42 protein-coding genes and 1 tRNA gene (1 of these 43 running past the window's edge) are annotated in these 57,671 nt (G+C 36.4%); 15 read left to right on the top strand and 28 right to left on the bottom strand.

Annotated elements, in window-relative coordinates; genetic code table 11:
• The 22 genes from BLV64_RS11495 to BLV64_RS11390 form a co-directional block, all read right to left on the bottom strand.
• Positions 1-660: the 5' portion of a hypothetical protein gene (locus BLV64_RS11495; protein ID WP_092135552.1), read on the bottom strand. 69 nt of this gene lie to the left of the window's left edge; the window shows 660 of its 729 coding nt (coding positions 1-660); its start codon is at positions 658-660; its stop codon lies beyond the left edge, outside the window.
• A gap of 94 nt (positions 661-754) precedes the next feature.
• A complete protein-coding gene (locus tag BLV64_RS11490; RefSeq protein ID WP_092135549.1) occupies positions 755-1,135 on the bottom strand; it encodes a cytochrome C oxidase subunit IV family protein in 381 nt (126 codons plus the stop codon).
• Between the two features lie 22 nt (positions 1,136-1,157).
• Positions 1,158-2,156 (bottom strand): cytochrome c oxidase subunit 3, encoded by a 999-nt coding sequence (locus BLV64_RS11485; protein WP_092135547.1) that lies wholly within the window; start codon positions 2,154-2,156, stop codon positions 1,158-1,160.
• A 139-nt stretch (positions 2,157-2,295) separates the two neighbouring features.
• On the bottom strand, positions 2,296-2,877 hold the full coding sequence (locus BLV64_RS11480) for a cytochrome c oxidase subunit 3 (RefSeq protein ID WP_092135544.1): 582 nt from the start codon (positions 2,875-2,877) through the stop codon (positions 2,296-2,298).
• Positions 2,878-2,879: 2 nt separating this feature from the next.
• Complete coding sequence (gene cyoE / locus BLV64_RS11475) at positions 2,880-3,773, bottom strand: heme o synthase (RefSeq protein WP_092135541.1); 894 nt, start codon at positions 3,771-3,773, stop codon at positions 2,880-2,882.
• Between the two features lie 267 nt (positions 3,774-4,040).
• Complete coding sequence (locus BLV64_RS11470) at positions 4,041-4,853, bottom strand: hypothetical protein (protein ID WP_092135538.1); 813 nt, start codon at positions 4,851-4,853, stop codon at positions 4,041-4,043.
• A gap of 116 nt (positions 4,854-4,969) precedes the next feature.
• The gene (locus tag BLV64_RS11465) at positions 4,970-5,689 is read right to left on the bottom strand and encodes an energy transducer TonB (protein WP_092135536.1); all 720 of its coding nucleotides are present in this window, start codon (positions 5,687-5,689) and stop codon (positions 4,970-4,972) included.
• A 62-nt stretch (positions 5,690-5,751) separates the two neighbouring features.
• Positions 5,752-6,129, bottom strand: a complete 378-nt coding sequence (locus BLV64_RS11460; protein ID WP_092135533.1) for a VanZ family protein — start codon at positions 6,127-6,129, stop codon at positions 5,752-5,754.
• A complete protein-coding gene (gene gcvH / locus BLV64_RS11455) occupies positions 6,122-6,502 on the bottom strand; it encodes a glycine cleavage system protein GcvH (protein WP_092135530.1) in 381 nt (126 codons plus the stop codon). Before gcvH ends, BLV64_RS11460 begins: the two co-directional genes overlap by 8 nt.
• Positions 6,503-6,557: 55 nt before the next feature.
• Positions 6,558-13,670 carry a T9SS outer membrane translocon Sov/SprA gene (gene sov / locus BLV64_RS11450; protein WP_394332349.1) on the bottom strand — a complete coding sequence of 2,371 codons (7,113 nt, stop codon included), beginning with the start codon at positions 13,668-13,670 and terminating at the stop codon, positions 6,558-6,560.
• Positions 13,671-13,835: 165 nt separating this feature from the next.
• Positions 13,836-14,417 (bottom strand): Holliday junction branch migration protein RuvA, encoded by a 582-nt coding sequence (gene ruvA, locus BLV64_RS11445; RefSeq protein ID WP_092135524.1) that lies wholly within the window; start codon positions 14,415-14,417, stop codon positions 13,836-13,838.
• A gap of 50 nt (positions 14,418-14,467) precedes the next feature.
• Positions 14,468-16,765 (bottom strand): NADP-dependent malic enzyme, encoded by a 2,298-nt coding sequence (locus BLV64_RS11440; protein ID WP_092135521.1) that lies wholly within the window; start codon positions 16,763-16,765, stop codon positions 14,468-14,470.
• A 49-nt stretch (positions 16,766-16,814) separates the two neighbouring features.
• A complete protein-coding gene (gene queG / locus BLV64_RS11435; RefSeq protein ID WP_092135518.1) occupies positions 16,815-17,741 on the bottom strand; it encodes a tRNA epoxyqueuosine(34) reductase QueG in 927 nt (308 codons plus the stop codon).
• A gap of 28 nt (positions 17,742-17,769) precedes the next feature.
• Positions 17,770-18,792, bottom strand: coding sequence for a Holliday junction branch migration DNA helicase RuvB (ruvB, locus tag BLV64_RS11430; RefSeq protein WP_092135515.1), 1,023 nt, complete (start codon positions 18,790-18,792; stop codon positions 17,770-17,772).
• Positions 18,793-18,938: 146 nt separating this feature from the next.
• Complete coding sequence (locus BLV64_RS11425) at positions 18,939-20,729, bottom strand: cytochrome c oxidase subunit I (RefSeq protein ID WP_092135512.1); 1,791 nt, start codon at positions 20,727-20,729, stop codon at positions 18,939-18,941.
• Between the two features lie 27 nt (positions 20,730-20,756).
• Positions 20,757-21,830, bottom strand: coding sequence for a cytochrome c oxidase subunit II (locus tag BLV64_RS11420; protein ID WP_092135509.1), 1,074 nt, complete (start codon positions 21,828-21,830; stop codon positions 20,757-20,759).
• Positions 21,831-21,860: 30 nt separating this feature from the next.
• Positions 21,861-23,210, bottom strand: a complete 1,350-nt coding sequence (locus BLV64_RS11415; protein ID WP_092135506.1) for a quinol:cytochrome C oxidoreductase — start codon at positions 23,208-23,210, stop codon at positions 21,861-21,863.
• A 29-nt stretch (positions 23,211-23,239) separates the two neighbouring features.
• Entirely contained in the window at positions 23,240-23,794 is a 555-nt protein-coding gene (locus BLV64_RS11410) for a c-type cytochrome (RefSeq protein WP_394332348.1), read from the bottom strand.
• A gap of 9 nt (positions 23,795-23,803) precedes the next feature.
• Positions 23,804-24,334 (bottom strand): DUF3341 domain-containing protein, encoded by a 531-nt coding sequence (locus BLV64_RS11405; RefSeq protein WP_092135503.1) that lies wholly within the window; start codon positions 24,332-24,334, stop codon positions 23,804-23,806.
• A 3-nt stretch (positions 24,335-24,337) separates the two neighbouring features.
• Positions 24,338-25,795: an NrfD/PsrC family molybdoenzyme membrane anchor subunit gene (gene nrfD / locus BLV64_RS11400; RefSeq protein WP_092135501.1), complete on the bottom strand. Its 1,458-nt coding sequence runs from the start codon at positions 25,793-25,795 to the stop codon at positions 24,338-24,340.
• A 34-nt stretch (positions 25,796-25,829) separates the two neighbouring features.
• The gene (locus BLV64_RS11395) at positions 25,830-28,934 is read right to left on the bottom strand and encodes a TAT-variant-translocated molybdopterin oxidoreductase (protein ID WP_092135500.1); all 3,105 of its coding nucleotides are present in this window, start codon (positions 28,932-28,934) and stop codon (positions 25,830-25,832) included.
• 36 nt (positions 28,935-28,970) lie between these two features.
• Positions 28,971-30,260 (bottom strand): cytochrome c3 family protein, encoded by a 1,290-nt coding sequence (locus BLV64_RS11390; protein WP_092135591.1) that lies wholly within the window; start codon positions 30,258-30,260, stop codon positions 28,971-28,973.
• A gap of 214 nt (positions 30,261-30,474) precedes the next feature.
• On the opposite strand from BLV64_RS11390, the gene BLV64_RS11385 reads away from it, so the two are divergent.
• Positions 30,475-30,867, top strand: coding sequence for an SPOR domain-containing protein (locus BLV64_RS11385; protein ID WP_092135499.1), 393 nt, complete (start codon positions 30,475-30,477; stop codon positions 30,865-30,867).
• 2,004 nt (positions 30,868-32,871) lie between these two features.
• On the opposite strand, the gene infB is transcribed toward BLV64_RS11385, so the two are convergent.
• The 3 genes from infB to rimP are packed head-to-tail and all read right to left on the bottom strand — an operon-like array spanning position 32,872 to position 37,499.
• Positions 32,872-35,754, bottom strand: a complete 2,883-nt coding sequence (gene infB / locus BLV64_RS11380; protein ID WP_092135498.1) for a translation initiation factor IF-2 — start codon at positions 35,752-35,754, stop codon at positions 32,872-32,874.
• 37 nt (positions 35,755-35,791) lie between these two features.
• Positions 35,792-37,024 (bottom strand): transcription termination factor NusA, encoded by a 1,233-nt coding sequence (gene nusA, locus BLV64_RS11375; protein WP_092135496.1) that lies wholly within the window; start codon positions 37,022-37,024, stop codon positions 35,792-35,794.
• Positions 37,025-37,037: 13 nt separating this feature from the next.
• Complete coding sequence (gene rimP, locus BLV64_RS11370) at positions 37,038-37,499, bottom strand: ribosome assembly cofactor RimP (RefSeq protein ID WP_092135493.1); 462 nt, start codon at positions 37,497-37,499, stop codon at positions 37,038-37,040.
• 152 nt (positions 37,500-37,651) lie between these two features.
• On the opposite strand from rimP, the gene BLV64_RS11365 reads away from it, so the two are divergent.
• Positions 37,652-38,476 carry a universal stress protein gene (locus BLV64_RS11365; RefSeq protein WP_092135491.1) on the top strand — a complete coding sequence of 275 codons (825 nt, stop codon included), beginning with the start codon at positions 37,652-37,654 and terminating at the stop codon, positions 38,474-38,476.
• 206 nt (positions 38,477-38,682) lie between these two features.
• Here the strand turns inward: BLV64_RS11365 and BLV64_RS11360 are convergent.
• Positions 38,683-38,755 (bottom strand) — tRNA-Gln (locus BLV64_RS11360).
• Positions 38,756-38,980: 225 nt separating this feature from the next.
• Between BLV64_RS11360 and BLV64_RS11355 the strand changes: the two genes are divergently transcribed.
• Together BLV64_RS11355 and BLV64_RS11350 are read left to right on the top strand one after the other, a co-directional pair.
• Positions 38,981-42,469: a glycosyltransferase family 117 protein gene (locus tag BLV64_RS11355; RefSeq protein WP_092135489.1), complete on the top strand. Its 3,489-nt coding sequence runs from the start codon at positions 38,981-38,983 to the stop codon at positions 42,467-42,469.
• A 9-nt stretch (positions 42,470-42,478) separates the two neighbouring features.
• Complete coding sequence (locus BLV64_RS11350; protein WP_092135487.1) at positions 42,479-43,126, top strand: polysaccharide deacetylase family protein; 648 nt, start codon at positions 42,479-42,481, stop codon at positions 43,124-43,126.
• An 8-nt stretch (positions 43,127-43,134) separates the two neighbouring features.
• Here BLV64_RS11350 and BLV64_RS11345 read toward each other — a convergent pair whose 3' ends face one another.
• Positions 43,135-43,431, bottom strand: a complete 297-nt coding sequence (locus tag BLV64_RS11345; protein WP_092135484.1) for a thioredoxin family protein — start codon at positions 43,429-43,431, stop codon at positions 43,135-43,137.
• Positions 43,432-43,566: 135 nt separating this feature from the next.
• Positions 43,567-44,808: a metallophosphoesterase gene (locus tag BLV64_RS11340; RefSeq protein WP_092135588.1), complete on the bottom strand. Its 1,242-nt coding sequence runs from the start codon at positions 44,806-44,808 to the stop codon at positions 43,567-43,569.
• Between the two features lie 227 nt (positions 44,809-45,035).
• On the opposite strand from BLV64_RS11340, the gene polA reads away from it, so the two are divergent.
• The 11 genes from polA (at position 45,036) to BLV64_RS11285 (ending at position 57,468) form a co-directional block, all read left to right on the top strand.
• The gene (gene polA, locus BLV64_RS11335; protein WP_092135481.1) at positions 45,036-47,867 is read left to right on the top strand and encodes a DNA polymerase I; all 2,832 of its coding nucleotides are present in this window, start codon (positions 45,036-45,038) and stop codon (positions 47,865-47,867) included.
• A gap of 46 nt (positions 47,868-47,913) precedes the next feature.
• Complete coding sequence (locus BLV64_RS11330) at positions 47,914-49,089, top strand: tyrosine-type recombinase/integrase (RefSeq protein WP_092135478.1); 1,176 nt, start codon at positions 47,914-47,916, stop codon at positions 49,087-49,089.
• A gap of 54 nt (positions 49,090-49,143) precedes the next feature.
• The gene (locus BLV64_RS11325; RefSeq protein ID WP_092135475.1) at positions 49,144-50,022 is read left to right on the top strand and encodes a hypothetical protein; all 879 of its coding nucleotides are present in this window, start codon (positions 49,144-49,146) and stop codon (positions 50,020-50,022) included.
• Positions 50,023-50,192: 170 nt separating this feature from the next.
• Positions 50,193-51,128, top strand: coding sequence for a GGDEF domain-containing protein (locus tag BLV64_RS11320; protein ID WP_092135472.1), 936 nt, complete (start codon positions 50,193-50,195; stop codon positions 51,126-51,128).
• Positions 51,129-51,279: 151 nt separating this feature from the next.
• A complete protein-coding gene (locus BLV64_RS14580; RefSeq protein ID WP_177165329.1) occupies positions 51,280-51,714 on the top strand; it encodes a hypothetical protein in 435 nt (144 codons plus the stop codon).
• 149 nt (positions 51,715-51,863) lie between these two features.
• Entirely contained in the window at positions 51,864-52,559 is a 696-nt protein-coding gene (locus BLV64_RS11310; RefSeq protein ID WP_092135467.1) for a hypothetical protein, read from the top strand.
• Positions 52,560-52,724: 165 nt separating this feature from the next.
• On the top strand, positions 52,725-53,420 hold the full coding sequence (locus BLV64_RS11305) for a hypothetical protein (RefSeq protein WP_092135464.1): 696 nt from the start codon (positions 52,725-52,727) through the stop codon (positions 53,418-53,420).
• A 237-nt stretch (positions 53,421-53,657) separates the two neighbouring features.
• A complete protein-coding gene (locus BLV64_RS11300; RefSeq protein WP_092135462.1) occupies positions 53,658-54,278 on the top strand; it encodes a hypothetical protein in 621 nt (206 codons plus the stop codon).
• Between the two features lie 652 nt (positions 54,279-54,930).
• A complete protein-coding gene (locus BLV64_RS11295) occupies positions 54,931-56,196 on the top strand; it encodes a phosphoribosyltransferase-like protein (RefSeq protein WP_092135459.1) in 1,266 nt (421 codons plus the stop codon).
• Positions 56,183-56,374 carry a hypothetical protein gene (locus BLV64_RS11290; protein WP_092135456.1) on the top strand — a complete coding sequence of 64 codons (192 nt, stop codon included), beginning with the start codon at positions 56,183-56,185 and terminating at the stop codon, positions 56,372-56,374. The genes BLV64_RS11295 and BLV64_RS11290 overlap by 14 nt, the downstream gene beginning before the upstream one ends.
• Complete coding sequence (locus BLV64_RS11285; protein ID WP_092135453.1) at positions 56,371-57,468, top strand: reverse transcriptase family protein; 1,098 nt, start codon at positions 56,371-56,373, stop codon at positions 57,466-57,468. The genes BLV64_RS11290 and BLV64_RS11285 overlap by 4 nt, the downstream gene beginning before the upstream one ends.
• Positions 57,469-57,671: the final 203 nt, after the last annotated feature.

Genomic DNA, 57,671 nt, shown 5'->3' with positions numbered 1-57,671 from the left:
ACGTTTTTCTCTATATTCGGTAAATAACACACGTAAATCGTCTGCTCCCATCTTGTTTTTTAAGACCGCTATTTTATTACAATCGTAAGCAGTTAACGGGTAAATAGGATCATTATTTTCAATTTCTCGATCTGTACGGTCATCTAAACGCCCTCTTTGATTAAGATCTTTATCTACAATAAACACATAATCGGACGCAAACGTAGCATCTAAATTTGAGGTAGAGCGCAAGTTATTATATAGCTTTTGGGCATCTTCATTATCGACAAAAACAAAGTGCCAATATTTTAACTCGTTATACTTACTTAATTCTTGCTTTAAGCGATTTGCAGAATCTTCAGAACCTTTAGACGCTAGGACTACTACTTGAAACTTTTTAAACCCTTGGAACTTATCGTATATAAGTTCTCTAAGGTTAGACATTTGCTTGATTCTTGATTCTGGATCGTTACCTACAAATGCTATTACCGAAATATGATCGTCTAACACCACCTCTGGATTGGTATTAGATCGTAGATTCTGAACGTCTAAAACGTTTTCCTTAACGATATTTAAAGGGGTGTAGTTATTAGTAGAAGGGTATAAAAACAGTAAAAAAATAACCGGCAGAAAAAATAATATAATAAGTATTGAAGTTTTTTTAACTTGTTTAATATCCATCGCAAACGGGTCGTTTATATAAGTTTACAAAAATAAAAAAGGTGGTTTAAATAAACCACCTTTTCCTTATGTTTAACACTAAATTAATTAGTGCTTAGAATGTATTTTTTACAAAGCCATTTCTAAAAACTGCCTCTACATATCCACCTTCTTGTAAAAGGATAAATATTAGGTAGCAGATTAAGAAAACACCTGTCCAAACAATAACTCTACGTAAAGCTGTTGTTTCGTCTCTTAAGTGCATAAAATCCCAAGCGATATAATATGCTTTAACGATTGTTAAAATTATAAAGATCCAGTTTAATCCTTTCATTCCTAAAACCTGAGTCATTAAAACTTCCGGTTTGTAGATACCTAAAACAACTTCGATTGCAGTTACTATAGATAAGAAGATTAAAACGCCCCATATTTTTTGGGTGTTTGATTTAAATTTTAATAAACCTCTAAATATTGCTAAATTGTGTTCTTGTGCCATTTTTAAATATTCTTATTATGAATTAAACTAAGTAGAAGAATGTGAATACGAATACCCATACTAAATCTACAAAGTGCCAGTATAAACCTACTTTTTCCACCATTTCGTAACTACCACGTCTTTCGTAAGTTCCTAAAAGGACATTAAAGAAAACGATAATATTAAGAAGAATCCCCGTAAATACGTGGAATCCGTGGAATCCTGTGATAAAGAAAAAGAAGTCTGCAAAGATCGGCGCACCATACTCATTCACTTTAAGGTTTGCACCGTGAACAACTAATTTACCATTTTCTGCAATTTGTTGTAAAGACTCTTCACGAGATAAGACTGTTTTGTGTCCTTCTTCGGTTAGCATTTGAGTTCTTACTAAAACCTCTGGATTTGCTTTTAATCCTGTTAACACCTCTTCAATAGTAAATTCTGGTAAAGGTGCTTCGGTTACATACCACAGCCCATTTTTTCTTTCGTGTAATACACGATCAGGATTTGTTGCTTTAGCGAAATCGGCTATTGCTACCCTTTTAAAGGTTTCTTTACCGTCTACAGTTTCATATTGACCAAATTGTAAGATATTACCACCTTTAGTTTGAACTGCTCCGTATTCTCCTTTAATGAAAGTATTCCACTCCCAAGCTTGAGAACCAATAAAGATAATACCACCAATCACGGTAAGGAACATGTACCATGTTACTTTGTTTTTATTCATGTGGTGTCCTGCATCTACGGCTAATACCATAGTTACTGAAGACATAATCAAAATAAACGTCATAAACGCTACATAGATCATTGGATAGCTACCGTGAAAAAACGGTACGTGTGTAAACACCTCATCGGCAATTGGCCAAGAATCAATAAATTTAAATCTTGAAAATCCATAGGCTGCTAGAAACCCAGAGAATGTTAAGGCATCTGATACGATAAAAAACCACATCATCATTTTACCATAACTGGCTTTTAGTGGTTCATTACCACCTCCCCATAATTTACCTTCTTTTCCAGTAGTTGCAACTGTAGTATCCATAAAGTGTAATTAGTTTTTAATATGTGGCACAAAAATAATCATTTTATTATTCTAAAGAAACAGTACATGATTAAAATTTGTATTCCGGTTAAAATGTTTGTAATTGTCTGCTATGAGTGGGCTCGTTTTAAATAGAAAACTAGCTTAAGAAATATAAAAACAAAAAGAGATAGACCCAAAGTATATCAACAAAATGCCAAAAAGTTGCGGCCAATTCCATACCTAGCATATTAGTGGCTGTATACTTTTGTTTAAAATGATTATAAATTACAACGACTAGGCAAATAAGGCCTACTAGCACGTGTAAAATGTGGACAAAAGCGATTAAAAAGACAAAAGAAGCCTTAGGATCACTAGTTGGTCCCGTTAAATAGTACCCTGCATCTATTAATTGTCCGAAACCGACAAACTGTAAGGTGATAAATACACTCCCTAATACTAAAGTAATCAATAATAAAATCGAAGTCTTTTTTCTATCGTCTTGTTTAAGGGCGCGTTTAGCAAGGATAAAGGTAATGCTACTAATAACAATTGCAAACACACTATAAATAAATACGTTTGGCAATTGCATATCTGCCGACCAGTCTGGTCTTGAGCTACTAACAATTACAGCACTTGTAAATCCTGCAAACGTCATTATTAGTGAAATGATACCAAACCATAGCATCATTTTCTTGGCTCTATTATTTTTTTCTTGGAGAGTTCCCTGAGTTAAGTCCATAGTTATCGAATAAATTTATCTACAACGTAGACAATTTGAATTAAAGTAATATATAACACACTAGCTAACATTAATTGCTTAGCTGCTTGTTCTGTCATTTTTTTAAACAACTGTATGGCGTAGAACAGCATAAAAAGTCCGAACGCGAATACAATAATAGCTGCAACGATAGATAGTTTTAACTCCCCAGTTATCCCCAGTACAGGAACTATAGAGATTAAAATAGTCCATACGGTATACATTATGGTTTGCACTGCGGTACCTTTATCCTGTTTACCTGTTGGCAACATAAAAAACCCGCCACGCTTATAATCGGTATACAAAAACCAACCAATTGCCCAGAAATGCGGGAATTGCCAGAAAAATTGTAAAGCGAATAAGGTCCCAGGTTCGATACCGAAGTTATCGGTAGCAGCGACCCACCCTAACATAAAAGGGATCGCACCAGGAATAGCTCCTACAAATACAGATAAGGGTGTTTTAGTTTTTAAAGGGGTATACACACAGGTGTAAAGAAAAATAGAAATCGCCCCAAACATTGCTGTTTGCTTATTTATCGAATATAAAATAGCGAGACCTAGAACTGTAAAAAGTGTTGCTATTACAAATGCTGTTTTAACAGACATCCTTCCCGAAGGAATCGGTCTGTTTTTAGTACGATGCATAAGTGCATCTAAATCTTTTTCAATAATTTGATTAAAAGCATTTGAAGCGCCCACCATAAAATACCCACCAAAAGCGAGTAGGATCAACACTTTAAAACTCACTTCGTCTACCCCAAGGAGATACCCCGCTATAGAAGAAAACACCACACTTAATGCGAGTCGCATTTTTGTGATTTCTTTAAAATCTGAAAGTAAACTGTGTTTTACGATTGGTGTTGCTGTTGTACTCAAAATATGGCTTTGCTTTACAAGCTATTTTTTAGCTCCTGCAAAGATACTTTGAAAAAGTAATTCTACAAATCAAAACACCAATTAAATAAGTCTGTTTTAAGTCCTAAGCGAAATGGGAATATATTAAAAATAACTTTTTATCTAGAATTAAACTAATAATAGATTAAGTAAGCAAAGAAAAAAGCTTTAGAGGTAACAACCAAATAAGATAAAGACTAATCGCTTAGTAAATATACCTCATCCGAACATCCTCTTATTTCCTAGGACTTAGTCTTGAACATCAAAAACAATCGGTAAACTGTATAAGATTTCTACCACGCTATCCCCGTTCTTTCCGGGCTGCATAGTAGGCACTTTTGAAACCACTCGTTGTGCTTCTTTCTCCAATTCACGGCGTGGCGCTCTTGTTTTTAATATAACAACTTCTCCCTGTTTATTGATTTTAAAAAGCACATCTATTTTCTGGCGACCATTAAGACCAAGATCTGCACCTATATCGCCATCAAATTGTTTTCTAATATGTTCTCTTAATTTATCAGACATACATTGACGTCGCCCTAAATTTGTAGTTTCACTTTCACATCCAGGATACACAGGAACAAACTGAACTGCTAAAATACTTACAGGCTCTTCTGGTTTTTCTACGACCAACTCGCGCGCGCTAGTAGGCACCACTTGCTTAGCAGCCCCTTTAAACTGCTGTTCTTGCTCGGTAATAAAATCGACATCTTCTTTAGCATTTTTAGCCTCGTTATCAGTAACCCGAATATCATCGGTAATAACAACGGTTTCCTTTTCACCTACCGCTTCTATTTTGGGTTCGGGTATTGTATAGACTTCAAAGTTACTTTCGGTGTAGTCCCATTCATCAGTCACCTGAACGTCTTGAAAAATTAGTCGTTTGCTTTTAACCTCTGTTCTAGATTCCAAGGCTAAATAAGCCCCTAACAAACAAATAATCAGTCCTATTTGAAAGTACAGTGTTGAATTTGACCTTAAATCCGTATCCTTCTTACCTTTTTCACCAACAAAACTCTTAATCTTTAAGGTATTATTTATTTTTTGTATTGAATTCTTCATGATACATAAGTTTAAATGTTAATGTATTATTAAAACACCAATAAGTATACCAAACAAAAAATCCCGCTACACAATGTAGCAGGATTTAAAATATGATTTAAAACTCTAGGTTTTATTTAGTCTTGAATGTTAAATGAAATTGGCAAGAAGAACGTTACTTTTACAGGCTTCCCTCTTTGTTTACCTGGTTTCATTTGAGGTATTAAACCTACAACACGTTCCGCCTCTTTTTCTAATCTTGGGTGCGGTGCTCTAGTTCTAACATTTACAATGTTTCCTATTTTATCAATAGTAAAGAAAACACTAATTTTTTGTTTTCCACTTAAACCAAGTTCAGAACCTAATTCAGCATCAAACTTTCTAGCGACTAACTGATTAATTTTATCAGACATACACTTCTTTTTCTGTGCATTCGAACCACTTTCACAACCTGGAAAAATTGGCACGTTTTCAATAACAGCAAAAGACACTTCTACATCTTCTTCAATTTCTTCAATTACCACTTCTTCAACTTCAACAATCTCTTCTTCCTGATTTGTCTCTGTAGATTCGATAACCGTTTCCTCTATTTCTTCCTCATCCTCTATAACATCAATCACTTCTGGTGCTGGTGGCGGTGGTGGAGGAGGTGGTGGTGGTGGTGCTTGATTTGTAATTGGAATTTCCTCTTCCAATTCATCATCAACATTAATCTGAGCAATGTCAACGGTCTCCTTATCGTAGGTTTTGTAGTTGATGGCATAATTTGTTAATAGTAACATTAACACCATCCCAACCGCAAAATAAAGAGAACTGTTTCTCCCTACATTAGATTTCGGATTTTTTTTAGGTTCCATAAATTAAATTTGTTTTTCCTGATTGCTAATTTAAGTATTTATTTATAAAAATAGCAAAAGGTTTATTTATTTTTTAATTCTCTAAAGCGTAAGCCTAGTATCACTAACACAACAATAACTGTGCCTAAAACATTCGCAAAGACATCATTTATGTCTGTTGTCCTGTTTTGCGTAAACGCACCTTGCAGCACTTCTATTAGCACACCTAAACCAACTGCTATTACCGAAGCATAAGCCATTGATTTTAGGCTATTTATTGTAAACGTCTTTAAAAAAGTTAAAAACCAAAGCCCTGTTAACATAACATGAGCCACAATGTGTAAAATTTTATCGCTATTAGAGGGCAACCCTTGAGTGATACTATTAACGTTTAACAAACTCGCTAAAAGTAACACAAGAGTATACGCGATACTTAATAAAAATAAACTTTTTTTAAGCACCAATTAGGGCTTTATAATCGCTATCTGATAGTAACTTTTCGATTTCCGAAGCGTCAGAGACTTTTAGTTTAATAATCCAGCCCTCTCCATAAGGATCAGTATTAACTTTTTCTGGCTCGTCTTCTAATGCCTCATTAAACGCGATAACCTCTCCAGATAATGGTAAAAATAAATCAGAAACTGTTTTTACTGCTTCTACAGAGCCAAACACTTCATCCATATCTAAAGTTTCATCTACCGTGTCAATATCTACATAAACGATATCTCCTAATTCACTTTGTGCAAAATCTGTAATTCCTACAGTTGCTACGTCTCCTTCTACTTTAACCCACTCGTGGTCTTTAGTATACTTTAATTCTGATGGTATATTCATTATTTAATTTTTTACAAATGTATTTAATCAAATCGGTATTTCAAATGAGAAATCACTAATTACCGAAATTATATCGTAAAGTCAGCCCAGATCGTATTGTGGTTTGCGGAAATGCTGTTGAAATAGCATATTCAGAAAACGTATAATCGAAGTAGAAAATACCGGTTAGATTTTTACTAAACGAGTAATTCGCATTGTATTTAAATCCGTAAATAGTCTGTCCGTTAGTAATTTGATTATTATCGACATCTAAATATCTAATAATGGTTTTATTATCGCGAACCGAAATATTCGCTTCCATTATTAAATCACTAACAATAGATTTTTTAGGTCCTGCTAATTTTGATTTTATTCTCACATCTTTAAAACGGTATCCTAAGCCCAATACGTATTCATTACCTTGAATTTCGGTCATTAAATTATTATCAAAACTTAGTGAAAGTAGGCGGTCTTTCTTTAGCTCGGCCAAGACTTTTACCGAATTCTTCATTTCGAAATCCACTCGGATTAACGGACTAAACAGTTCGGTTAAATTAACGTTACTATATAAGTTTTCATTTTTAAAGTTTCCGGCTTGATCAATATCTTCGGCTGGCTGACTCGCATAATCTATGCCGTAATCTATACCGTTAAAATCTAAATTCGTTCTAAACTGATTGATTGTATAACTCGAGCGGTACCCATGACTTAAAGAGAAGCGTTTAAAACGTTCTTTAAACCATTTCATTTTCATCAATCCTGTGTATTTAATATCCCAGTTAGGAATAGGCACATTTTTAATGGCTCCTAATTTCGCTTTCTTAGCATCCTGACCGGTATAAGCACTCACAAAGGCAGGTAATAAAACGGCTTGACTTGTTTTACCAAATCCTAAAGGAAATCCATCAGCATCAACAGCATTCGGGTCTGCTCCTCGCTCTCTTGCCAAGCGTTGAGCAATTAACAATCGATTCGCTCTAAACTCATTAAACGCATCAGAACTCACCTCATTACTTTTACCAAAAGCGGTAGGAAAAGTGAAGGTAGAAATACTTAAGTTCCCAAAGGAATTTGGTGTTAAAGACTCGTAAAGCCCATCGGTAATTCTATAGTTCTCCGTGTAGTTTTCGGCATAGGTTCTAAAGCCTACTAAATCAATTTTAAGATCGTTAAACGGCTCTAAGTTCGCCGATAAATCCAATTGCTCGGTTCTATTTTTAGTATACTGCTCATTAAAATCAGGAAACACGGTTAGCCATCCATTTCGTGCTGCTAACTCTCTCACATCGCGTTGACTTCCAAAAGTATATCCTAAGGTTGGTTTTAACGTGCCCACAAAACCCGGTGTGTTTAAATACCCAGGAATATAAGTACCATTGGTTTCCGAGTAGTTCGCTTGAATACGTTTTACTACCGTTAACACATCGATACCAATATTAGCTAAAGTGCTGGTTTTCGTATTGGTCTTTTTCTTCGTTTTACTGTCTTCGGCACCCGGTGGCGGACCTGCTGGATTACGATCAAAACGGCTGACTTTTCCTATACGACCCGTCTTTCTCTTTTTAACCAACCCTACTGCTTTATACAGTTTATTCATATCCAAGGTCGAGTTAATGTTGTGCGTATTACCATTAGAAATCGAGTTCCCTAAATCGTAAGATATCCCATCATCTCCAACAATATCACCAAATAAATCAGATCCTTTTTGCCATTGAAATTCTCCGGTATAAGCATAAGTTGCTTTTATAAAACTTAACACAGGGATTTTATTGATAGGGATTTCGTAATTCACCCCTAACAATTGGTACTGTCTATTGGGATCTCCAAAATCTAATAAACCATCCCACACATCCAATTCAGGATCTTGTTCGCCACGAATATTTCCTTCCTTAAAATAATTTCTTACAATATTATTATTGGAAGCCGAGAAATTAAAGGCTAATGATTTTGTTAAATTCCAATTCACGTTATACTGAAAATCGAAGGTGTAATTTCTTCTGTACAGTTCTTCTAATCCAATATTATTACCTCCCAATTCTACCTCTCTAAAGAGCTGACGATTAAATTGTCTGTTTACATCGGTATTTACCGTAAAACTTGCTGGTAGTAAATTAACATTAAAGTCTTTTAATAGTTTCCAGTATTTCCCTGTAAATAGCGAATCGTTCTTTTTAAAAGGTTCAATTACTTTTGGTTGAAAGTTATACGCATAATTTACTCCGGCGCGTAACTGTTTATCTACCGAGCGTTCTATTTCAAAATCACGGTGCTCTACTTTGTTATAAGAATAGTTTAAAGTTAAGTTTTCGACATCGTACAGTTGCGGTTTCGCTTCACCCGTTCTATTTTTACGAACACCAATAAAGTTAATACTTTTTCGCTTCGTATATTCTTCAGATTGCTCACGAATCACGTCGCGCTCCGATTCTGTTTCTGCAGCATCTAAACGTGTTTGCAGTTTCAGATCTTCGTATTGCTGATCGTATTGTGGTGTAATTAACTCTTCGGCTTGACCGTAATTAAAAGGCACTTGAAGTCCCCATTTTTTTGGTAATAGCTGACCGATATTAACATTGGTGACCACATCGTATTGTTTTACATCTTCACGACTACGTTGATTTGGACCTTGATCGATAGACCCAAAGCCTGCGGTAGACATACGCCCAGTAGCACTAACATTTGCAAAATCGGCCATATTGGTATCCAAGCTTAAAACAGCAGCCCATCCGCCCTCGTTATCCATTTCTGACAAACGCAATTCATTATACCAGATCTCTCCACAAGACTCAAAACCTGAAGCGTTTTTAACCCCTACCATCAGGGTTCTAATCGCTCCGAAATTAGGATTTCCTTTTATCGCCACACGGTGCTGACCGGTAACGTAACCTTGATATTGATCGGCAAATGGTACTGGTATTAATTCATTACCTACCACATCGTAAAACGAAGCGTCCTCATTCGATAAAGAGCCATCACTTATTCCTAATGATTTTAGACGTTGTAACAATTCTAATTCAATATTAATCTCATTACTTTCCGGCCAATAATCTACAGGTTGTCCCCCGCCATTATATACCGATAAAGGCACCTCTATTTGGTAATAGTTTTGAGTTAAATCGTTACCCATTCTTATAAAACCAACCAGGTCGTTATCGCCAAGCCCAGGGATATCCCCTTCTCTAGCGTGCATAAACATACGCAGACGTTTATACTGTCTCATATCGACACTAATATTTTTATAAACCGCCCTAGAATCTTCGGTCTCTAATCCGCAGACATTAACCACTAAAGCCTGCTCATTTTGGTCGACAATCGTATTGTTATTATTTAAACGTTCTGGCTCAACACCCGGAGGAGACACGTAATTACCATCGTTAGTTTGAGTACTCACGGCACCAACAGAAAAATCGGTTTGAGGATCGTCTGGACTCGCATCATTTTCATCTAATGCTTTTGTATAACGTCTCCAATCACTTCTAACCAGCTCTAATGTCCCAAAACGGAATGTTGTTTGCTCACTAAAATTCTCAAGATACATACGTGCAAAACGTATAGATCTAAAATCTGTAATTCCATTTTGTCTGTTATACTGTGGAATTGTAGGATCATCAAATGTCGATAGTGGCACGTTTACTGGAACTCTAAATTGGTACCAGCGCACTTGCTCGGTATCCCCATTAGGCATAACACGAGGTCTAATTTTTAAATCTTTTATAAACTCTCCTATCGGGTTGTTTGCTGTTATTTCATTTAATGAATTGATAGGTAGGTTAGGTCGTGTAATTTCTAGGATATACTCAAAATAACTATCGATAGTATTCATGGTATTATCTCTATTCACATCTTCTACATCTGGTTGTGTAGTCGAACCACGATTGGTATCGCTAAAGGTATCAGGAGAGTTCCCTTGAACATTATTATAGCGTTTATAACGTTCTAAAACATCACCTTCGGCATCGATAAAATACTGGTAGTTATCGTTCGCAGGATCTGGCAATCCGCCAAAAGCAGCAAATACAGCCGCTTCTTCTGCATCGTTATAGCCGTCGTATCCTACATCTTGATTAACACGCTCTTGTCCCGTAGAATCGAACGCATAAATTAAGGCTTGATTTTGTGGTACAACAGTTTCGTAATCCGTTTGCGGCAATAATGCAACATTACCATCTTTAGGCAAACCATTTTCATATTGTTTCCTACCGTCTTTTAAAATATCTTCAGAGATACTTCCTAGGTTAAAGACTAGCTTCCCTCCTGGGTTTGTAGGGTTATCTTGAAAAGGGTCTTGCAACCAGAATTCAATATATTCTACATTCGCTTGTTCAAAATCTGTAGACGCTAAACCTCTTGTAATTCCGGCCCAACTTTCGGTAGGCGTATCGATAACATTATCTTCTGTTCCAGGTTTAAAATTATAAGGTCCACGCTCTTGAGGATAGATGGTTAAATCTAGGGTATTAATCACCGAGGTTTGCCCTTGTGCTATATCCTGCTCTGGGAACAACTCGTTTATAAAAACTCGCGAGGTATAAAGGCTAGACACATCGTCGTCGGTAAGACCACTTGGTCGCTGACTGCTATAAAAGATAGGATCTATATTGTACCAGTTTAGCAGTGCTCTATCGTAGCCATTTTGCAATCCGTTGTCATCTTCAGAAGCTGATGTTCCACTATAAATACGTCCTAAATTTAGCGGTCTACTTGATAAGAACCATGATTGTTGCGAACGCAAATCGATTCCGTTTTGAGAACCTTCAAAATCATCAACATAAGCTGTAGCTTCCCCATTAAAATCTGTTCCTTTAGGAGCTCCTGGTAATAGGTATGCAAACTCACCTCTCACCGATAGGTTAGAAGGCGCATCGGTATCGACATTTGGTAATTTGTTTACTAATCTTGTAAAGAAAGGCACTTCGGTAGAATAGTTACCATTAAAACCTAACATGGTATTATTGATAGGCTCGGTATTGTAGTTTGCCTTTTGCGTAATTGGTCGTTCGTTCAGGTTGATATAGGTTGCCCCTAAGATAAAATTCTCATTAAACTGATGTTCGACATTTAAACCTGTAAATCGTTTTGTTTGTTGTCCGAAAATTGCATTATTCTCGGTTGTAACTTGGATTGGGGTATTTGACGCTTGTAAGGCAGGGTCCAAAATTTGAACACGTCCCAACTGATAGTTTACGGTATAATCGACACCTTCGACTAACACACGACCACCTGCAGTAACTTTTACAGAACCACGGGGCACATTGAATCCTCCAATAGGAATACCTTCACCACCTTCAGACTTATAACGTCCTTTAATTTGGAATTTATTTTTTTCGTTTTCTTCTAAAGCGGCTGTTTTTGTGCCTTTATAAAGCAGGTCGTAAACGTATTTTTCTTGGTTTGGGTTGGCATAGGTATCCTGAGCATAGTCTGTAGCATTATTCCCTGGATTATTATCATTATCCAAAACATCAAATAAATAGCGTCCAAACGGTTCTACTTTGGTAAACACAATTTTTCCGTTTTGAGGGATTACGGTAATCCCAGGTACGAAATCAAAAAAACCATCACCACCATTTTGTGGGTCATTATTATAATTTAATCGGTCGAGATTAAACAGTTGTAACAAGGTTGTCTCTTCAATGACATTACCTTCAAAATCGGTCCCAAAAGAGGTTCCATCAACTGGACGAATATAGTTTAAAGGTGCTGCTTCATTATAGAAGATATTTAACTTAAAATCCTCTTGACTTAATTGGTAGGCGCCTGTATTATAGACGTTTTTCATCATTAAATCCCAAATCGGTTGAGACACACTAGTGATGCTACTTTTTAATAATTTAAGGACTAAGTTATTATTGGTAACGTTAGTAACTTCACCTTCACTATTAGTATTCACATCGGTCGCATCGACACCGTCATTGGCGAATTCCCCTACCTGATACACTTTTCCACCTACAGTAAATTGGAATGCTACAGCAAGGACTTCATCGTTATTTAAGCGTTGATTTAAAGAAATATATCCTAACTGTGTGTTTAGAGTATACTCTTGACCTTCTATTAATTTTCTTGTGTTTTCTAGTTTCGCATAGTCAAAGCCCTCGTTAAATCCTGGTACTGTTACTCCCGATTGCACGGTTGCAATATCTCTAATCGCTGGCGTTAATTGCGAGCCTGGACCTCCAATATTTGTAGGATCTAATCGGTTATTTTTATTACTCGGAAAGGCATTTGGTCCTGCAGTTACTGTAACCCCAGGGTTTCCAATAACACCCGACTCTCCTAAATCTTGAAGTGCTACAATATTTCTAACGTTCTCGGTACGGTTACTTCTGTTGGTTACCCATACTTCGGCACGTGTAATTTGAACATTAGAGTTTATATACGGATAATTGCTCAGGGCTTTATCGTAATTATTTCTAAAGTATTGCGCTAAGAAAAAGTGTCTATTTTCGTCGTAATCGTTAATATAGAAATCAAACTCACTAAGGGTCCCTCCCCCTTGTGCTACTACAGATTGAGAATCTGATTTTTGCTCCGAGAAGACTCCTGTAATCGTTGTTTTCCCGAATTTCAATTGTGTTTTAACACCAAATAAACTCTGTGCTCCAGAAATTAAAGAACTGTTTAATGGCATACTTACGTTACCTACTTCAATTTTCTGAATAATATCGTCCTCGGTAGGCGTATATTCTAATTTCACTAAGTTTTGAAAATCGAATGTAGATTCTGTATCGTAGTTTGCGGTTACTTGAAGACGTGTTCCTACTTTCCCTAATAAACTTAAGCTAATTCTCTGATCGAAATCGAACGTAAAGTTACTTCTGTTTTGTGGGGAGAACGACGGATTATCTTGTTTTGTAAACAAAACACCCAGATCCATTTCTAAGGACCCTTGAGGAACCACCTCGATGGTATTACCGCCAAAAATGCTTTCAAAAAATCCTGAATTCACATAAAACTCAGGCAATAAATTTTTCTGCTGCTCGTCGGCATTATCTTTTTTACCTTCAAAAGCATCAATTTTATTTTTGTAGTATGATTTTAAATTTTCTTTAAAAACAAGATCTTGATATTCTTCTGGCGTTAAAATCGTTGGGTAGTTAATGGTAAAGGTCCCTACAGTTTCGGTATAAATATAGCGATCTGTTTTCGGGTCGTAGGTATATTGAGATTCTATACTTTGCGGGTTAGGCATTATAATATCGCTCATTACAAACCCCGTTTTTGTAGAGTCTTGTTCTACTACTGGAATTGGAGGGTCTTGCGCTATAACCAATGAGGTTGTTAGAGCAAGAACGAGCACTAATACATACTTTTTTATTGATTTTTGAAATTTCTGGTTAGTTGTATTCAAAATCTTTTATAATTTTTTTAAAGCTTGTTTAATAATATCTTCCACGGTAGCTTCTGGGGTAGCTGATACAATTTTATCCACTACACGTTCAGCTTGTTTTTTGGCGTAACCAAGTACTTCTAAAGCAGATAACGCTTCATCTTTATTGGTATTGTTTTTATTAATAGAAACTTCATCAATATCATATATTTTTATAATCTTATCTTTAAGATCAATAATAACACGTTGAGCGGTTTTCAGACCAATTCCTTTCACCGATTGTATAAGTGCCACGTCTTCACCAGCTATTCCTTCTTTAATTTGCTTTGGTGTTAGAGAGGAAAGCATAGTTCGTGCGGTATTGGTACCAATACCACTTACAGATATCAATAATCTAAACACTTCACGCTCTCCTGGTGTTATAAATCCGTAAAGGGTGTGCCCATCTTCTTTAACATGCAAGTGCGTAAATAATGAGATATTCTCTTGGTCTGGAATTTGCGAAAATGTATGAAGTGAGATATTTATAAAATAACCAACGCCGTTACAATCGATAACGACGTCGGTGGGATTTTTCTCTACTAATTTACCTTTTATGTGTGTGATCATTTACAATAACGTGTTAACGCTCAAATGTAATAAAATTATTGGATAAAATTTTACTCTTTATTTGCGGCTTGCGCTGCGCGTCTTTGCTTCTGTTGTGCATCGACAACTGCTATAGCGGTCATATTAACTATTTCGTCAACACTAGCTCCTAATTGCAGTATGTGCGCAGGCTTGCGTAACCCCATCATAATTGGTCCTATAGACTCCGAGTTATTAAGCTCTTTTAATAGCTTATAGGTAATATTAGCGGATTCTAAATTTGGAAAAATTAAGGTGTTCACGTTACGTCCTGCCAATTTAGAAAACGGAAAGTTCTCTTGAAGCATTTCTTTATTTAATGCAAAGTCGGTTTGTAATTCACCATCTACAATTAAATCGGGATGTCTTTGATGTAAATACATTACAGCTTCTCTCACTTTAACAGCTGTTTGCGTTTTTGAAGAGCCAAAATTTGAAAAAGAGGTCATAGCCATAACTGGCTCAATGCCGAACATTTTAACTACGCCTGCGGTCATTTGCGCAATTTTTATTAAATCGCTAGCCGTAGGGTTTATATTTATTGCGGTATCACTTAAAAACATCGGTCCGCGTTGCGTCATCATCACATTGGTTGTAGCAACTCGGGTACATCCATCGGCCATTCCAATAACTTCCAACATAGGTTTTACCACTAGTGGGTAGCTTTGCGAGTATCCAGAAACCAAAGCGTCTGCATCTCCTTCATTAACCATCATAGCGGCAAAAAAGTTACGGTCTCGTAAAATTTTCTTTGCTGAAAACAAGGTCACTCCGCGACGTTTACGTTGGTTCCAATACACCTCTGCATATTTATCGCGTTGCTCTATAGCGTCATCCGATTTAGGGTCGATAATTAAAAGATCGGCATCAAATTCAATCTCTTCTTTAAGGCGTTCAATTTCTTCCCTACGCCCTAAAAGAATAGGAATTGCTACACCATCTTCATATACAATTTGCGCTGCTTTTAGAACGCGAAGCTGATCTGCTTCTGCGAACACCACACGCTTAGGGTTAACTTTTGCACGATTTATTAATAAGCGTACAATTTTATTATCCGATCCTAAACGTTCTAATAAGGTATTTTTATATTTTTCCCAATCTTCAATCGGTTCTTTAGCCACTCCACTCTCCATAGCAGCTTTTGCTACTGCTGGGGGCACTTCGGCAATTAATCGCGGATCGAAAGGTTTCGGAATGATATATTCTTTACTAAATGTTAAGCGGGTTTCGCCGTAGGCAATATTTACTTGCTCAGGGACTACTTCTTTCGCTAAGTTTGCCAAGGCAATAACGGCTGCTTTTTTCATCTCTTCATTAATCTTAGTTGCTCTTACGTCGAGAGCACCTCTAAAGATAAATGGAAACCCTAACACATTATTCACTTGGTTAGGATGGTCGCTACGTCCTGTTGCCATAATGATATCATCGCGCGTATCGATAGCGAGTTGGTATTCGATTTCTGGATCTGGATTAGCCATAGCGAATACAATAGGGTTTGGTGCCATAGATAATAGCATCGGTGGAGACACTATATTGGGAGCCGACAACCCGATAAACACATCGGCATCGACCATAGCCTCATCTAGGGTATCTATTTTTCTGTGGGTTGCAAATTCCGCTTTTTGAGACGATAAATTTTCTCTATCATCTCTAATCACCCCTTTACTATCTAGCATCACGATATTTTCGCGAGCGGCTCCAAAAGCCATATATAAACGCGTACAAGAAACTGCTGCTGCTCCTGCACCGCTTACCACTATTTTAACCTCTTTAATATCTTTTTCAGAAAGCTCTAAAGCATTTAACAAGGCTGCGGCCGAAATAATTGCCGTACCGTGTTGATCATCGTGCATTACCGGAATATCTAATTCTTCCTTTAGGCGTCTTTCTATTTCGAATGCTTCTGGCGCTTTAATATCTTCCAAATTAATCCCACCAAATGTTGGTGCAATCATTTTTACGGTTTGAATAAAGGTTTCTACATCTTCGGTATCCACTTCAATATCAAAAACGTCTATATCGGCAAATATCTTAAATAATAAGCCTTTACCTTCCATTACTGGTTTTGAGGCTTCCGGACCAATATTACCTAATCCCAAAACGGCAGTACCGTTAGAAATTACAGCTACCAAATTCCCTTTAGCGGTGTATTTGTAAGCGTTATCTTTATCTTTTTCAATCTCTAAACAAGGTTCCGCGACACCGGGTGAATATGCCAAAGACAAATCTCTTTGTGTTGCATATTTTTTAGTAGGAACGACTTTAATTTTTCCTGGGGTAGGTTTGGCATGGTATACTAATGCCTCTCTGCGTCTGCTCTGTTTACTCATAGTCTTTGATTATAATTGACTTACAAATGTAAGTTTTTTAACTTGGAAATTACTCTTTTAGGAAGGCTATATTCCTTTTGAGTCCTGAAAATTTGGTTCGTTTTACTGCTGATTTTTGGAAGACTTTTTTAAACACATCTTCGGTGATTTCTTCCCAGTCTTTTTTGGTCATTGCCAACAGGTCTGGATGCGGATTAAATAAGGGTTCGTTATGAGGCTTCGAGAATTTATTCCACGGACAAACATCTTGACACACATCACAACCAAACATCCAATCGTCGAACTGCCCTTTCATAGCCTCGGGCAATTGGTCTTTTAGCTCTATTGTAAAATAGGAAATACACTTACTACCATCTACCACATAGGGATCTACAATGGCTTGTGTTGGACAGGCATCAATACAAGCGGTACACGTACCGCAATGGTCGGTAGTTGGCGTATCATACTCTAAGTCCAAATCGATAATAAGTTCGGCTATAAAATAAAAGGAGCCTACTTTTTGGGTTAGTAAGTTACTGTGTTTACCAATCCACCCCAAGCCTGATTTTGCTGCCCATGCTTTATCTAATACGGGTGCTGAATCGACAAACGCACGCCCTGAAACCTCTCCGATTTCCTCTTGTATAAAATGGGTAAGTTCTTTTAATTTCCCTTTTATAATATGGTGATAATCGTGTCCGTAAGCATACTTACTCAGTTTTGGAGCTTCTGGATCCGTTTGAGTTTGCGAGGGATAATAATTTAATAACAACGAAATGACACTTTTAGAATCGTCCACCAATTTGGTAGGATCTAAGCGCTTATCGAAATGGTTTTCCATATAGGACATTTCACCATTTCTATTTTTATTAAGCCAATCTTCTAAACGCGGCGCTTCGGTTTCTAAGAACTCGGCTTTACTAATACCACAAGACAAAAAACCGAGGCGTTTGGCTTCGGTTTTAATCCACTGTGTATAGTTGGCTTTTGAGTTCATTATTAGGCTTTAAAGAGCTAATAGATTTTTAAAATAATCCACCTTGAACGGGACCTTTAGTCTTACCCAGGTGTTTGTATGCAAGTTCGGTTACTTCACGACCTCTAGGAGTACGCATTATAAAACCTTGTTGAATTAGGAAGGGCTCGTAAACTTCTTCTACAGTTTCGGTACTTTCACTTACAGCCGTTGCTATAGTAGATATACCTACTGGTCCGCCTTTAAACTTATCGATTATGGTTGATAAGATCTTATTATCCATTTCATCAAGACCGTAAGCATCCACATTTAAGGCTTCTAAGGCATACTTTGCAATACTGATATCGATACTCCCATTCCCTTTAATTTCGGCGAAATCGCGTACGCGACGTAGCAGTGCGTTGGCAATTCTAGGCGTTCCACGACTTCTACCAGCGATTTCTATAGCCGCTTCCATGGAAATAGGGACATTTAATATATCTGAACTCCGTTGAATAATGGTTGTTAATAGTTCGGTATCATAATACTGCAAACGGCTTTGGATACCAAAGCGTGCACGCATAGGAGCTGTTAACAATCCCGAGCGTGTCGTTGCCCCTACTAGGGTAAACGGATTTAAATTAATTTGAACCGTTCGGGCGTTAGGCCCTGATTCGATCATGATATCAATCTTATAATCTTCCATCGCTGAGTACAGATACTCTTCGACTATGGGGCTCAATCGGTGAATCTCGTCAATAAAAAGCACATCACGATCATCGAGGTTGGTAAGTAAACCTGCTAAATCACCTGGTTTATCTAACACAGGACCGGAGGTCACTTTAATTCCTACATTAAGCTCATTGGCTAAAATATTGGCTAAGGTCGTTTTTCCTAGGCCCGGAGGACCATGAAATAAGGTATGGTCTAAAGCTTCATCACGTCGATTTGCCGCTTGAACAAAAATCTTTAGATTTTCGAGTACCTGTTCTTGACCGCTAAAATCACTAAAAGATAGGGGTCTTAAAGTTTTTTCGATATCAAATTCTTCAGGTGAGAAACTATCGTTTGTTGGATCTAAGTTTTCGTTCATAAGTGCGTACCAATCTCTTGGAGGTAATAATTAATAAAGTCATACATGATGACTTGTGTTTAAACAAATATAAAAAAAAAGCCTTTCTGAAGTACAGAAAGGCTTTGCTTATTTATAATGAATCTTGTGTTTTACAAGACTCTATTTTAGTGTTGAAGCTCTTCTTCACCTTCCTTAAGAGGAACGTTTTGCATCACAAAGTCAACATCGTGACCTGGCTTACTATAATCGTATGCCCAACGGTGTACGTGAGGAATCTCTCCTGGCCAGTTACCGTGAATATGCTTAACAGGAGTCGTCCACTCTAAGGTAGTAGATCTCCATGGGTTTTGAGTTGCTTTTTCTCCGTAGAAAATGCTTACAAAGAAGTTATACAGATAAATAATTTGTGCTAGTCCACCAATTAAAGCAAAGACTGTAATAACAACGTTAACGTTTGCTAAATCGTCAAATAATGGGAACGCACTGTTTGTATAGTAACGTCTTGGTAATCCTGCCATTCCGATAAAGTGCATTGGGAAGAATACTCCGTAAGCACTTACTGCTGTAATCCAGAAGTGAATAAATCCAAGTTTTTTGTTCATCATACGACCAAACATCTTTGGATACCAGTGATAGATCCCTGCGAACATACCGTAGATTGCAGATATACCCATTACTAAGTGGAAGTGAGCAATAACGAAATACGTATCGTGAACGTTAATATCTAAGGCACTATCTCCTAAAATAATTCCTGTAAGTCCACCAGTAATAAAGGTAGAAACGAAACCAATAGAGAATAGCATTGCTGGGTTCATTTGAATATTACCTTTCCAAATAGTAGTAATCCAGTTAAATGCTTTTACTGCTGATGGGATAGCAATTAATAAGGTTGTAAATGTAAATACAGACCCTAAGAATGGATTCATTCCTGAAACGAACATATGGTGACCCCAAACGATTGTTGAAAGGAATGCAATAGCAAGAATAGACGTAATCATCGCACGGTATCCAAAAATAGGTTTACGAGAATTCGCAGCCATAATTTCTGATACGATACCCATTGCAGGTAAGATTACAATATATACTTCTGGGTGTCCTAAGAACCAGAATAAGTGTTCGAATAAAACTGGTGATCCCCCTTGGTAGTGTAATACTTCACCCTGGATAAAGATATCTGATAAGAAGAAAGACGTACCAAAGCTTCTATCCATGATTAATAATAACGCTGCAGCAAATAAAACTGGGAACGAAACGATACCGATAATAGCCGTTACAAAGAACGCCCAGATGGTAAGTGGAAGTCTTGTCATAGACATTCCTTTTGTTCTTAAGTTTAATACGGTTACTACGTAGTTAAGCGATCCTAATAATGACGATGCAATAAAGATAGCCATAGAGATTAACCATAAAGTCATTCCTAATCCAGAACCACCTTGCGCCATTGGCAATGCACTTAATGGCGGGTAAATCGTCCATCCTGCTGCTGCTGGTCCTGCCTCTACGAATAGAGAGCTCACCATTATAACACTTGATAAAAAGAATAACCAATAAGACACCATGTTAAGGAATCCAGAGGCCATATCACGTGCTCCAATTTGCAACGGAATTAATAAGTTACTAAAGGTACCACTTAAACCTGCGGTAAGTACAAAGAATACCATGATGGTACCGTGAATGGTAACCAGTGCTAAATACACATCGGCATCCATAACACCGTCTGGTGCCCATTTTCCTAATAACGCTTCGAAAAGTACGTTTGGCTCACCTGGCCAAGCGATTTGAATACGGAACATCATTGACATTAAAACACCAATAATTCCCATGATAGTACCTGTAATTAAATACTGCTTAGCGATCATTTTATGATCTATACTAAAGATGTATTTAGTTATAAAGGTTTCTTTATGATGGTGACCATGATCGTCGTGAGCGTGAGTATCTGCGTGTGCTGACATAATCTAATATCTTTTTATCTTTATGTATTATTTATTAAGAGAGTCTTTGAATAATTTTTGGTCTTTAATCCAAGCATCATACTCTTCCTGCGTTTCAACTATAATTTTCATTTGCATATTGTAGTGAGAGGTACCACAAATTTTATTACAAATTACTAAGTAATCGAATTCATAGCGTTCTAAGGCATCTTCACCTTTAGCTAATAATTCTTCACTCTTTTCAGCTCTAATCTGATTAATGTTAGCCACTTTATCGATCATCTCTGGTGTATTACGCATGTCTGCTGTAGTAAGCGTTGGCGTAAACCCAAATTGAGTAATCATCCCTGGCACACAGTTCATTTGAGCTCTAAAGTGAGGCATATACGCTGAGTGTAATACATCTTGAGAACGCATTTTAATTAAAACTGGGCGTCCTACTGGAAGGTGAATTTCTTTAGTAATGATATCATCTTGTGCATTAGGATCTGATTCATCAACTCCTAAAACGTTCGCTTTATCGATATCGATTAATCTTACGTTTGCTTTACCTAAGGTATTATCATTTCCTGCGTAACGCGCTGTCCAGTTAAACTGTTGAGCGTATAACTCGATAACTAAAGGATCTTCATCTTCGTTAACATTCATAATATCATTCCAAGTAAATAAACCTTGAATAATTAATGCTGCTAAAACGATTACTGGTATGATCGTCCATATAGCTTCTAACTTATTGTTATCGGCATAGAATAGCGCTTTTTTACCTTTTTCACCTCTATACTTAAAAGCGAAATAGTGCAATAAGAATTGCGTTATTGTTTGTACGATGAAGATTACAACTAGTGACAAAATCATTAATCGATCTACATCAGGACCGTGTTCTGAAGCCGAATTAGAAAGCAATGGTAAATCGCCATACTCGACAAAACTAAATATCGTAATCGCATAAATGAAGACTAAGAAGCCTAACATTAAATACCCTTGATACTTGTTATCCTTATCGTTTGCTATTTGATTGTGAGCACCTCGAGAGTTACCTTGAGTCAAATCAAATATTTTCACCATTTGCCATATGGCAACTAGAATAAATACTAAAACTAAAATTGTTAATAAAGCCGTCATTGTTGTCGTTCTTCTTTACTTAATTTATTATTAATAATGGAAATTCTCGCTTTCTTTTATAAACGGATTTCTCTTTTGTGTTAAAGGTGCTTTTGTTAATGCTGTAAAAACAATGAACATAAATAAACCAGTGAAAAATAACATTGAGAATATTTCAGGAACCCCTATAAACCATCTATCGCCAACTGTTGCAGGCATAATCATATTAAATACATCAACATAATGACCCACTAAAACGACAACTCCTGCCATTACAACAAACCAAGGAATACGTTTGTAGTCGCTATTCATTAATAATAACATTGGGAATAAGAAGTTTAAGATTAACATACCAAAGAATGGTAAGTTATAGTCTTCAATTCTCGTCACGAAATACGTTACCTCTTCCGGAATGTTAGAGTACCAGATAAGCATAAATTGAGAGAACCATAGGTAGGTCCAAAAGATACTAAACCCGAACATAAACTTTGCTAAATCGTGAATATGGCTATCGTTAACGTGAGGTAGTAATCCTTTTGCTTTAAGGTAAATTGTAATTAGTGCAATTACTGTAACCCCGGCAACAAGCATACCTGATAACACATACCATCCAAATAGGGTACTAAACCAGTGTGGATCTACACTCATAATCCAATCCCAAGACATCATAGATTCTGTATAGATAAAGAATACTAAAAATGCTGCTGCGATACGGAATGATTTTTTAAAATATCTATTATCGTCTGCATTATCTTGAGCGATAGAGAACTTTCTTGAAAAGTGTCTGTAAAGCGCCCAACCTGCGATATAAATTAAACCTCTAAGTAAAAACATAGGTACATTTAACCACCCTTGTTTTCCTGCTACGAGCTTATCGTATTTTTCACTATCCGGATTCACCATTTCTGAGTCCATCCAAATAAAGATACTGTTGTGTCCTATATAGTGAGATAAAGCAGCAATAAGAAGCACGATTAGGGCTCCTGGTAATAAGTATGCTGTTATACCTTCCATAACGCGCAGTAATAGCGGAGACCAACCTGCTTGAGCTGCATATTGAATCGCATAAAATGCTAATACTCCTAGAGCGATCATCATAAAAAAGAAAGCGGCAACATAAATAGCAGACCAAGGTCTATTTGCTATTTGGTGTTGAACGTGTTCTGCATGTTCGTCTGCGTGACTTGCGGCATCAGCATGAGCATCACCGTGTCCAGCCTCAGTTTGAGCGGCTGCAGTATGCGTATCTGTTCCGTGACCACCTGAAGCTTCTTGAGCAAGCATAGTCTTAACATCGTCTAACGATTTATGAGAATTCATAAACCCAAATCCAATACCTAATGCTCCGATGATCATTAGCGCAATAGAAGCTATTTTTAGTCTACTTGAAAATGTGTACATATCTATATATAAACTTTATCTAAATCTTATTATTCTAAATCTGCTTTTAACTTTAAAACATAAGCAACTACTTGCCAACGCTCTTCTTCGTTAAGTTGGTTTGCATAAGAACCCATCGTATTTTTACCATAATAAATAGTATGATAGATACTACCAGCGGTAATTGCTCTTCCTGCATCGGCATAACTAGGTATTCCTAATATCTTTTCGTTCTTTACTAACTGCCCTTGACCAGCTCCTTTATTACCGTGACAAATACCACAGTAAATTGCGTAAAGCTCTTTTCCTCTTTCATAATCTACCTGAGTTGAATCCAAAGGTGATTTTAAAGTTTCTTTAGCTAAAAGATACCCTTCGTTAGTTCCATCAATATCGAATGGCTTATAACCTCTTGGCACGGTACCATCGACTGGCAATTGTGCTTCCACTCCGTTAGCAAAGGCGTCCGACTCTTGGTAGGTTTCATAACCAACAGACTCATACATATTCGGCATAAAGTCATAGTTTGGTCTAGAGTTCTTTTGACAAGAGACAAAAGACACTAAAACTAAAGCTACTATTGTAAATTTAAAAATACTATTCATGGTGTATAATTAATGCGTATTATTGACTAGGTTAACTTCTACTGCACCAGTTTCAACTAACAAATCATGTAATTCTTTTTCGTTTCCACTTACAGGAATTTCCATTAGGAAATGATCATCTGTAGTTCTAGGATCTGGGTTTTCTGCGTCTTTAAACGGCCACATTCTACTTCTTAAATAGAAGGTAATAACCATTAAGTGTGCTGAAAAGAAAACGGTAAGTTCGAACATAATAGGCACAAAAGCGGGCATATTTTCAATATAACTAAAGCTTGGTTTACCACCAATATCTTGTGGCCAATCTTCGATCATAATATAGTTCATCATTACTGTTGCGACAATTAACCCAACACATCCATAAAGAAATGCTGTAATCGCTAAACGTGTTGGCGCTAAGCCCATCGCTTTATCTAGTCCGTGAACTGGAAATGGTGTGTAAATTTCTCCAATATGATATTTGTTGGCTTTTACTTTTTTAACAGCGGCCATTAAAACATCATCGTCTGTATAAATAGCGTGAATTACTTTTGAAGTTTCCATATGCTACTCTTCTGTATTTGATTGTTTAACTTGACTTCCAGATGTTCTTACATCTGCTCCGGTTCCTACAAGACTTTCGCCTCTTTCTCTTATGTTTTTATAACGCTCACCAGAAGACTTTAAAATGGTCTTAACTTCGGCTTGTGCAATTACAGGGAATGTTCTTGCATATAATAAGAATAGTACAAAGAAGAACCCTATTGTTCCGATAAACATTCCGATATCTACAAAAGTAGGTGAGAACATTGTCCAAGAAGATGGCAAGTAATCTCTGTGTAATGAGGTTACGATAATTACGAAACGCTCAAACCACATTCCTATGTTTACTACGATAGAGATAGCGAAAGAGAACATGATACTTGTTCTTAGTTTCTTGAACCACATAAACTGTGGAGAGAACACGTTACAAGACATCATCATCCAGTACGCCCAAGCGTAAGGACCTGTTGCTCTATTTAAGAATGCATATTGCTCATACTCTACTCCAGAATACCACGCTACGAATAACTCAGTAATATAAGCTACCCCAACGATAGAACCTGTAAGCATGATTACAATGTTCATTAACTCGATATGTTGTACTGTAATATAGTCTTCTAGGTTACATACTTTTCTCATAATAATAAGAAGTGTATTTACCATGGCAAATCCTGAGAAGATCGCTCCTGCAACGAAGTACGGAGGGAAAATCGTGGTATGCCAACCTGGAATAACAGATGTTGCGAAGTCAAAAGATACAATCGTGTGTACAGAAAGTACTAATGGCGTTGCTAAACCTGCAAGTACCAAAGATACTTCTTCAAAACGTTGCCAATCTTTAGCTCTACCAGACCATCCGAAGCTTAACAAGCTATATATTTTCTTTTGGAACGGTCTCACTGCTCTATCACGAAGCATAGCGAAATCTGGAAGTAAACCTGTCCACCAGAACACTAAAGATACCGATAGGTAAGTTGAGATGGCAAATACATCCCAAAGTAGTGGTGAGTTAAAGTTTACCCATAGGGAACCAAATTGATTTGGAATTGGTAATACCCAGTAGGCTAACCAAGGTCTTCCCATGTGTACAATAGGAAACAATCCTGCTTGCATTACTGAGAAAATTGTCATTGCTTCTGCAGAACGGTTAATTGCCATTCTCCATTTTTGACGGAATAATAATAGTACTGCAGAAATCAATGTTCCTGCGTGACCAATACCTACCCACCAAACGAAATTGGTAATATCCCAAGCCCATCCAACTGTTTTGTTTAGACCCCAGGTACCGATTCCCGTTGATACTGTGTAAATAATACAACCAATTCCCCAAAGAAATGCCATTAGTGCGATTGAAAAGACAATCCACCATTGTTTATTTGCTTTTCCTTCTACGGGAGCAGCAATGTCAACAGTTACATCATGATATGATTTTTCACCTGTAACTAAAGGTCTTCTAATAGGTGCTTCGTAATGAGACGCCATAATCCTTTTATAATTGTTCGTTAATTAATTTATTTTAAGCTTCTGATGTGTTTCTCACTTTAGTATGGTACTGAACGTTAGGTTTAGTCCCTACATACTCTAATAAGTGATACATACGATCGTCTTCTAATAGTTTTGCAACTTTACTCTCTTTATCGTTGATGTCACCAAAGACCATTGCTCCGTTGCTACAAGCAGAAGAACATGCGGTTTGGAATTCACCATCCTTAATAACACGACCGTCACGTTTAGCGTCTAGAATTGTTTTCTGTGTCATTTGAATACACATAGAACATTTTTCCATAACACCTCTTGAACGTACTGTTACATCAGGGTTAACTACCATTCTACCTAGGTCATCATTCATATGGTAATCGAACTCATCGTTACCATTGTATAAGAACCAGTTAAAACGACGGACTTTATACGGACAGTTGTTAGCACAATATCTTGTACCTACACAACGGTTATATGCCATATGGTTCTGACCTTGACGACCGTGCGATGTTGCCGCTACTGGACAAACAGTTTCACATGGTGCGTGGTTACAGTGCTGACACATTACTGGTTGGAATACAACTTGTGGATTATCGGCAGCCACCTCTAATTCACCAAATCCTGATAATGAACCTTTATCACCAAATAAACCAGAAAATTCTGTTTTCTTAGTAATATCTTCATCGAAAGTATCTTCAGAAGAGTAGTATCTATCGATACGTAACCAGTGCATATCACGGCTACGACGTATTTCTTCTTTACCAACTACAGGCACGTTATTTTCAGCGTGACAAGCGATAACACAAGCCCCACATCCTGTACATGCATTTAGGTCTATAGATAAGTTAAAGTGATGTCCGATAGAACGGTCAAACTCATCCCATAAATCAACTTCTGGAGACGTTACTGGCGTCTCTTGGTGATTTAAAGATACCACAGGAACGGCGTTCCAATGTTTCTTATCTTTTGTATTAAAGATCTCTAAGGTTGTTTCCTTAATAATATCTTCACGACCCATTAATGTGTTCTGTAATTGTACACAAGCAAACTCGTGCATCCCTGAAGCTTTCGCTACAGTAACAGACTGTACATTATTAAAGTTGTTATATAGAGGGTATCCATTAACCCCAGTTTTCATTTCATCTTTAAGACCAGCTGTTCTTCCGTATCCTAAGGCTAAACCTACAGAACCTTTAGCTTGACCTGGTTGGATAATCACTGGAACGGTAATTGATTTACCATTTACAGTAATATCTGCATAGCTACCATCTAAACCACCTGTTGCCACGTGTTTGTTTTCTAAACCTAGCTCTTTAGCATCGGCAGCAGAAACTGTTAGGTAGTTATCCCAAGACGTTCTTGTAATAGGATCTGGAAACTCTTGTAACCAAGGGTTATTTGCTTGCTGACCATCTCCCATTCCTACTTTAGTATAAAGCGTAAGCTCCATACCTTTAGGTGCTACAGAAGCTGCTAAAACACTTGCTGCATTACTTGAAGGAGTTTCAAGATTCTCTTCTGTTTCTACAGTAGTATCTCCGATTACTGAAGACCCTTTAGAAACAAATACACCATCGTGTAACGCTTGGTTATAAGACGCACCGTTTAAGATATCGTTTTTCCAAAGTGTTTTGATATAATCGCTATAAACAACATCATTTCCATTCCACATTAATAATGCATCTTGGAATTGTCTCGTATTGAATAGCGGACGGATAGTCGGTTGAATTAAACCAAAGTGTCCTTTTCTTAATTCTACATCTCCCCAAGACTCTAAGTTATGAGGTGCAGCTGCAACATATTGTGTTACTGAAGCCGTTTCATCAACTTTCATAGAGAAAGTTACTGATAACTCAGTCTTCTTTAAACCTTCGGCAAACTCTGTTGCGTTAGGCAATGTATATAGTGGATTAACACCACTCATAATGATAGCACCAACTTTACCTGCTTTCATATCAGCAACTAATGTTTTTACGGCTTTATCATTACCTTGTCTTGTTTTAATTGGTGTTTTAGGATCGAAGGCTTTGCTGTTTAAAGCTTCATTGATTTCTAAAACTACAGTTTGCGCATTTACATCGTTAACACCGGTAACTAATACACCAGTACTACCTGCTTTTTTAAGCTGAGAAGCGGCAGCTTGCACTGCTTTTTCAACGTGTGCTGGTAAGCTTTTAGAAAAAGCACTACCTACGATTAAACTGTGAAGTTTAGCTAAAACTAATTTTTGCTGACTTGGTGTTACTGCAACACGTTTATCGGCATTAGCTCCTGCTAAAGACATATTAGCCTCAAACTGAATATGACGTGACATTTTCCCATTTACAGGAACACGACTTTGAGAGTATCCAGCGTCGAACCCTCCTCCTTGCCAATCCCCTAAGATATCGGCAGCAACAGACACAATTGTAGTTGCTAAAGAGAAATTGTAACTTGCTAAACCACGCTCATTATATTTTGCTTGAAAAGCATCTAAAGCGGCAGACTCTGATACAGCATCGTAAACCACGTGGTTTGCCGTGCTATATTTTTCTTTAAATTCAGAAATCAGTTTGCTTGTCGACGGACTCGCATACGTTTGTGTTAATAACACAATTTGTTTACCAGCTCCTGCTAATTGCTCTAGTTTTTGAGAAGTTTCAGAGTTGAAGGTAGACCAAGAAATTTCGCTTTCGCCTTTCATTGGAGTCTTCACTCTTAAGCTATCATATAATCCTAAAACAGAGGCATTAACTCTTGCATTAGCACCACCATCGGTTGTCGCTAATGAGTTGTTTTCAATTTTTATTGGACGACCTTCTCGGGTTTTAACTAAAACACTTGCAAAATCAAAACCATCTGCTACGGTAGTAGCGTAATAGTTAGCCACACCAGGAATAATTGTTTCCGGTTGTACTACATAAGGAATTGACTTAATTACTGGTCCTTCGCAAGCTGCTAAAGAAGCTGCTGCTGTGCTAAAACCAACATATTTTAAGAAATCACGACGTGTTGTAGAAGAACCTTCTAACTTATCTTTATCACCTAAAAACTCGTCAGTTGGAATTTCGTTAACAAATTCGTTTTGTTTTAGCGTCTCAACAATAGAACTATTTTCGTTTAGCTCTTCAACACTTTTCCAGTATTTCTTGTTTGATGACATATTATATAATTGAATTTACTTCTTTAATTAATTTTCTTAATAGTGGCATTTTCCACATTCTAATCCACCCATTTGAGCTGCTGTTAATTTCTCAACACCATATTTCTTAGATAACTGCTCGTGAATTTTTGTGTAATACGGATTGTCTTTCACTTTCACCTCAGTATCACGGTGACAGTTAATACACCATCCCATTGTTAATGGTGAGTGTTGAGACATGATTTCCATTTCTTCTACCGGTCCGTGACATGTTTGACACTCTAAACCAGCAACTGTAACGTGTTGTGAGTGGTTAAAGTAAGCGAAGTCCGGAAGGTTGTGAATTCTAACCCATTTTACTGGTTTTTCTTCACCTGTATATTTTTGCTCGGCATCATCCCATCCAACAGCATCGTATAATTTTTTGATCTCACCATCGTAGAACTCTTTAGAATACTCAGCGGTAGTTTCCCCGTTGTACTCATAAATAGATTTATGACAGTTCATACATACGTTAAGAGATGGAATCCCAGACGTTTTACTTACTCGTGCTGAAGAGTGACAGTATTTACAATCGATACCGTTATCACCGGCGTGTATTTTGTGAGAGAAGTGTATAGGCTGTACTGGCTCGTACCCTTGGTTAACACCTACTTGCATTAAGTAACCGTAAACGAAGTATCCACCTGCTAGCATTAAAACAACGACAGACACCAATACTAAGAATTGGTTTTGAACGAATGCTTTCCAGATCGGTGTTGTTTTTTGCCCTTGATTAAGCTCTATCCCTTTTTCATCTGCAAAGCGACGTAAGGTTTTATTCACTAATACTAAAGCACCAGCTAGGATAGCAAAAAGTATCGCTAAACCTGCTAATATTAATGTATTAGACGCACCATCACTTTGAGGGTTTGCTGCTACGGCTCCACCTGCTGCTGCAGCTGGAGCTTCTTTTTTCTCCTCGGCGGTATACGCTAAGATATTAGATATATCTTCATCGGATAACTGCGGATAAGCGGTCATTGCTGCACCACCATACTCGTCAAAAATCTTAACAGCGTAAGCGTCACCAGATTTGATTACACCTGCACTATTACGGATCCATTTGCTTAACCATTCACGGTCTAAGCCTTCCTCGTCCGCTAAACGCGCTTCTACATTTCGCAATGCAGGACCGGTCATTTTTTTATCTAATTGGTGACATGCAGCACAATTAGTATTAAACAATGCTTTACCTGCTACTGGATCGCCCTCTTGAGCGTGAAGAGATGTAGAGAATGCTAGTAAAATAATCAGACTTAATCGTAGAATATTACGGTCTAACTTACGGTGAATCACCTGTTTCATATTATTAGTTAAATTATCTTCTAAACTTTGGTACGGTTTTTTCATATTCAGAAAGAAATATACGCTTATAAAAATTCTAAGCAAAAGTAATACTTAAAGTCGATTTTAGAAATGTTAGAGAAGTCTTAATTATTAATTTAGAGATATTCTAAATAAGAAAATCGATTATTTTTACGTTTATAACCTATACATTTGCACACCTAAAGATAATACTATGAAATTATTACCATTAAGAAACAGCAGTTTAATACTCGTTTTCACATTTACTTTCAGTTTATATAGTTACTCACAAAGTGGTTCCTTGGTGATTAATCAAGATTCTAAAATTAACAAATTATTGGAAGTAAAAAAAGAAATAAATAAACATGAGAGCGATAACGAGCGTTACCGCATCAATATTTTTTCTGGAAGTTTAAGCGGTGCGGAGGCTGCGCGTAACAAGTTTAGACATGCGTACTCCGATTGGAACACTTCACTTAAATATGAAACACCAAATTACAAAATCTATGCGGGAAGTTTCAGATCGCGTTTAGAAGCTGATCGCGCTTTGGCTAGAATTAAAAAAACATTCCCGAACGCTTTTACTTTAAAACCAAAAAAAGAATAAGCCTTTCACAAGAAATCCTTATAAAAAAAGCACCACTATTGTTTACAATACAGGTGCTTTTTCTTTGCTTGAAATTCCCGTTTGAAACCCAATACATGACCTTTAATTATTGTATTTACGACATACTACGTCCGTCGGTTTCTAGTGTATTGCTACAGGCAAAAACAGCATTAAGATCTCACTAATAATTCCGCCATCCTCTACTACCCCACACCCAAGTATTGACCAATATAGAACACAACAATTAGTAGTGACATCAGACCCGGAAAAGCCTATGCAATTAAGACCTAAACGACCAAATCGGAAGACAGCACACGACCAAGGATAAGCTCTTAAAGCGTGAAAACGTAAATTGGTGTATATACATTTTACGTATCACAAAGACTGCATTTAGCAGCTATCTTCAAGACTAGGTGTACTAGTAGCTAGTATTTAGTAACTAGAAATTAGTCATTAGTATTTAGTGGTAGAAACCTACAAAGCATAGTATATGAGAACGCCATTCCAGGTCATAGTATGACTAGATACAAAACAAGCGACACTAGCTATATTATAGTCTGATGTAGCATGTAAACCACACCTCCTTTCCGTATAAAAAAGCTCAGGGTCGCTATTAGTTTTCACCTTAGAAGTATAAGTTCGTTTCTATAGTTTTACAGTAACACGGTTTTAGATTTAGAAAAGTGCTTATAGCCTCATTATAGATATAACACTGTACCAGTTGTACTAGTATTTAGTATTTAGTAGCTAGTAATTAGTATTTAGTAATTAGTAGTAGACACGTACAAAGCATAATATATGAGAACACCAAACCAGGTCATAGTACGACTAGATACAAAACAAGCGGCACTGGCTATATTATAGTCTGATGTAGAATATAAACTACACCTCCTTTTCGTATTAAAAAGCTCAGGGTCGCTGTTAGTTTTCACCTTAGAAGTATAAGTTCGTTTCTATAGTTTTACAGTAACACGGTTTTAGATTTAGAAAAGTGCTCATAGCCTCATTATAGCTATAACACAGTACCAGTTGTACTAGTAATTAGTAACTAGTATTTAGTAGCTAGTAGCTAGTATTTAGTCATTAGTATTTAGTGGTAGAAACCTACAAAGCATAGTATATGAGAACGCCATTCCAGGTCATAGTATGACAAGATACAAAACAAGCGGCACTGGCTATATTATAGTCTGATGTAGAATATAAACTACACCTCCTTTTCGTATAAAAAAGCTCAGGGTCGCTGTTAGTCTTCACCTTAGAAGTATAAGTGCGTCTCTTTAGTTTTACAGTAACACGGTTTTGATTTAGAAAAGTGCTTATAGCCTCATTATAGCTATAAGACAGTACCAGTTGTACTAGTAATTAGTAGCTAGTATTTAGTAATTAGTGGTAGAAACGTACAAAGCATAGTATATGAGAACGCCATTCCAGTTCATAGTATGACTAGATACAAAACAAGTGGCACTGGCTATATTATAGTCTGATGTAGCATGTAAACTACACCTCCTTTTCGTATAAAAAAGCTCAGGGGCGCTGTTAGTTTTCACCTTAGAAGTATAAGTGCGTTTCTATAGTTTTACAGTAACACGGTTTTAGATTTAGAAAAGTGCTCATAGCCTCATTATAGCTATAACACAGTACCAGTTGTACTAGTAATTTGTAACTAGTATTTAGTAACTAGTATTTAGTGGTAGAAACGTACAAAGCATAATATATGAGAACACCATCCCAGGTCATAGTATGACAAGATACAAAACAAGCGGCTCTAGCTATATTATAGTCTGATGTAGCATGTAAACGACACCTCCTTTCCGTATAAAAAAGCTCAGGGTCGCTGTTAGTTTTCACCTTAGAAGTATAAGTGCGTCTCTATAGTTTTACAGTAACACGGTTTTAGATTCAGAAAAGTGCTCATAGCCTCTAAACCGCGTTAAAACAAAAAAGCATCTATTTTTCAATAGATGCTTTTTGATAGTTATCATATACCCCAACGGGGTGTAGAATTTATTTCAATTTTTTCTTCACTTCAACTTCGTGGAACGCTTCAAGAGTGTCACCTTCTTTGATATCGTTAAAGTTTTTAAGTTGCATACCACAATCGTATCCTTTAGACACTTCTTTAACATCATCTTTAAATCGTTTTAACGATGTTAACTCACCGGTATACACTACAACACCATCTCTAATTAAACGGATTTGAGAGTTTCTGAATATTTTACCATTCATTACCATACACCCTGCAATAGATCCTATTTTAGACACTTTAAAGATTTCTCTAATTTCGGCAGTACCAGTCACCTCCTCTTTTAATTCTGGAGACAACATACCTTCCATAGCATCTTTAAGATCGTTAATCGCGTCGTAAATAATAGAGTATGTTCTGATATCCACTTCTTCACGATCGGCAATTACACGCGCATTACCTACAGGTCTCACATTAAATCCGATAATAATTGCATCGGACGCTGTTGCAAGTAACACATCACTTTCGGTAATGGCACCAACACCTTTATGTAAGATATTCACTTGAATTTCTTCGGTCGATAATTTTTGGAATGAATCGGTTAGTGCTTCTACAGAACCATCAACATCACCTTTAAGGATAATATTTAATTCTTTAAAGGTACCTAGAGCGATACGTCTTCCAATTTCGGCAAGCGTTAATGTTTTCGTTGTACGTACATCTTGTTCACGTTGTAACTGCATACGTTTGGTAGCAATTTGTTTTGCTTCTCTTTCGTCTGCAAACACGGTAAACTTATCACCTGCTTGCGGCGCACCGTCTAAACCTAATATAGATACAGGTGTCGATGGACCAGCTTCAAGAACCTCATGGCCTCTTTCATCTTGCATCGCTTTAATTTTACCACTGTTTTTTCCTGCTAGTACATAATCTCCTATACGAAGGGTACCTGCTTGTACTAAAACTGTAGACACATAACCACGACCTTTATCTAAATACGCTTCCACTACGGTACCAACTGCTGGTTTGTTAGGATTCGCTTTAAGTTCTAAAAGCTCAGCTTCTAGTAGTACTTTTTCTAATAATTCTTTAACACCGGTTCCCATTTTAGCCGAGATATCGTGAGATTGAATTTTACCTCCCCAATCTTCTACTAAAAGGTTCATTTGTGCTAAGCCTTCTTTAATTTTTTCTGGATTAGCAGTTGGCTTATCGATTTTATTAATAGCAAACACGATAGGTACTCCTGCCGCTTGCGCGTGAGAGATGGCCTCTTTTGTTTGTGGCATAATATCATCATCGGCAGCAGCTACAATAATAGCGATATCGGTTACTTGAGCTCCACGAGCACGCATGGCTGTAAAGGCCTCGTGACCTGGTGTATCTAAAAACGCGATTTTTTGTCCGTTTTCCAATTGCACCCCATAGGCACCAATATGCTGTGTGATTCCTCCAGACTCTCCAGCGATTACATTTTCCTTACGGATGTAATCTAGTAAGGATGTTTTACCGTGATCGACATGTCCCATTACGGTAACGATTGGCGCTCGGGTAATTAAGTCTTCTGGTTTATCTTCTACCTCTACGATAGACTCTTCAATATCGGCAGTTACAAATTCTACTTCATAACCAAACTCATCGGCAACGATGGTTAACGTTTCAGCGTCTAAACGTTGGTTCATAGTAACCATCATACCAAGTGACATACAAGCAGAGATAATTTTTGTTACAGGAACATCCATCATCGTTGCTACTTCACTAGCGGTAACAAACTCGGTTACTTTTAGAATTTTACTTTCTGCTTGTTGTTGCTCTAGTGTTTTTTCTGTTAAGTCTCTATGCGAGTCTCTTTTATCTCTACGATATTTCGCTCCACGACCTTTGTTAGATTTCCCTTGAAGTTTCTCTAAGGTTTCTCTTACTTGTTTTTTAACATCTTCTTCACTAGGCTCTTCTTTAACAACGCTACGACGTGCTTGTCCAGGTTTTTTACCTTTAAATCGGTCGTTACTTCTGTTATTTCCAGCAGCAGTTCCAGGTTTATTATCTCCTGGTTTAGAGATACGACGGCGTTTTTTCTTATTGGCGCTATCGTTATCTTTTTTATCGTCTTTCTTTTTCTTAGGCTTTTTAAACTGAGAAAGGTCTATTTTCTCTCCAGCAATTTTTGGCCCTGAAAGCTTTTGATATTGTGTTTTTACTTTTTCCTCTACCGGTTCGCTAGGTTTTGTTTCCTCTACTTTTTCAGCTTCCACTTTAGGGGCTTCGGCTTTAGGAGCTTCGGTTTTCTTAGCAGTTTCCTTAGCGGGAGTTGCAGGTTTTTCGGCAGCTTTAGGTGTTTCCTTTTTTACAGCTTCTTTTTTAGGAGCTGCAGCTATAGGTTTTACCGGTTCTGCTTTAACCTCAGGTTTTTCGGCTTCTTTTTTAGTATCGACAGCTGGTTTCGGCGTTTCCTTTTTAGGAGCTTCCGTTTTTGGCGTTTCTACTTTCGGTGTTTCGGCTTTAGGTGTTTCCACTTTTGGCGTCTCCACAGGCTTCACGTCCTCTTTACCCTTTTTAGGATCTAAGTCGATTTTACCCACCTGTTTAGGACCTGAAAGGGGTTTATTAGCTTTAATAACCTCTTGTTTTCTAGCGCGTTCTCTTTCCTCATCTTCTTTCTGCTTAGCTTCCAATTCTTGCTCACGTTTAATACGTAGGCTTTCCTTTTCTTTCTGCTTAGCTTCACTAACTTCTTGAGATTTTACTTTTTTGCTCGCATCCGTCTGAAACTCATCCGAGAGCACATTATATGTGTCTTGGGAGATTTTCGTTGTTGGGCGCTTCTCGATCTCGATACCTTTAGAATTTAAAAATTCTACAGCACGATCTAAAGAGATGTTAAGCTCACGTAATACTTTATTTAATCTAATCGTTTCAGCCATAAATTGCCTTTAACCTTTAATTTTACTCAAATATATGTTAATCTTCGAATTCTTCCTTAAGAATTCTAATAACATCTAGAATTGTTTCCTCTTCTAGATCTGTTCTTTTTACTAAATCTGCAACCTCTTGTTCTAATACGCTTTTCGCTGTATCTAAACCTGCTTTGCTAAATTCGGATATGATCCATCCTTCAATTTCATCAGAGAATTCTCTTAATTCCACATCTTCTTCTGCACCTTCTCTAAACACATCAATTTCATAACCTGTTAACTGGCCTGCCAAACGGATATTATGTCCGCCACGTCCAATTGCTTTACTTACTTCTTCAGGTTTTAAAATCGCTTCTGCTCTTTTATTTTCCTCATCTATTTTAATAGACGTTACACGTGCCGGGCTTAACGCTCTGGTAATGTATAACTGTAAGTTGGTTGTATAATTAATAACGTCGATATTTTCGTTTCCTAATTCACGAACAATACCGTGAATACGCGATCCTTTCATACCAACACAAGCTCCAACAGGGTCGATTCTATCATCGTAAGAATCTACTGCTACTTTCGCTTTTTCACCTGGAATTCTCACCACATTTTTAATCGTAATTAAACCATCAAATACTTCTGGAATTTCAGCTTCAAATAACTTTTCTAAGAATTTAGGAGACGTTCGCGACATGATAATCGACGGTTTGTTTCCTTTTAATTCTACACTATCAATAATTCCTCTTACGTTATCTCCTTTTCTAAAGAAGTCTGAAGGAATTTGTTTTTCTTTAGGCAATATAATTTCGTTGCCTTCATCATCTAACAAAATAACAGCACGGTGACGAATATGGTGAACCTCAGCGGTATATAAATCACCTTCTAAATCTTTAAATTGCTTATAGATATTAGTATTATCGTGTTCGTGAATTTTCGAAATTAAATTCTGACGTAATGCTAAAATAGCGCGACGCCCTAGGTCTATTAATTTTACTTCTTCAGATACATCTTCTCCAACTTCAAAATCCGGCTCAATTTTTCGTGCTTCAGATAATGAAATTTCCTGGTTAGGTTCTTCCACTTCTCCATCTGCTACTACGACTCTATTTCTCCATATCTCTAAATCTCCCTTATCTGGATTTATAATAATATCAAAATTATCATCATCTCCAAATTTCTTTTTTAAGGCATTTCTAAAAACATCTTCTAAAATAGCCATTAATGTCACACGGTCGATTAATTTATCGTCTTTAAACTCCGAAAACGATTCAATTAATGCAAGATTCTCCATAACTCTTATTGAATTAAAATTTTATCATCACTTTTGCCTCTAATATATCATTATAGGCAATGTTTGCTTTTTTCTGAACGGTCACTTTTCCTTTACCAACGGGTTTAGGTTCTCTAGCTTTCCATTCTAACTCTATTGCTTCGTCTGAAGCAGAAACCAACTTTGCAGTAATGGTTTCAGTTGCAGTTTTCACTTCTAAATCGCGGCCAATATTTTTCTTATATTGTCTCGGTAATTTCAAAGGTGTCGTTGCTCCTCCCGAAGCTACTTCTAGTGCAAAATCGTGTTCTTCTCTATCAATATTATGTTCGATAGCGCGACTAATAAAGATACAGTCTTCTACCGTAACACCCTGATCACCATCGATAATAATACTAATATTATTTTCTCCAGTAACAGAAAAATCTATTAAAAAAAGATCTTCTCTTTCTAATAGCGCTTCCTCCAGTAATTCTTTGACTTTTGATATAAACATTCTTAAGTATAAAAAGAGGGGACTTTACGTCCCCTCGCTTTCCATTTTTTCTTACAACGGTGCAAATATACACATTTTTATTGATTTACATAATTATTGAAATATCAAATTTTATAGTTAACTTTAGAAAAACAACCAAAAACGCCAATTTTATGAAAAAAATACTTGTTCCCACCGATTTTTCTCCCGAGGCAGAAAACGCATTAAAGGTCGCTGCGCAACTTGCCAAAAAGCACAATATTGAACTTTCAATCTTGCACATTATCGATTTGCCACTTCAGCAGATTAGCGAATTAGGCACTCCCACCGATTTACCTGAGGCTGTTTATTTTATGAAATTAGCTCAGAAAAAATTTGAAGACCTTTTAGCAAAAGACTATCTGCAGTCGTTAACCATTAGCCACAGTGTTGATTTTAACGAGATTTCGCAGGGTATTTTAGACGCGTGCAAGAACAACAGTATTGACTTAATCATTATGGGGTCTCATGGCGCCGATGGTTTCAAGGAGATGTTTATTGGTTCTACGGCCGAGAAGATTGTTCGCACCTCTATTGTTCCGGTCTTGGTTATAAAAAACAAACACGATGATTTCAACATCGAAGATTTTGTATTTGCTTCAGATTTTAAAAACGACAACAAAGACACGTATAAGCAGGCGATAAAACTTGCCGAGTTGTTTGATGCTAGAATGCATTTATTAATGGTTAATACCATGAGTAATTTTACGACTACTGCTACAGCTAAGGTGCGCATTCACGAATTTATTGAAGGCAACACTTTTACCAATTACACTACAAACATTTACAATGACGAGAGTGTTGAAAAGGGTATTTTAAATTTTTCTGAAATTATAAATGCAGATTTAATAGGTATTAGCACGCATGGCCGCCAAGGTATATCACATTTTTTAAGCGGAAGTATTAGTGAGGATTTGGTAAATCACGCCAACAGACCGGTGATTACCTTTAAAATTTAAGCAGAAATTACGATTGAAAGCGTTTTAAAAACGTCTGTTTTTCAAGATTTAATACCATACACTACTCATACACTATCCATAGGGTATCTATAGGGTATCTATGGAGCATCTATGTGGTAGCGTATTTTTGGTGTTTCGCTTTTATACCACCCGAAAGTGACTAAAACCAAAAAACCCTAACTCTTTTCAGAATTAGGGTTTGCTTGTTGGCCCACTAGGGCTCGAACCTAGACTCTTCGGTACCAAAAACCGACGTGTTGCCAGTTACACCATGGGCCAGTGTTTCTAACTGCGATGCAAATTTAAGACAAACTTTTATTTACACAAACATTTTCTGAAAAATTTTTCGGAAAAAATGAACTTTTTTTTCAGCCCCTAACTTAACCCTATCATTACAAGTTGTTTAGGCTATTTCCACCTCCTGATGTTAAGACTAACTAAATGATTAGTGTCTTTTTATTATTATTACTAAATTCGCCACAGTTTAATATTACACTATAAAATATGACAGCAATCACTTTTAAAAAGTGGAACAACATTGTAGGTTGGCTCGCTTTTTTAATTGCATTAATCACTTACAGTCTAACGGTAGAGCCTACTGTTAGTTACTGGGATGCCGGAGAATACATTTTAACTGCTGCAAAGTTGCAGGTGGGACACCCACCGGGAGCACCATTATTCCAAATGATTGGAGCCACATTCTCCACCTTAGCTCTAGAGCCTTCTCAAATAGGTTTAATGATGAATATGTTAAGTGCGGTATCGAGTGCATTTACTATTTTATTTTTATTTTGGAGTCTTACCCTACTTCTTCCGAAGCTTATAAAAACTGATGTTTTAACTTCGGGGTCTGCCATGGCTATATTAGGAAGTGCCTTTGTGGGGAGTTTAGCTTTTGCATTTACCGATTCGTTTTGGTTTAATGCTGTAGAGACAGAAGTCTATGCAATGGCCACTTTAATAATGGCTGTTTTATTTTATTTAGGCTTACGCTGGGAAGCTGATATGGACACTCCTCGTGGAAACCGCTGGTTGGTACTCATAGCTTTTGTTATCGGTCTTTCTTTTGGAGTTCACTTTATGGGGCTTTTAACTATCCCTGCTTTAGGATTACTTTATTATTTTAAACATTACAAAACCATTACCCCTTTAAACTTTATCGTTGCCAATGTGGTATCGGTAGCTGTTTTACTTTTTGTTTTTAAATTACTAGCACCAAACATACTCCGTTATTTTAGTGTTTTAGAAATCTTCTTTGTGAATACTGTTGGTATGCCGTTTAATTCGGGATCTATTATAGCAGGTATTTTATTGATTGCTGCCATTTACTTTAGTTTACGTTATACCCACCAAAAAAACTACGCTCTTATAAACACCGGTATTTTATGTGTAACTTTTGTAGTGATCGGGTTTTCAACGTGGCTAATGTTACCTATTCGTGCCAATGCTAATGTGGTGGTTAACGAAAACAACCCGTCGAGTGCCAGAGAGTTACTAGCCTATTATAATTTAGAGCAGTACCCGGAGACTCACCTATTTTACGGTCCGTTGTTTACTGAGCAGTACACAGGCTTAGATAAAAAGAAACCTTATATAGACGACAAGCCTAAGTACGAGAAAGACGAAGCTTTAGGGAAATATGTTATTGTTAACGCGTATAAAGACGCGAAGCAGAATTACAATTCTGAGCAAGCCTCTATTTTACCGCGTATGTGGAGTGCTGAAAACGCTGAGAATTACATGATGTTTACGGGCTTTTTAAATTTCGATTTAAAACCGGAATACATCTTAGATCCGTTTTCGGAACAGAAGATAAACGAGTTTGTTGTAAACTACCAAAGTGGTGAATTAACAGAGTCGGAATACGATCAGTTTATGGCTGTTTACGGCGACAAGCTATCGGTATATTTAAACGATCGTTTAAGACAAGATGTTGCTTATATCACTCAGTTTAAAAATGAGGTCGCTAAAGGCAATGTTGATTATGAAGATTACCATTTGTTTTTAAAGCAATTTGGCCAGCAGTATTTAGATATTGAAAAGCCTTCGTTAGCGAGTAATATTTCCTATTTATTTCAATACCAACTGGGTTATATGTACTGGAGGTATTTTATGTGGAATTTTACGGGACGTCAAGACGACATTCAAGGGCGTTATGACAATCATGGGAATTGGATTAGTGGTATTAAGGCTTTTGATGCGTGGCATCTTGGGCAGTCTCAAGACCACTTACCTAGTGACGTAAAAAACAACAAGGGTAGAAACACCTATTATTTCCTTCCATTCCTATTGGGATTAGTTGGTTTGTTCTTTTTATTTAACCGTGACAAAAAGCTATTTTGGGTACTCTTGGTCTTTTTCCTTTTTACGGGAATTGCGATTCAGGTGTATACGAACGTGCGTCCTTTTGAACCTCGAGAGCGTGACTACTCGGTGGTTGGCTCGTTCTACGTCTTTTCGATGTGGATAGGTTTTGGGGTCTTTGCTATTTACAATGCCTTACGCGACAAAATTAAGAGTCCGTTGTTAGCGCCTATAGTCACCCTTGTTTGTTTCCTATTGGTACCAACGATTTTAATCTCTAACAACTGGGACGACCACGATCGTTCTGGGAAATACACTGCCAACTCTATGGCTAAAAAGTACTTAGATTCCTGTGAGGAAAACGGTATTTTATTTACTATTGGAGACAATGACACGTTTGCTTTATGGTATGCTCAAGAAATTGAAGGTTACCGTACCGATGTGCGCATAATAAACACGAGTTTATTTCAAACGGATTGGTATATAGACCAGATGAAGCGTCAAGCCTACGAGAGCGAGCCTATTCCTTCCTCGTTAACTCACGACCAGTATAAATATGGTACGCGCGATTATATTATGAAGAGCTTAGAGTATTACGATCCTAATACTGAGGAGCGCAAGCGTACTTATAATAGAGACACGTTACTTATTAAAGATTTTATGGCTTTTGTAACTAGCGACAACCCGAAAACAAAGTACCAACGTATTTTAGAATTACAGGGCGAAGATTTAAGTCGTTACCCTGCACAGTTAAAAAACACCAATTACTTCCCTGTAGAAAACATTAGGGTCCCTGTTAACAAGGATAATGTTTTAAAGCATGGTATTGTTAAGGCGAAGGATGCCGATAAGATTGTTCCTTATATAGATATTAAATTGGAAGGCAATGCGCTTTACAAGCAGCGTTTATTAATGCTAGATATTGTTGCCAATAACGATTGGAAGCGTCCTATTTATTTTACTGGCGGTGCTTTTGGCGAAGATGATTACATCTGGATGAAAGACTACTTACAGTTGGATGGTATGGTTTATAAACTGGTACCGATACACACCCCTGTAAAACGCGCTAATCCTTTTGATATGGGACGTGTAGACAGTGAGTTTATGTATAACAAGGTTAAGAATTGGGAATGGGGTAATAGCGGTGACGACATCTACCACGACCCAGAAACCCGTAAGAATTCTATTTCTTACCGCGGTAATTTAGCGCGACTTATAGAAACCTTAATCAATGAAGGGAAACTTGAAAAGGCTGAGGAGATTGCAGATATTGCAATGACTAATATGCCGGTAGACAAATTTGGTTACTACACGTTACTAGAACCTTATTTAGGTGCTTATTACGAGGTGGGAGCCAAAGCGAAGGCACAGCAATTATTTATTGATATTGCTGAAAAGTACCAGGAGAACCTGAAATATTACAGTGAATTAACCCGTGAGAACCAGGAAAAGAATATTGTAGAAATTTACACGGATATAGAGCGTTACAATGCGTTAATAAAAACGATAGTAAAGCACGACGAATCTTTTGCTGACAAGGAGTTTAGTATTTTTAATAATTACATTAAACTTTTTGCGGGCTTATATGGTATTGAAGAGCAGGTTGAAACCGCACTACCCGACGAACGCGATATTATTTCTCGAGACAGTAGTATTCCGGGGTTAGACAGTATTAAATTACCACAATAGGCGTTACTTGTGAAACTTGTTCCTGTAAAAATACCGTCCATTATAAAACGAATTTTCCCAAACTATGTTTGGGATTTTTCGTCTTCTAGCAAGGTTATTTACTTGACTTTTGACGACGGACCGACCCCGGAGATCACCCCTTGGGTATTGGATGTTTTGGAGACTTATAATGCTAAGGCCACTTTTTTTTGTATTGGCGACAATATTAATAGGCACCCGTCACTTTTTCGAGATGTTATCGCTCGCGGCCATGCGATTGGCAACCACACGCAAAATCATTTACGGGGTTGGAATACGGCTACGCCCTTGTATATAGAAAACACCTTAAAAGCTCAGGACGCTATAGACAGGCATGCGCCCTCCCCGGTTACAACCAAATTATTTAGACCCCCTTACGGCCAAATAAAGCCGAGTCAAGGCCGCGCATTACTACAGATGGGTTATAAAATTATAATGTGGAGTGTAATTACTTTTGATTGGGAAGATTACTTAACCCAGGCGCGTTGTTTAGACAACGCTATAAAGCACACTAAGGATGGTAACATCATCGTGTTTCACGATAGTGTTAAGGCGTCCAAAAACATGATGCATGCATTACCGGAGGTACTCAAGCATTTTTCGGAACGCGGTTACACCTTTAAAGCTTTATCGTTTTAGTTAGACTTTTAAACAAACTGTTGAATAATCCCGATTAGGGTATTGGCATCTTGTTCGCCATTGTGTCGCCATTTCATCTCTCCGCCTTTATAAATAATAAGTGTTGGCAAGCCTTTTACGCGTAAGGCTTCTGAGAGTGCTTTATTTTTATCGACATCAATTTTAATCACTTTTGCTTTATCTCCCATGGCTGCTGCCACATCTCTTAACACGGGATGCATGGCTACGGACTGCTCGTTCCATTCTGTAAAAAAATCTAACAGCACTGGTATATCGACATCTATTAATTCTCCAAATTTTGACATTTATAATCGTGTTGGTTAAACTATACATTACCATCGCATGAGGTAATAAGGTACATAATTCTCTTTTAATTGTGGTTATTTGTTGTACTATTTATAAAAATACGCATTTTTTTAATGACTACCGCAAGCGGAGTTTTAGGCCACTACCCCACCTTTTTTAAGTTCGATAACGGTAATTTCCGGCCATATCCCAAAGCGCCCTGGATAGGCTAGGTATCCAAAACCGCGATTTACATTAATATACTGTTCTTTTTTTCTATAGATTCCTGCCCATTGGTTGTACCTAAAGCTTGCAGGGCTCCATTTAAACCAGCCTGGTATTTCGATACCAAACTGCATACCATGGGTATGGCCGCTAAGCGTTAAATGGTAGTGGTAATGATCGTCTACCACTTTAGCTTCCCAGTGCGAGGGGTCGTGACTTAATAGGATTTTAAAATCATTAGGGTTTAGGGCAGCGCTCGCCTTTTTAAGGTCTCCTGCTTTTTTAAACCCACCTTCGCCCCAGTTTTCGACACCTACAATAGCGATACGTTCGCCTTGGCGTTCTATAAACCGACTTTCGTTAAGGAGGACATCGAAGCCCATGTTTTTTTGTAGGGTGATAAGTTCTTTTAGGTTTTCTTCTTTTTTAGCTTGAGACGACCAGTCGACATAATCCCCATAATCGTGATTTCCTAAAACGGAGAATATACCGTCTTTGGCTTGGAGTTTCCCAAAGGTGGGTGCCCAAGGTTGCATTTCGTTAGCGAAGTTATTCACCATATCTCCGGTAAATAAAATAGCATCACTTTTTTGTTTATTAATAAGATTAATGGCGTAGTCTATTTTTTCTGGGTCGTCGAAACTACCGGCATGCACATCGCTAATTTGTGTAATTTTATAACCATCGAAAGCCTTTGGAAGATCGTTAAACGTTAAGGTATAGGTTAGCACTTTAAAGTTGTATTTTCCTTTATACATACCGTATAAGAGGGCTCCAAATGGCAAGGCTGCTATACCTAGTGCCAAGCGGCTAATAAATTTTCTTCGCGATGCTATAAAACCAGACTGTTGCGTTTTAGCCCCAACTATTTTACGGTATAGTGCACGCAGCAAGCGTATAGCATCTTCGCCAATTAAAAAGAAAATAAGAATAAGCTTAGGCACAAACACGCTAAGTACAAACCCAAAAGCATAGCTTTTTATAGGCGTTAGTACGCGCACAGCAGCATCGGCATTTAATACCATTTGGTAGAACAAATTTCCAATTACAAGACCGCTGAGTACCCAATATAGGGCATAAACCACGCGTTTTTTAGTTATCGTTTTTACGGATTGAAAGGCGTAATAATCGATAACGAGGTATACGAGAATAAAGATAAGCCATTGTAACATGGTAAGTGATTGCGTTTTACAGGTTAAAATTACGGGTTTTAGGTTCATATTTATCTTATGAAACTGTTAAGTTTTATCATGTATTGTAATACGATTACTTTTTGGGTGTTCTTTTTATAATTTTGATGATGGTTTAAGGCTGTGGTAGCCTTTTTAAAATTGGCAATTAATAAAGTGTATTTAAACGCTTACTTTTTGTAGTTTTGAAACTCTATAAACACTTTATTATGTCAGATCAAAAACGCGTTTTCTTAGTTGATGCTTATGCTTTAATTTTCAGGGGTTATTATGCTTTTATAAAAAACCCACGAATAAATTCTAAAGGTGTAGACACCTCGGCCATTATGGGCTTTATGAATTCGCTATTAGATGTAATCAAGCGCGAGCGACCGGATCATTTGGCGGTCTGTTTTGACAAGGGCGGTAGTGCGGACCGGGTGGAGTTATTTGAAGCTTACAAGGCCAATCGTGATGCTACTCCAGAGGCGATAAAAGTTGCAGTACCTTATATTCAGGAGATATTAAAAGCGATGCATATTCCTATTATGGTAAAGGAAGGTTATGAGGCCGACGATGTTATAGGCACGCTCTCTAAGCAAGCGGAAAAGGAAGGTTACACCACGTTTATGGTGACTCCGGATAAGGATTTTGCCCAGCTGGTAAGTGAAAATATATTTATGTACCGTCCTGTTTTTGGTGGCGGTTATGAAACTTGGGGTATCCCTGAGGTTCAAAAGAAATTTGAAGTTGAGGATCCGTTACAGGTGATTGATTATTTGGGGATGATGGGCGATGCATCGGACAACATTCCGGGGTTACCGGGTGTAGGTGAAAAAACGGCCAAGAAATTTCTTGCCAAGTATGGTAGTATGGAAAACCTATTGGCTAACACGCATGAGTTGAAGGGCAAGATGAAGGAGAAAATTGAAGCCAATAAAGAGTTGGGGTTATTATCGAAACAGCTCGCGACGATTATGTTGGATGTTCCGGTTACTTTTAATGCTAAAGATTTCGAATTATCGGAACCTGATATTCCTAAGGTCACCGAGATTTTTCAGGATTTAGAATTTAGACGCCTTATAGACAATTTTGTTAAGACGTTTAGTGTTGACACTTCGGAAAGCGGAGCAGCGGCACCGGAAACAAAAAAAGCAACCACTACTAGCGAGGAAGCTGGTGCAGGACAATTTAATTTGTTTGCTACCGCGGACAATTCCGCGCAAGCGCCATCCACCACGTATACGCGCAACACGTTGGCGACGACCGCGCATTTTTACCAGAGTGTAGCCCCGGGGATGGCGACGACGTTATTTTTAAAACAGTTAATGGCGCAAACCTGCGTGTGTTTTGACACGGAAACTACGGGATTAAACCCCTTAACTGCCACTTTGGTGGGTATTGCTTTCTCTTGGGAGGTAAACAAAGGGTTTTACTTACCTATCCCTGAGGACCAGGACGAGGCACAGGCGGTTGTAGAATTACTCCGTCCGTTTTTTGAGGCTGAGCACATTGAAAAAGTGGGGCAGAATTTAAAATACGATATTAAGGTTCTTGACAAATACGGGATAAAGGTTGCTGGTCATTTATTTGATACGATGCTAGCGCACTATTTAATAAACCCTGATATGCGCCATAATATGGATGTTTTGGCAGAAACATATTTAAACTATACGCCTATTGCCATTACCGAGCTTTTAGGTAAAAAGGGCAAAAACCAGCTTACTATGCGCGATGTACCGTTAGAGCAGCAAACGGAATATGCGGTTGAGGATGCGGATATTACGCTACAGCTAAAGCAGCATTTTGAAACGGAATTAAGCAGTGCTAAAACGGCGGAATTGTTTAGAGACATTGAAATACCGTTAGTTCGGGTATTGGCTGCTATGGAATTGGAGGGTATAAATCTTGACGAGGGGTTTTTAAAATCGTTATCGGCAGATTTGGATGCTGACATTTTAGCTTTAGAGACTAAAATTTACGAGGTTGCTGGGGAGACTTTTAATATTGCCTCGCCAAAGCAATTGGGGATTATTTTATTTGAAAAACTAAAGTTGGTTGACAAGCCTAAGAAGACCAAAACGGGACAATATGCGACTTCGGAAGATATTTTATCGTATTTAGCCAAAGACCACGACATTATACAACATGTATTGGATTACCGTGGTTTATCGAAACTTAAGAGCACGTATATTGATGCGTTACCTACCCAGATAGAACCTTCTACGGGCCGTGTGCACACCGATTATATGCAAACGGTTGCTGCCACGGGGCGTTTAAGTAGTAACAACCCGAATTTACAGAACATTCCTATTAGAACGGAGCGCGGACGCCAGGTACGTAAAGCGTTTATACCAAGAAATGACGATTATATTTTACTAGCTGCCGATTACTCGCAAATTGAGCTTCGGATTATTGCGGCATTAAGCCAGGAGGAAACGATGATATCGGCATTTAAAAACGGTGAAGATATACATGCTAGTACGGCATCGAAAGTTTTTAATGTGCCATTAGAGGCTGTTACTCGCGAGCAGCGAAGCCAGGCTAAAACGGTTAATTTTGGTATTATTTACGGGGTTTCGGCTTTCGGATTGAGTAATCAGACCAATTTATCGCGTGGGGAGGCTAAGGGCTTAATAGACACGTATTACGAAACCTACCCGAAATTAAAAGCGTATATGAGCAGGCAAATAGATTTTGCTCGCGACCATGGGTATGTGCAAACGGTTTTAGGGCGTCGTCGTTATTTAAAAGATATTAATTCTAGGAATGGTGTGGTTCGTGGTGCTGCGGAAAGGAATGCTGTAAATGCGCCTATTCAAGGAAGTGCTGCCGATATTATTAAGATTGCAATGATTGCTATTTACAAGGCTTTGGAGGCTGGTAATTACAAATCGAAAATGCTTTTACAGGTGCATGATGAATTGGTTTTTGATATTTACAAACCGGAATTGGACGCTTTAAAAGTGCTTATTAAAAAAGAAATGGAAGGGGCATTTACTTTAGATGTTCCGTTAGATGTTGAAATGGACACTGGAATAAACTGGTTAGAAGCGCATTAGGTTTTAATCTGTTTTTTACTTAGCTTTAGTAATTAATCTTTTCACTATGGCGCAACTTCCTGTAATTTCACTTTTTATAATTGAACACAAGAAGGTGCGCCAACTTGTTTTACGGTTTCCTTATAACACGGATTTAATAACCATTTTACGCGGCATTGAAGGTGCAAAATGGAGTAAAACGTTACGGGCTTGGTATCTAAAATACAGTCCGACGAACGAAACTGTGATTCACGAGGCTTTTAATGGCATTGCCCAATTAGATACTAGCCAACTCTTTGATGCGGCAGCAGAGAAACCTGCGGCATTTCCGGTAAAACGCAATCGTACATTGGGCCCAGAACAACGCCAATTACTTAATGGTTTTTACAAGTACTTAGTTGGCAAGCGCTATAGTAAAAGTACTATTGACACTTACCTTTATTTTGTTGCCGACTTTATTGAGTTCCAAAGCGGCCGTGACTTAACCACTTTAACGGTTCGCGATGTGGAGTTGTTTATAGAATCGGTTTTTATTAAGCGTAAGTACTCGGTAAGCACACAACGGCAGTTTATTAGTGCGATAAAACAGTTTAGTCGTTTTTACCCTAACACTGAGATTAGCGATTTAGAATTAACGCGACCACGGAAGTCGCGCATACTACCCACGGTATTATCTCAAGAGGAGATGCTACTGATTATTAGCTACACTAAAAACCTAAAACATCGTGCTGTATTGGCTTTAATTTACTCGTGTGGTTTACGCATTAGTGAATTGATACAGCTTAAATTAGAGCATATTAATATACAGAGAAAACAGGTATTTATTAGGACTGCTAAGGGCCGAAAGGATCGTTATGTTACTTTAGCGGACAGTTTTCTGCCTTTACTTCACAATTATTTAATAACGTACAGGCCTGAGGTGTATTTTGTAGAGGGCAGCAAGGGCGGTATGTACTCGGCGAGTAGCGTGCGTAAATTTTTAACTAAATCGTGTAAAGCGGCACATATTAAACGCCATGTAACGCCCCACACTTTACGCCACAGTTACGCAACTCATTTAATAGAAAACGGGGTTGGACTACGGCATATTCAGGAGCTTTTAGGCCATGCTAAACCGGAAACAACGATGATATACACACATGTAGCTAGAAAGGACCTGCTGGAGATAAAGAGCCCATTGGATCTTGCCATAACTCATTTACGCACGACGGATAAAGCGGAACAAAATTTCCTATTATCCTGATACTAATACCCAAAAAAGTGTATATTAGATGCCATATAACCAGTTGCCCACAATATGAAAAAACTGCTCACGATAATATTTAGTTTGACAATTAGTCTTTGTTTTTCGCAAACAAAAGAACAACTGATTGATTCAATTATTAAAGTAAATAGAGTGGAATCTGATTGTATTGGAATTGGTTGTATGGTAAGTCCACAATACACAAGATTTCAAAAATTAAAGAAAAAACTATCCGAAAAAGAACTAATCGAATTATCAAAACACGAAAATCCAACAATTCGGACTTATGCTTCCAAAGAACTTATCCAATCAGGGAAAGGAAACATTCTTGAATTATTATCAACTGAATTGCAAAAAAATGAAAAGGTTGAAACTTTTGAGGGTTGCATAATGGATGTTGAACCGATTTCATCAATTATTTATCACGAATATTGGAATAAAATCAGATTAGAAGCCTCACGAAAAATTAATGGAAATAATTACGAACAAGATTTAGCAATGCAAAAAGCGGTTGCGACTGACTTTACTATGGAAAAATTGGATAGCGTAATAATCTATTCAGAAAAAGATGTTGATTGGCTAATTTATGACAGAGTTTTTGAGAATAGAAAACACAAAGACAGTTATTTACCACGAATTGAGGAATTGGCTTTTAAGAAAAACAACTCTTACGCATTTGATTATTTAAAAAAATATTATCCGTCCGAATACTCCGAGAAATTGAAAAAATATTTGACTACTGACTTTCCGAAAGCTAAATTTCAAACCGAAAATGAAATTTTCTATTTGCATTCATATATTGAAACATTATTGGAAAGTAATAACGAGGAATTTAAAAAAATTGCGATAAGTAAATTAAGAACAGAAGAAATTTGGAAAAAGCGAAAAGGTTGGTTCAATACGACTTTGAAAAAACACGGAATTGAACTCTGAAAATAAAATACTGTGGGCAACACCGTGTATAATTAATGGCTGGTTCTCGCCTACTTACGAAAATCCTCGCGGATTTTCTATTCGGTTTTTATTTGCTAAATTACGTGCTTAACCAAGCCACTAATCATACACAAACACGTTGTGCTTCATTTAAGACAGACTAATAAAATATGAAACCAATAGAGATAAAATATAAATATGGACTGATTATCGCCCTGATAATTTTAGTGTTTGCTTTATTGGCATTTTTTGAAAAAGGAATCAAGTTTTATAAATTAGTCGCACCAGATGGAACACTCTTGAATTGGAGGTTTGTTTTAATAATAGTAGTAATTACTTCAACTATTGTTTGGTTTATAATGAATCACTTATGGAAAAAAGAGTTTGAAAATCATCAAAAAACTCAATATGAAAGAGATAATTATGCAGAATTACTCAAAATATCAGAAAATGAAAGATTAACTGATATAATTACAGGAGTACCCAATCTTCAAAGCCTAAAAAAAGATATTGACATCCACTTTAGTAAACGTAAGCACAAAAAGAAACTTCAGTTTATTTTAATTGACCTAAAAGGATTTAAGAAAATAAATAATAAGTACGGTTTTTTAAAAGCCAATAAACTTCTTAGAACTATTGCTCAAACTATATATCAAAAGATGAGAAGAAATGAGGATATGTATAAGTATCCTATGAATATTAAAAACGAAAAAAATGAACATTTCTATAGAATTCATACAGGTGGAGACGAATTTGTTTTCATAATTCAAGGAAATCAAACTGACGCTTTGGGTTTTGCCAATAGATTAGTTAAAAATGACTTTTCTAAACTTTCAACTTTAACAAAAGAAATACTCGGAGAATCAATAAAGTTGTCATTTCATTGTGCAATTGTTGAGATGGACCCTAGAGACGAAGTTGAAGACATATTAAGAAAATCTGATGAATGCTATATTTTAGCAAAAGAAGCAAAAGGCGATTTCAGTATTTGTTGGCATCCCATAACAATTGAACAAAAACTAAATAAGAAATGGGAACTTGCTATTTATGAAGAAACACGAGAACTGTTCGACGTAATGACAATTAATGAAACAGATTACGAATAAAAAACGAAAGCACAACAATGGCTATAAGTAATTGCTTGTTCTCGCCTACTTCTGAAAATCCTCTCGGATTTTCAGTTTGGTGTGTACTTGTAAAGTTGAGTGCTAACCCACGCAACTACTCATAGCCGAGACCGTTAGCCACAAGTTGAAAATGAGCAGAATAACCAATAAACCACATTTAATTTTTTGGCTTTCGATTCCGTTAATAATGTTAAGCGGATTTGTAAGTTCAACAGAAAATTTGGTTATTAATAAATACGACACTTATTATGTTTTTTCGCTGACCGACCTAAACATTCTGATTTCAATTCTTTTTGCAATAATCGGACTTGGATATTGGATTATGCTAAAAACAAACAGAAAGCTATCCAAATGGCTGAATTTGGCTCACATTGCGCTGACTTTCGGCGGAATTTTATTAATCTGGGTTTTGTCGCAGCTTTACCGAGAATCGATAGTGGAATTTGATTTTAATGACAATCTGACTTTAGCAATTTATTCAATAACGTTGATTGCTGTTGTCGGACAAATAATATTTCCGATTAATATAATAAGCGGATTGATAAAAAATAAAACCAGTGGCTAACACCGTATAAAAAAAATTGCTAGTTTTAGCTAAACCAAAGTTAGTTGCCCGTTTGCTAGCATCTGATTTTCCTTCGGAAAATCCTCGCACACAAACACGCAACTTTCCTTATACATAAACGTTACCTGCAAGCTGAAAAAACATCACGGATGAATTTGAAAATTTTGACAATAATCTTATTAATAGTTTGTTCGACAAGCTGTAAATCCCAAACTGAAAAGATTGAGGACAGAACAATAGATTATTATTTTGAGCAAATTGGAGAATTAGAATTATCGGAATTATTAGAACAGAAAATTTTAATTGATAGTGTAACAATAGCGGAGAAATTTAAAGACACGACAAGTAATCGACTTAACAGCGAAGGATTTCAAAAATATTCAGAAATAAAAATGAACATTTATCTGAAATTTTTCAAAGATTATTTATATCAACAAAAAGTGGAATATAAAAATAATTTTTATGTTCTCTATTTTACAATGGCTGGATTTGACGATATGGAATGGAATATTGTTAAGTGGAAAAAAGAAAAATGGAAAGGAGAAGAACGATTAGACCTAGAAAGATTAAAAACCGATGATGATATTGAAAAAATATTGTGGAATTATGATGAGGCTGGCAAAAACTTGGAAAATATTCGAATTTTTATTAAAAATGATTATTTAATAATGGAACGTGGGAATTTATATCACTCTCTTTACGACCTAAAAAATGAGAAAGTTATTTTAAACGAGGAAAGTCCGTGGAATGCGTCTGATGGAAAAGACAAAGCGGAAATGAATAAATGGATTAAAGAAAATTTACACGATAAAATTGAACAATATCTGAACAAAGAACGTGAATAAAGCCTGCAGGTAACACCGTATATAATTTATTGCTAGTTCTAGCCTACTTACGAAAATCCTCGCGGATTTTCTATTCGGTTTGTATTTGCTAAATTAGGTGCTTAAAACACGCAACAAACCATATACAACAACGTTGGCAAACATTTTGAACATCACGCACAAAATATGAACAAAAAGAAAAAATTACCGATTACGATTTTAAAATCTTTGGAATCATTTGTTAATCTGACTGGTGAAAAGTTCAAAATAATTGACCCAAAAGACAATTTACTAAACGTTTTAGATATTGATAATACTTCAGATTTTTATTTTAAGATTGAACAATATAAGAAAATGCAAAACGGTTCATTTCAGTTCTTAATGGACAGAAAACCCAAAAATGTAAATGAAAACGGAAACCATCGAGGCTGGATTGAAATAAAAAATCTAGAAGCTCAATTTAAAAGTTGGCTAAATCTTCTTGACCAATACGAGACAACGGAATCATTCTTTGACGACCCAGTATTAAAGTCAAATGCAGAAAGATTTTTTAAAAAATTCGACATAATAGACGAAAATGCAGATAAAGAAACTTTCGACTTGGAACAACAAATATTTCTTGAACAATATCTTGACGAATCAAAAGAAAAATTAAAGAAACTTAAAGAAAAACAACCACCTGAAAAAGTTGTTGAAATTGAGATTTTAGAGAAAGAAACAGAGCAAATTAAAAATGCTCTCACGATTGAATCCAAAAAAAAGATAATGGTTCGACTTTCGAGATTTTGGGGAAGAGCTCAAAAAACTGGATTACAAGTAATAAAAGAAATTTTTGTTAGTGTAACTGCGGAATTAGCTAAAAGAATAATGCTTGGTCCATAATTTAAAAAAACGATTTGCCAACACCGTATATAGCTCATAGCTAGTTGGTTGTTTAATCGAAGTTATGGCATATTTGCTAAGTCCGCCAAATTTTTTAATTTGGCTTATTGATAAAAAAAATAATAAGAAAATTAAAAAAATTGGCTGGTGATTAACCGAAAATTAATTGCTAATTTGCACGCTACGAGCCATATACAAACACGTTGTGCGTAATTAACCACTCAAAACCAAAAAAAGATGAATATAAAATTATTTAATGAACATCATATAAATCATTGGCTACAGAAAACCTTCAAAAGTGCAATAAATGAAGTCGATGGTTTACACGAATATAACTTGACCAATGGAAATGTGGAACAGTTGAGAAATGACGTTTACAATCAATATAAAGAAAAACCTTTAGAAGTGGATTTTGAAAAAAAATCGGCTAACGTTGAAATGACTCAAATTTCTGGAAAATTTTTTCCACCTGGAGCTGATGTAAATAGAAATCAAAGTTATTCTTGCGCAAGAGTAGTTTGGAGTTTTAATATTAAACAAAGTTCAAAATTTTTATATTCCTCACCAAGCAATCACAGTTTTGAAAAAGTGTTAGTTGATGTTGATAATCTTACCAAACTACATATTTACTATCATACAACATATGGAAGTAAAGAATTGAGTGAACCATTAAAAAAAGAAGTAAAAAATTGGATTTCTGAATTGGTTCCTAAAATAGAGAATACAATTACATTAATTAATAAAGAGATTGCGGAATTCAATGAAGCAATGTTGCCGAAAATACAAGAACGAATTGAAGAACGAATTGCTGAAATTGAAAAAAAGAATAATCAGAATGATGATTTAGCTGACTTCTAAAAATAACTACGCACAACACCGTATAAAAATAATTGCGGTTTAGTGCTTAATCAAAGGTCGTTGCGTGTTTGTAACGTCTGATTTTCCTTCGGAAAATCCTCGCATACAAACCCGCAACTATTCTTATACATAAACGTTGGCTTTAATGCTGGAGCAAGTTTGCGCGAATGAAAAAAGCCTGGTTTGGTTTTCGGATTTTTTTTGAATTTTAAGTAAGTAAAAACCGAAAAACTATGTTGCCGAATTTTAAAAAATACGCTGAATTATCACTCAAACTCTGAATAGAATTACGTTTGACTTTTTAGCTTGTTTACGGAATCGAGATCTCAATAAAAAAAAAAAAAAACGAACTGAACGTGGAAAATCACTCTTGCGGAATTACTCACTCAAATCTGAATTAAAAATATTGAGGAAATTGAGCAAGTTTACGGAATTAAAAACCGACCAAAAAAAACACAAAACAGAATTATTAAGCGTACAAAAAAGCACTAAAAGCCAACACTGTATATAAAAAATGCGTAGTTTAGTGCTCAATCGAAACGAAAGCACGTGTTTGCTTTCATCCGATTTTCGTTCCGAAAATCCGCTGACACAAACACGCACTTTTCATATACAAACACGTTGTGCCACATACCCAAACAGACCGAAAACATTGATAAAAAGAATTGACAATATAACCATAGATATAATTTCTGCAAGATTGAAAAATGTTGTTAGTCCTTTGGATATTATAAAATGGTTAAACAATTTTGAGGAAAATGAAATAAAATACGCAATAGATATAGCTTCTAATTTAACAGTATATACAAGTTATGAAATTGAGGAAATAATCAACTCTAGTTTAAATATTTTATTTCCAAAACTAGAAGCGAATGATATTATAATAATTAACCCAATTGGGAATTTTGGTAAAAGTGGTAGTATGGTAACTTATTTTTTTCAAAAAACAGATTTCCATAGAAAACATAATAAGAAAATAATAATGTTACCAACAGTACAGAATTTTACTGCCGAAGCTGATAAAAATTACTCTTTAGTATTGTTGGATGATTTTGTAGGTTCGGGTAATTCCATTAAAACCTATTTTGAAGACAGTATTGATTCATTAAAAAGTAATTTCAAAGAAATTTTATTTGTTGGTGTAGCAGGAATGAAACAAGGTGTCGAATTAATAAATCCAATATTTGACAGAATAGAAATTCCTAAATCAAATATCTTTAAGAAAGCATTTTCTAGTGAAGCAAGCTATTTTGGTTATCGAAATTATATTCAACATAGAGAATTTTGTTTCAAATACGGTATAAAACTGACTAGTCCTAAAGTTAGAAAAGATAAGTCTGAAAAATTCATAAATGCTTTAGGTTATGAAAATAGTCAGGCATTAGTTTCGTTTTCCCACGGAAGTCCAAATAATACTCTACCAATAATCTGGTCGAATAAAAATAATTGGTTTCCATTAATACCTCGTTTCTTTTCTGACAAAATAAGTGTATCAAAAGAATTTAGAAAGAGTATTTCTTATGAACTATCAATTTTAAAGGAATTTGGAAGTGAAAATTTACACAATGAATTTTTTACTCATCAAATTAAAAAAGGAAAGAGAAGCTTTTCTTCTGTAAGCAAAATAGACTTCTCAATTTATGCAATAATAAAACTATCGAGGTCTGGGTTTACAGAAATTAACATTTGTCAAAAGTTAGGTATTTTAACTAAAGACTATGAACAGATACTTGAAATTGGAAAACAAAGAGGGCTTTTCAATCAAGGAAATAATCTAACCTTATTTGGTCTAGAAATATATCAGGATGCAAAGAAATGTATAAAAAGAAAAAATAGAAATTTTGAATATGAATCTGCTGATTATTTCGCAGTAAAAGAAACTAATTATATACCAAGAATATTTAATGGAAAGTCATAAAAGGCAAGCTATTTCGAGTCAGTTTGTGTTCGTGAGAACATTTGAAGGACAAGAACTCATAGACAGTAGTTTATGTAGGACTGAAGCATCTTTTCAACTTTTACTACACAAAACCTTCCTACGTCAGGTTCGTGTAGTAAATGCTTCGCATTATTCTAAAAGCGAGTTGCCTTTATGACTTATCCATTTTATCATATAAAGAGAAACCAGGAACCAATTGTCCATTCAAGTGAATTCAATCAAGATATAAAAATTTATTCTGATTTACTGGCAAAGAAAGGATTACCCGTTATTTATTCTGTTCCTCATTTATGTTTGCTTGCTGGAGTTCATATTGAACGAATACTTACAATAACAAAATCTAATCGCATCGAATCTTATAAGAGATTTAAATTAAAAAAGAAAAGAGGTGGTTTTAGGGTTATCCAAACACCCAATGATGAATTAAAATATCTTCAAAGATGGATATTAAAGAACATTCTAGAAAAAGTTCCATCACACCCATCTTGTAAAGGATTTGACAAAAACACATCAATAAAACATAATGCTGATACACATTTAAAATCAGAAGCCTTACTAAAACTAGATTTATTAAGGTTTTATGATTCTATTAATGAAAGGAGAATATTTGGGATATTTAAAAGTTTGGGCTATCATCCAAATCTAGCAGTTTCACTTGCTAAAATTTGTACAATTGTTCCTGATGAAATGTTTATTTCATCTTTCCGAAAAAAAGAAACTGAACTCAAAGAATATATTGTTTCCAAAAATGAAGGTATTCTTGCTCAAGGCTCGCCTACAAGTCCTAAATTATCAAATTTAATTACAATCAATTTAGATAAAAGACTTGCTGGATTAGCTAATAAAAACGGATTGAATTACTCTCGTTATGCTGACGATTTAACATTTTCGGGAAATTTTAAGCAATTGCAGAAAGTCAAGAAAGTCGTTTATCGAATAATTAGAGAAGAATCCTTATTCCCAAATTACTCGAAAACGAAATTCATAAAACTTGGAGGAAAGTTTCTTGTGACAGGACTTAATATTCAGAATAATGTTTCTACAGTACCGAAAAAAAAGAAAAAAGAAATAGAACATCACCTATTCCATTGTATTGAAAATGGAGTGGAAAATCACATTAAAACAGCGAAAATAAATAATCGAAATTTTAAAGATTGGTTATATGGTAATATCTGTTTTGTATTTTCAATAGAAGAAAAAAAAGGAATACAATATTTCAAGGAATTTGAGAAAATACAATGGCCGATATAAAAGTACGTGGCACAACAACGTGTATAAAACATAGCTATTATAGGCTTTCCGAGAGGTTTTTGCTTATTTATTTAGTCCGCCAAATTTTTATTTTTGTATATTTAGAAATTAAAAGATAAATAGAAAAAATAAAAATTCGCCTCGTATAAAATCCGAAAAGTTAGTGTTTATTTATACGCTACGTTTCATACACAAGACCGTTG

This window comes from Bizionia paragorgiae, from assembly GCF_900107625.1.
Taxonomy (GTDB): Bacteria; Bacteroidota; Bacteroidia; order Flavobacteriales; family Flavobacteriaceae; genus Bizionia; species Bizionia paragorgiae.
This window is presented reverse-complemented; position numbering and strand designations above follow the sequence as displayed.

Coding starts and splice junctions, on each gene's coding strand:
- nusA (WP_092135496.1), bottom strand. CDS start 37,024: ATGGAGAATCTTGCATTAATTGAATCGTTTTCGGAGTTTAAAGACGAT.
- ruvA (WP_092135524.1), bottom strand. CDS start 14,417: ATGATCACACACATAAAAGGTAAATTAGTAGAGAAAAATCCCACCGAC.
- BLV64_RS11485 (WP_092135547.1), bottom strand. CDS start 2,156: ATGGATACTACAGTTGCAACTACTGGAAAAGAAGGTAAATTATGGGGA.
- BLV64_RS11320 (WP_092135472.1), top strand. CDS start 50,193: ATGAAACCAATAGAGATAAAATATAAATATGGACTGATTATCGCCCTG.
- BLV64_RS11390 (WP_092135591.1), bottom strand. CDS start 30,260: ATGAAACAGGTGATTCACCGTAAGTTAGACCGTAATATTCTACGATTA.
- BLV64_RS11285 (WP_092135453.1), top strand. CDS start 56,371: ATGACTTATCCATTTTATCATATAAAGAGAAACCAGGAACCAATTGTC.
- BLV64_RS11345 (WP_092135484.1), bottom strand. CDS start 43,431: ATGTCAAAATTTGGAGAATTAATAGATGTCGATATACCAGTGCTGTTA.
- BLV64_RS11425 (WP_092135512.1), bottom strand. CDS start 20,729: ATGTCAGCACACGCAGATACTCACGCTCACGACGATCATGGTCACCAT.
- rimP (WP_092135493.1), bottom strand. CDS start 37,499: ATGTTTATATCAAAAGTCAAAGAATTACTGGAGGAAGCGCTATTAGAA.
- polA (WP_092135481.1), top strand. CDS start 45,036: ATGTCAGATCAAAAACGCGTTTTCTTAGTTGATGCTTATGCTTTAATT.
- BLV64_RS11340 (WP_092135588.1), bottom strand. CDS start 44,808: ATGTTACAATGGCTTATCTTTATTCTCGTATACCTCGTTATCGATTAT.
- BLV64_RS11330 (WP_092135478.1), top strand. CDS start 47,914: ATGGCGCAACTTCCTGTAATTTCACTTTTTATAATTGAACACAAGAAG.
- sov (WP_394332349.1), bottom strand. CDS start 13,670: ATGCCTAACCCGCAAAGTATAGAATCTCAATATACCTACGACCCGAAA.
- BLV64_RS11470 (WP_092135538.1), bottom strand. CDS start 4,853: ATGAAGAATTCAATACAAAAAATAAATAATACCTTAAAGATTAAGAGT.
- nrfD (WP_092135501.1), bottom strand. CDS start 25,795: ATGGCGTCTCATTACGAAGCACCTATTAGAAGACCTTTAGTTACAGGT.
- BLV64_RS11310 (WP_092135467.1), top strand. CDS start 51,864: ATGAATTTGAAAATTTTGACAATAATCTTATTAATAGTTTGTTCGACA.
- ruvB (WP_092135515.1), bottom strand. CDS start 18,792: ATGAACGAAAACTTAGATCCAACAAACGATAGTTTCTCACCTGAAGAA.
- gcvH (WP_092135530.1), bottom strand. CDS start 6,502: ATGAATATACCATCAGAATTAAAGTATACTAAAGACCACGAGTGGGTT.
- BLV64_RS11410 (WP_394332348.1), bottom strand. CDS start 23,794: ATGAATAGTATTTTTAAATTTACAATAGTAGCTTTAGTTTTAGTGTCT.
- BLV64_RS11300 (WP_092135462.1), top strand. CDS start 53,658: ATGAATATAAAATTATTTAATGAACATCATATAAATCATTGGCTACAG.
- BLV64_RS11405 (WP_092135503.1), bottom strand. CDS start 24,334: ATGGAAACTTCAAAAGTAATTCACGCTATTTATACAGACGATGATGTT.
- BLV64_RS11490 (WP_092135549.1), bottom strand. CDS start 1,135: ATGGCACAAGAACACAATTTAGCAATATTTAGAGGTTTATTAAAATTT.
- BLV64_RS11395 (WP_092135500.1), bottom strand. CDS start 28,934: ATGTCATCAAACAAGAAATACTGGAAAAGTGTTGAAGAGCTAAACGAA.
- BLV64_RS11465 (WP_092135536.1), bottom strand. CDS start 5,689: ATGGAACCTAAAAAAAATCCGAAATCTAATGTAGGGAGAAACAGTTCT.
- BLV64_RS11305 (WP_092135464.1), top strand. CDS start 52,725: ATGAACAAAAAGAAAAAATTACCGATTACGATTTTAAAATCTTTGGAA.
- infB (WP_092135498.1), bottom strand. CDS start 35,754: ATGGCTGAAACGATTAGATTAAATAAAGTATTACGTGAGCTTAACATC.
- BLV64_RS11325 (WP_092135475.1), top strand. CDS start 49,144: ATGAAAAAACTGCTCACGATAATATTTAGTTTGACAATTAGTCTTTGT.
- BLV64_RS11355 (WP_092135489.1), top strand. CDS start 38,981: ATGACAGCAATCACTTTTAAAAAGTGGAACAACATTGTAGGTTGGCTC.
- BLV64_RS11440 (WP_092135521.1), bottom strand. CDS start 16,765: ATGAGTAAACAGAGCAGACGCAGAGAGGCATTAGTATACCATGCCAAA.
- BLV64_RS11480 (WP_092135544.1), bottom strand. CDS start 2,877: ATGGACTTAACTCAGGGAACTCTCCAAGAAAAAAATAATAGAGCCAAG.
- BLV64_RS11415 (WP_092135506.1), bottom strand. CDS start 23,210: ATGTACACATTTTCAAGTAGACTAAAAATAGCTTCTATTGCGCTAATG.
- BLV64_RS11290 (WP_092135456.1), top strand. CDS start 56,183: ATGGAAAGTCATAAAAGGCAAGCTATTTCGAGTCAGTTTGTGTTCGTG.
- BLV64_RS11420 (WP_092135509.1), bottom strand. CDS start 21,830: ATGACGGCTTTATTAACAATTTTAGTTTTAGTATTTATTCTAGTTGCC.
- queG (WP_092135518.1), bottom strand. CDS start 17,741: ATGAACTCAAAAGCCAACTATACACAGTGGATTAAAACCGAAGCCAAA.
- BLV64_RS11365 (WP_092135491.1), top strand. CDS start 37,652: ATGAAAAAAATACTTGTTCCCACCGATTTTTCTCCCGAGGCAGAAAAC.
- BLV64_RS14580 (WP_177165329.1), top strand. CDS start 51,280: ATGAGCAGAATAACCAATAAACCACATTTAATTTTTTGGCTTTCGATT.
- BLV64_RS11385 (WP_092135499.1), top strand. CDS start 30,475: ATGAAATTATTACCATTAAGAAACAGCAGTTTAATACTCGTTTTCACA.